Here is a 56,222-nt window from a genome sequence, read left to right as displayed (position 1 = left end):
AGGGCGCGAGCTTCGCGGCCGCGCTGGTCGAGCGGTCGGGGCTGGCGCCCGCCGAGTGGCTGCGGCGCTATCTGCGGGCCTACTACACGCCGCTGCTGCACTGCTTCTACGCCTATGACCTGGTGTTCATGCCGCACGGGGAGAACACGATCCTGGTGCTGCGGGACGGCGTGGTGCAGCGGGCGGTCTACAAGGACATCGCCGAGGAGATCGCGGTGATGGACCCGGACGCGGTGCTGCCGCCCGAGGTGGCGCGCATCCGGGTCCAGGTGCCGGAGGACAAGAGGCTCCTGTCGGTCTTCACGGACGTCTTCGACTGCTTCTTCCGTTTCCTGGCCGCGCTGCTCGCCGCCGAGGGGGTGCTGAGCGAGGACGGTTTCTGGCGGACGGTCGCCGAGGTCACGCGCGAGTACCAGCAGGCGCACCCGGAACTCGCCGACCGGTTCCGGCAGTACGACATGTTCGCCCCCGAGTTCGCGCTGTCCTGTCTCAACCGGCTCCAGCTGCGCGACAACCGGCAGATGGTCGACCTGGCGGACCCCTCCGGGGCGCTGCAGCTGGTCGGCACGCTGCAGAACCCGATCGCCGGGTTCTGACCTGCGGAGCGGGCGGGCGCCCCGGTGCACGGTCCACCGGGGCGCCCGTCGATGTGCCGGGGTTCAGTTCGCCGGCCAGGGGACCTGGGGCGACTTGTAGTAGCCGATGCCGAGGGCGTCCCAGCGCGGGCCCTGGGCGGCCAGGCGCGCCTTGTAGGCGTCCCAGTCGTGGGTGGCCGCCGGGGACCAGCCCAGTTCGGCGACGCCGGCGACGCGCGGGAAGGCCATGTAGTCGATGTCGGCCGAGGTGAGGATGCGCTCGGTCCACAGGGGTGCCTCGACGCCCCTGACGGCTCCGTCGGGGGCGCCGGGCAGATAGGTGCCCGGGTCCCAGTCGTAGGACTTCTTCACCTCGACGTAGCCGGCCCAGGTCGCGCCCTGCTTGGTGGTGCTGTCGTACTTCATGTCCAGGTAGAAGCGGTCGGCGGGTGACAGGATCAGCCCGGTGCCGTTCCGGGCGGCCTGTACGACCTGGGCCTTCTCCGAGGCGGCGGTGGAGTCCAGACCCCAGTACTGGGCGAGGGCGCCGGGGGCGGGGGTGGCGCCGGTGAGCTGGTGCCAGCCGATGACCGTCTTGCCGTACTTGGCCACGATCGGCTGGATCCGGTTCATGAACGCCACGTAGTCCTCGTGGCTGGTGGAGTGCGCCTCGTCGCCGCCGATGTGCAGGTAGCGGCCGGGGGTGAGCGCGGCCAGTTCGCGGATCACGTCGTCGACGAAGGCGTAGGTGACGTCCTTGGGCACGCACAGGGAGCTGAAGCCGACGCTGGTGCCGGTGTACAGCGGGGGCGCGGTGCCGTCGCAGTTCAGTTCGGCGTAGGAGGCGAGGGCCGCGTTGGTGTGGCCGGGCATGTCGATCTCGGGGACGACCTCGAGGTAGCGGGAGGCGGCGTAGCGGACGATCTCCCGGTAGTCGTCCTTGGTGTAGAAGCCGCCGGGGCCGCCGCCGACCTGGGTGGAGCCGCCGTAGGTGGCCAGGCGCGGCCAGGAGTCGAGGGCGATGCGCCAGCCCTGGTCGTCGCTGAGGTGCAGATGCAGTTTGTTGATCTTGTAGAGGGCGAGTTCGTCGATGTAGCGCTTGACCTGGTCGACGGTGAAGAAGTGCCGCGAGACGTCGAGCATCGCGCCGCGGTAGCCGTAGCGCGGGGTGTCGGTGACGGTGCCGCCCGCCACCAGCCAGGGGCCGCGCTGCGTGGTGTCCTTCTCGACGGCGGCGGGCAGGAGCTGACGGAGGGTCTGCACGCCGTGGAAGAGGCCGGCGGGCGTGCCCGCGGTGAGGGTGACACCGCCGGGGCCGCTGCGCAGCCGGTAGCCCTCGGCGCCGTACTGACCGGGGGTCAGGCGCAGGGCGATGCCGTCCCTGCCCCCGTGGACGATCGGCAGGGGGTAGCCGGTGGAGGGACGCAGGACGCCGGCCAGGTAGGCGGCGACCCGCTCGGCCGCTGGATCGTCGTCGACGCGCAGGACGGTGCCGCCGGTGATGCGGTACGGCTGCCCGCTCGCGGTGACCGACGCGGGCGCCGGGACGACCTGGCCGAGCGGTGTGGCCCGGGCGGCGGGGGCCTGCGGTATGGCCCGGGGGGCGGTCGCGCCGACGGTGAGGACGCCCGCCGCGGTCAGCAGCAGGGCGCCGAGGACCCGGGCCGGACGTCCGGCCCGGGTCCGCTGTCGGGGAGTCGTGCTGTGGTGCCGTCTCACATGCGCTCCCTTCGGAAGTGGTTGAGACCACTGTCCCGCAGATCCGGTGAAACAATCCCCGCATGGCGGAAATCATCCAGAAGGACGGCACCTGGGCGTTCGACGGCGACGCCCTGCGGCTGACGCCGGGGCGGGACAAGTCCGTCGGCCTGCTGCGCAGGACGCTGGGCGAACTCGTCGTACCGCTCGGGGCGTTGGCCGGGGTGTCGTTCGAGCAGGGGAAGAAGTCCGGGCGCCTGCGGCTCAGGCTGCGCGACGGCGCCGACCCGCTGCTCCAGGCGACCGGGGGCCGGCTCACCGAGCCGCACGACCCCTACCAGCTGGTGGTGGAGTCCGACCGGTACGGCGTCGCCGAGTACTTCACGGACGAGGTGCGCAACGCCCTGCTGCTGGACGAGGTCCCTTCCGGTCCCGTCACCGAGTACCTGCTGCCGGGCCCGCGGGTGCCGCTGTCCATGTCCGCCGGGGACGGCACGGCGAGCTTCGACGGGGAACGGGTCCGCCTGGAGTGGAACTGGAAGACGGAGGACGTGAAGGCCGCCGCCGGTCCCCGCACGCTCGCCCTGACCGACATCGCGGCCGTGGAGTGGCAGCCGGCGGTGGGCCTGGAGAACGGTCTGCTGCGCTTCACGGTGAAGGACGCGCCCACCACGGCGCCGCCGAAGTTCGACCCGCACGCGGTGGAGCTGTGGGGGTTCAAGCGGGACCCCTTGATGGCGCTGGTCGCGGCGGCGGTGCAGGCGCGGCTGCCGCACCCCTCGGAGCCCGTGGAGCGGCCGCGGCCGCCGGCGGCGTCCCCGGCCGCGCCGCCCGCGGCCGCCGAGGACGACACCGACGCCCTGCTGCGGCGGCTGCGGGAGCTGGGTGAGCTGCACCGGGCGGGAGTGCTGACCCAGGAGGAGTTCACGCTGGCCAAGCAGGCGGTCCTGAAGCGTCTGTGACGCCGGGACCGCCCGCCCTCGCGCCCGGGCTACTTGGCCCGGCGGGCCACCGTGAAGTGGTCGATCCGGTCACCGGTCTCGGCGATGCCCTGGACCTTCAGAGTGGTCCAGTGCCCCTTCGGCGCGGGCTCGACGTCCACGCGCAGGAACGAGTAGTTCAGGTACCGCACCCGGGACCAGGCGACGGTCTCGTTCTGCTTGCCGCCCTTGAGGTTGACGAAGGAGGCGACGGAGTCGACCTCGTGCTCGTGGCCCTCGTAGGAGTCCGGCGCGGTGAACGCGTACAGGCTGCGGCCCGCCGCACCCGCCGTGACGTACACGACGCCCTCGGTCTCGGGGTAGGCCGTGCCGCCGATCGGCAGCTTCTTCGCGACCTGGTCGCCCTTGATCACGTCGGTGCGCTCGTACTGGTGGTTGTGGCCGTTGATGACCAGGTCGACCTGGTACTTCTCGAACAGCGGCACCCACTCCTGGCGCACGCCCCCCTCCGAGGCGTGCGCGGTGGAGGTGCAGTAGGCGCAGTGGTGGAAGAAGACGATGACGAAGTCGATGTCCCGCGCCGCCCGGAACTTCTTCAGCTGGCCCTCGAACCACGTGGTCTGCGTGCCGCCGGAGATGCCCAGGTTGGCCGGGATCTCGTAGGAGACGTCGTTGGGGTCGAGCGATATGACCGCGGTGTTGCCGTACACGAAGGAGTAGACGCCCGGCAGGTTCTTCTTGTCCGGCCCGTTGTCGGGCAGGGTGAAACGGGCCTCCTCGCCGCCGTAGCCGTTGGGCGAGTACCAGGCCTCCATGTCGTGGTTGCCGTACGACACCATCCACGGCACCTGCTTGGCGACCGACTCGGTCTGGTACAGGAACTGGTCCCAGGTGCGCGCGTCGAAGCCGGTGTCGCTGGTCTTGCCGGCGCCGGACGGGTCGCCGTAGGCGATGTCGCCGGCGTGCAGGTGGAAGGCCGGGTTCTGGCCGAGGATCAGCGCGTCGTTGGCCAGCGCGTGGTAGCTGACGCCCTGGTCGCCGAAGGCGGTGAAGGTGAACGGCGCCTTGTGGGCGGGGGCGGTGGTGAAGGTGCCCAGGGTGCCCAGCAGGTGGGACTCGGCCGGGTCGAAGCCCTCGTGGCCGACACCGTAGTAATAGGTGCGGCCCGGGCGCAGGTGGGCCAGCTGGGCGTGCAGGTAGTACTGGGTGTGGTCGCCGCTCGCGCCGACGCCGGCCGGGGTGTACAGGGTGCGCACCTCGGCCTCGATCTTGCGGGAGAGGTCCCAGGGGTGCGCGCCGATGCGCACGAACGGCTTCTTCACGGCGACCGGGACCTGCCAGGAGATGGTCATCTCGGTGCGCGGGTCGTTGCCGTAGGCGAGGTGGCGGCCGAAGGGGGCGACCAGGGCGCCGTCGACGGTCTCGGCGGCCGGGGCGGTCCGCTGGGTCGGCACGGCGGCCTGGGCGGTGGCGCCCGTCACGAACGCGCCACCGACCACGGCGCCGAGGGTGACGGCGCCGCCGCGGAACATGGTGCGGCGGGAGAATCTCGACCGCAGGTACTCGTGCTGCTCGGCCATGCTCATGCGGTCGGCGAGCTGGTCCGGTACTCCCATACGAGGAATGTCCATGGCGTCTGAAACTCGTCTGCGCAGGCGTCGGGAATCGGGACACCGGGTGGACAGCGGCCAAACAGCCGCTCATGAGAGTTTCAACAGACGCTTGCCCGAAATCGGGCAGGTTTCTTGCGAAAGAGCGTCCGGTACCTCAGGATCATCGGGTGCACGACGAACTCGTAGATCACCTGACGCGCTCCACGCCCCTGAACAGGGGCGAGGCGCTGCGGGTGATCCAGGACGTGCTCGCGTTTTTCGACGAGACGACCGAGGAGTTCGTTCGTCGCCGCCACCGGGAACTCCAGGCCCAGGGCCTGGTGAACGCGACGATCTTCGAACGGATCGCGGCGGACCTGAAGTATCGCGCGGTGGCGCCCCCGGAGCTCTCGCTCCGGCAGCTGCGCCGCATCGTCTACGGCTGAGGAATACCCATACATGTGCGGAATCGTCGGATACATCGGCAAGCGTGACGTCGCCCCCCTCCTGCTGGAGGGCCTGCAGCGACTGGAGTACCGCGGCTACGACTCCGCGGGCATCGTGGTCACCTCGCCGAAGACGGCCGGCCTGAAGATGGTCAAGGCCAAGGGCCGGGTGCGCGATCTGGAGGCCAAGGTCCCGGCGCGCTTCAAGGGCACCACCGGCATCGCCCACACCCGCTGGGCCACTCACGGCGCCCCCTCCGACGTCAACGCCCACCCGCACATGGACGCCGAGGGCAAGGTCGCCGTCGTCCACAACGGCATCATCGACAACGCCTCCGACCTGCGCCGCAAGCTGGAGGCCGACGGCGTGGAGTTCCTCTCCGAGACGGACACCGAGGTCCTCGTCCACCTCATCGCCCGCTCGCAGGCCGACAAGCTCGAGGACAAGGTCCGCGACGCGCTGCGCCTGGTCGAGGGCACCTACGGCATCGCCGTCATGCACGCCGACTTCAACGACCGCATCGTCGTCGCCCGCAACGGCTCGCCGGTCGTCCTCGGCATCGGCGAGAAGGAGATGTTCGTCGCCTCCGACATCGCCGCGCTGGTCGCCCACACGCGGCAGATAGTGACCCTCGACGACGGCGAGATGGCCACCCTCAAGGCCGACGACTTCCGCACCTACACCACCGAGGGCACCCGCACCACGGCCGAGCCCACCACCGTGGAGTGGGAGGCCGCCTCCTACGACATGGGCGGCCACGACACGTACATGCACAAGGAGATCCACGAGCAGGCCGACGCCGTGGACCGCGTGCTGCGCGGCCGCATCGACGACCGCTTCTCCACCGTGCACCTCGGCGGCCTCAACCTGGACGCCCGCGAGGCGCGCCGCATCCGGCGCGTGAAGATCCTCGGCTGCGGCACCTCGTACCACGCGGGCATGATCGGCGCCCAGATGATCGAGGAGCTGGCCCGTATCCCCGCGGACGCCGAGCCGGCCTCCGAGTTCCGCTACCGCAACGCGGTCGTGGACCCCGACACCCTCTACATCGCGGTGTCCCAGTCCGGTGAGACCTACGACGTCCTCGCCGCCGTCCAGGAGCTCAAGCGCAAGGGCGCCCGCGTCCTCGGCGTGGTCAACGTGGTCGGCTCGGCGATCGCCCGCGAGGCCGACGGCGGCGTCTACGTGCACGCCGGTCCCGAGGTCTGCGTGGTCTCCACGAAGTGCTTCACCAACACCACGGTCGCCTTCGCCCTGCTCGCCCTGCACCTCGGCCGCACCCGCGACCTCTCGGTCCGCGACGGCAAGCGCATCATCGAGGGCCTGCGCAAGCTGCCCGCGCAGATCTCCGCGATGCTGGAGAACGAGGACGACATCAAGAAGCTGGCCGAGGAGCTCGCCGAGGCCCGCTCGATGCTCTTCATCGGCCGCGTGCGGGGCTACCCGGTGGCCCGCGAGGCCTCCCTGAAGCTCAAGGAGGTCTCCTACATCCACGCCGAGGCCTACCCGGCCTCGGAGCTGAAGCACGGTCCGCTGGCCCTGATCGAGCCGGCCCTGCCGACGGTCGCCATCGTCCCCGACGACGACCTGCTGGAGAAGAACCGCGCCGCGATGGAGGAGATCAAGGCCCGCAGCGGCCGCATCATCGCCGTGGCCCACCAGGACCAGGAGAAGGCCGACCACACGATCGTCGTCCCGAAGAACGAGGACGAGCTCGACCCGATCCTGATGGGCATCCCCCTGCAGCTCCTCGCCTACCACACGGCCAAGGCCCTGGGCCGCGACATCGACAAGCCCCGCAACCTGGCGAAGTCGGTCACGGTGGAGTAGGGACGCCCTGTTGGGGCGCGCACGGAACCGCGCCCCGCAAGGGGCGCGGGGAACTGCGCGAGCAACCCCAGCGCACCCGCAGAGGCCACACAGCAGCGGCCACACAGCACAGGCCACACAACAGAACGGACCCCTCGGTGATGCCCCACGTCACCAGGGGTCCGCTCACAACGCCGGGGAGCGCAACCCCCCAGCCGGCGGCAGCTAACCGGTGGCCGTCACCCCCCGGCCCGCCGCACGTCCCGGAAGAGCCGTCGGCCAGTGCGCGAGCGCCGCGGTCGCCGCGTACCAGGCCACCGCGCCGGAGACGACGGCGATCCAGCCACCGACCTTGGTCAGGGCCGAGCTGTCGGCGAAGGCGGCGACGCCGAGCACGAGCATCGCCAGGAACAGCAGCCCGTGCGTGGCCTGCCCGAGGGTGTCGCCGCCCGCGAGGGTCAGCGTGAGCGCCACGAGGGCGAAGAGCAGCAGGAAGAGCCCCGCCGCGTTGGCCGAGCCGTGCCCCGAGACGGCCCAGGTGAACCACAGGGCGCCGAGAGCGACGTACCCCACTCCGAAGGCGCCGTCACGCAGGGCCAGCAGACCGACGAGGAAGAGGGCGACCCCGCCCACGTAGTGGGCCAGCGACATGGCGTCGGACGTCGCCACGCCGTCGATGACACCGGTCGTACCGAGGCCGAACGCCAACAGGGTGATTCCCAGGGCGAGTCGGCCGGCGATGGTGGTGGTGCTTCCCGCAGAGACGTCGTTGTCCACGGCGGGCTCCCTTCATGCATGTGCAGTTGTGCGGTGACCGGTATATGCCCTTCACAACCGCACAAACACCTGCGACGCGCGAGTAACTTCACGCGCTGCACAGGGAGGTTGACGCACCGCGAACGACGCGCGGAGATGCGGAACCGTCAGGGGATGACGATCACGGGCCGCTTCGCCCGCTTGGCGAGGCGTCCGGCCACGGAGCCGAAGATCCGGCCGACGATGCCGTGCGTCGACCCGACGACGATCGCGTCGGCCTCGTACTCCCGCCCGACTTCTTCCAGTTCGTGGCAGATGTCGCCGCCGCGCTCGACCAGGATCCACGGCACTTCGGCGAGATAGTCCGCACAGGCCAGTTCCAGACCGAGCACCTCGGTGCGGTGGTCGGGGACGTCGACGAAGACGGGGGGCTCGCAGCCTGCCCACACGGTGGTCGGCAGCCGGTTGGCGACATGGACGATGATCAGCCCCGCACGGGAGCGGTGCGCCATGCCGATCGCGTACGCCAGCGCACGCTCACTGGACGTCGAGCCGTCGAAGCCGACGACCACGCCGTGCTTGAATGCGGGATCGCAGGGATGGCGTGCCTCTTCGGCCGCCTGGGGCTCCATCGCCGACGGGTCGGCGACCGGCCGCTTGCGGTCCGCGGGTTCGAAGAATTCGTGACCGGCCATGGCTGTCTCGGCGTTGTGATCCTTTATGGGGGACGACAGTGTGCGGCGGAGCTGTGTCCGGGAAACATCTTCCCAACCCCATACCCCCAAGGGTACGGCGGCACGCCTCCTTCGCCCAGATCCCGCGCCTGCACAGCGGGGTTCCAGGGAGCATGCACGAGTCGGCGCCCGTAACGCAATGGTTGCTGCCCCGTACAGGCGGTTCCCACGAGACCGGCCGGCGCCGGTCCGGACGATCATCCCGCTGCCGTCATACGGTGACCGACCGGTCGAACACGCGTTGAACCCGGTGATCGACTCCAGGAGGCGCCATGCCCGCAACCCGCACCGAGGACACTTCGACCGATGTCGTCCGCTGGGCGGCCTTCAGCTGCGTCCTGGTCCCCGTCGTGCTGCTCTGGTACGGCACCTCGCTCGGCGGGGCCACCGGCACCGCGCTGGGCCTCGCCGCGGTCACCGCCGCCTGCCGGCTGCTGCTGCGCCGCTCCGAGCGCTGCCCGGCCCGGCTGCTGGAGGAGGCGACACCGCCGCATCGCGGGCGCCACCAGCGCACGGGGAGCGTGACACATCGCGGAGGGCACCGCTCCGCGCCCCCGGCGCACACAGGGGGAAAGTCACCGGTCGGCTGACCGGTTTCCGCGCACGCACCCGTCTCTTTTCAGCCAACTTCTGGATACCGTCCCCGACCGGCCCCGAAGACCCGTCACCCCCCGTTCGACCTGCAAGGAAAGGGTCCTGAGGCCCTCCCGCACCCTACGTGGATTGGCCACCGCGACGAGGCGCACTTCCCTGCGCCCTCCCCGAGTGCAACGCTTCGTGATCGAATGCTTTACGCCAAGTTGTCATGTCGACTTTCCGTGGGGTGGCGAACCGGTCACCGCGGCTTGGCGGGACACAGTAGATTCGATCTTGACTGTCTTACGGCGGGGGACTCGTGCAGGACCGAGGGGAAACGTGCAGGAGCGACACAACCGAGGAGCCGCGACCACCGAGGGGGGCTTAGCAGGATGAGCCACGACTCCACTGCCGCGCCGGAAACCACGGCCCGGAAGCTGTCCGGGCGACGTCGCAAGGAGATCGTCGCGGTGCTGCTGTTCAGCGGCGGCCCCATTTTCGAGAGTTCCATTCCGCTGTCGGTGTTCGGGGTTGACCGCCAGGACGCCGGCGTTCCGCGCTACCGCTTGCTGGTGTGCGCGGGCGAGGAAGGCCCCCTGCGGACCACAGGAGGCCTGGAACTCTCCGCACCACACGGGCTGGAGGCGATCTCCCGCGCGGGCACGGTCGTCGTACCGGCCTGGCGTTCGATCACCTCACCGCCACCGGAGGAGGCGCTCGACGCGCTGCGCCGGGCACACGAGGAAGGGGCCCGCATCGTCGGGCTGTGCACCGGTGCCTTCGTGCTCGCCGCGGCCGGCCTGCTGGACGGCCGCCCGGCGACCACCCACTGGATGTACGCGCCGACGCTGGCCAAGCGCTATCCGTCGGTGCATGTCGATCCGCGAGAGCTCTTCGTCGACGACGGAGACGTCCTCACCTCCGCCGGAACGGCGGCCGGAATCGACCTCTGCCTCCACATCGTGCGCACGGACCACGGCAACGAGGCGGCCGGCGCGCTCGCCCGCCGCCTGGTGGTGCCGCCGCGCCGGTCCGGAGGGCAGGAACGCTATCTCGATCGGTCTTTACCGGAGGAGATCGGCGCCGACCCGCTCGCCGAGGTCGTCGCCTGGGCACTGGAGCATCTCCACGAGCAGTTCGACGTGGAGACGCTGGCCGCGCGCGCGTACATGAGCCGTCGTACGTTCGACCGCCGCTTCCGTTCGCTGACCGGGAGCGCGCCCCTGCAGTGGCTGATCACGCAGCGGGTGCTGCAGGCCCAGCGACTGCTGGAGACGTCGGACTACTCGGTGGACGAGGTCGCGGGCCGCTGCGGCTTCCGTTCCCCGGTGGCGCTGCGCGGGCACTTCCGCCGTCAGCTGGGTTCATCCCCGGCGGCGTACCGTGCCGCGTACCGGGCCAGGCGCCCCCAGGCTGAGAAACCGGCCGAGTCCGACCCGACGCAGCAGTCCGCCGCGCTCGGCGGACCGCACGTCGGCGTTCCCGCCCCGACGGCCCTGCACCCGGACCCGCCGGTCCCGATGCAGTCCCGCCGCTCCCCGGTGGGCGCGATGAGCTCCGCGAACCCGGGGCCGCTGTCGCTTCCGAGCCAGCGCAGCGGCTCCTGACCGGGAAGGGGCCCGTGGGGACATCCGTCCCCACGGGCCCTTTCGCGTTGTCGTCTGCGGGTGCGTTGTGGCTGGTCGCGGGTGCCTGCGGCGCTGGGCGCGTTGTCGTCTGCGGGTTTCGTTGTGGCTGGTCGCGCCGTTCCCCGCGCCCCTTTGGTGCCTGCGGCGGCCCGTGCGGGTGCGTGGTCGGTTGCTGTCGCGCCAACGGTGCGTGGTGGGTCGGGGCCGGGGTGGGGGGTGTCCGTCCTCGGTCCGGCCGGCCGTTCCCGACGAGTGCGCCGTTGCCCGGTGCCGGACGCTGCGGGCGGACACCCCCCACCCCGGCCCCTTCCCGCCGTCGGCGGCTGCGGGCCGTCGCCCCTTCCGGGGGCGGTGGGGGCCGCGGGACGGGTGCGGGTCGCGGGGTGGGCGGTTCGCTGGGGCGGACGGCGAGCGCGGACACTCAGGGGCGCGGGGAACTGCGCGACCAGCGACGACGAAACCCGCACAGGCCGCCGCAGGCATCCCCGAGCCCCACCGGGCCCCGTAAGGTGAGACACATGAACGATCGCATGGTGTGGATCGACTGCGAGATGACCGGCCTCTCGCTGTCCGACGACGCGCTCATCGAGGTGGCCGCCCTCGTCACCGACTCCGAGCTGAACGTGCTCGGCGAAGGCGTCGACATCGTCATCCGCCCGCCGGACCGCGCCCTGGAGACGATGCCGGAAGTGGTGCGTCAGATGCACACCGCGTCCGGGCTGCTCGCGGAGCTCCCGAACGGCACGACCCTGAAGGACGCCGAGGAGCAGGTCCTGGCGTACGTGAAGGAGTACGTGAAGGAGCCCGGCAAGGCCCCCCTGTGCGGCAACTCCGTCGGCACGGACCGCGGCTTCCTGCTCCGCGACATGCCCACGCTGGAGGACTACCTCCACTACCGCATCGTCGACGTCTCCTCCGTCAAGGAGCTGGCCCGCCGCTGGTACCCGAGGGCCTACTTCAACAGCCCCGAGAAGAACGGCAACCACCGCGCCCTCGCCGACATCCGCGAGTCCATCGCGGAGCTGCGCTACTACCGCGAGGCGATCTTCGTCCCCCAGCCCGGCCCGGACTCCGACACCGCCCGGACGATCGCGGCCAAGCACGTCCTCCCAGCTCAACCGCACTGATCGGGCCCTCCGGAGGGGGCGCCGCGAAAGGCGGGCGCGAGCACCCCTTCGGACCCTGTACACTTTTTCTCGGCCGGTCAGGGAGACGGAAGAATTCCAGTGCCGGTCATGGTGGGTGTAGCTCAGCTGGTAGAGCACCTGGTTGTGGTCCAGGATGCCGCGGGTTCGAGTCCCGTCACTCACCCTGAGTGATCAGCCGGTGACCTTGCATCAAGGTCACCGGCTGATTGCGTTCCACCGTCTCTCACCGACCGGTACTCCCCGGGGGGCCCGCCCTGCACGCCGAGCCGTTCCATACCGACCGCCTGGACGCCGTTGTGCTGCGGCCCGAGCACGCACCGGAGATGGCGGAGGTCCTCGCCGACCCCGCCCTGCACACGTTCATCGGCGGCTCACCGGCCACGCCGCAGGCACTGCGCACCCGTTACGAGCGTCTCGTCGCCGGCTCCCCCGACCCGGCCGTCATCTGGTGCAACTGGGTCCTGCGCCTGCGCGCGGAGCACCCCGAGGACAGCAGGCTCATCGGCACCGTCCAGGCGACCGTCACCCCCGGCGCCGCCGAGGCCGAGATCGCCTGGGTGATCGGCACCCCCTGGCAGGGCCACGGCTACGCCACGGAGGCCGCCCGCGCGCTGGTGACCCGGCTGACGACCCGGCGCCCCCCGGTCCGCACGGTCGTGGCCCACATCCACCCGGCCCACCACGCCTCCGCCGCCGTGGCACGGGCAGCAGGGCTGCGTCCCACCGACGAACACCACGACGGCGAGACCCGCTGGCGCCTCACCCGCTGAGGGCGCTCACGACGACGCCCGCACCACCAGCTCCGCCGCCAGCACCACCTGGCGCCGCACGGCGTCCAGTTCACGCGACACCGCCGGCCGGCGATCCGCGATCTCGCTGAGCAGCAGATCGATCATCCGCCGCCCCATCTCCTGGATCGGCTGCCGCACGCTCGTCAGCGGCGGCTCCATGTGCCGGGCGATCGCGGAGTCGTCGTACCCCACGAGCGCCACGTCCTGCGGGATGCGCCGCCCGGCTTCGCGCAGCACCTGCCGCGCCCCGGCCGCCGTGACGTCGGAGCCGGCGAACACCGCGTCCAGCTCCGGGCAGCGCGCCAGCAACCGGGTCATCGCCCGTCGGCCGCCCTCCTCCGTGAAGTCGCCGGCCTCGATCAGCGTGTCGTCCACGCCCGGCCCCGCCTCCCGCAGCGCGTCCCGGTAGCCGTCGACGCGCCGCTGGGCGCCGTAGACGTCGAGGCGGCCGGTGATGTGGGCGATGCGGGAGCGGCCACGGGAGAGCAGATGCTCCACCGCCTGCCGCGCCCCGCCGTAGTTGTCGGAGTCCACCGACGGCAGCGCCTCCCCCGCCGAGCGCGGACCGCTGATCACCGCGGGGATCTCCAGCTGGGCCAGCAGGTCGGGCAGCGGGTCGTCGGCGTGCACGGAGACCAGCAGGACGCCGTCCACCCGGTGCGCGGCCAGGTACTGGGCGAGCCGCTGCCGCTCGCGGTCGTTGCCCGCGAAGATCAGCAGAAGCTGCATCTCGGTGTCGGTCAGTTCCGCGCCGACGCCCCGCAGCATGTCCGAGAAGTACGGCTCGGCGAAGAACCGCGTCTCCGGCTCGGGCACGACCAGGGCGATCGCGTCGGTGCGGTTGGCGGCCAGGGCGCGGGCGGCGGTGTTGGGGACGTAACCGAGTTCGGCGACGGCGGCCTCGACGGCGGCGCGGGTGGCGTCACTGACCCGGGGCGAGCCGTTGATCACCCGGGACACCGTGCCCCGGCCGACACCGGCGCGCGCGGCGACCTCCTCGAGGGTGGGCCGGCCCCCGCTCCGTCCCCGCGCTCCGTGGCCTGCCATGGGCTCCGCCTCCCGCCGTCGTCGTCCCGCTGGCCTGGAATCTAACAGTCGCGCCACGCGAGGTGACCGCCCCGTGACGCCCCCGCCGGAACCCCTGGCTCCAGTTAACGGCCCGATAACTGAACGCACTTCTCCGCGTCCGTTCCCTTGACACCCCCGCACGAACCCACGACTCTTCAACACATCACCTGTGGGAGCGCTCCCACAGTACCTGACACATACATGTCCCGCACGTTCCCCGCCCGAGCCGCAGCGAGCACGAACGGGCCCAACCACTGCAGTTGGCCGGGGGGTCGGCACGTCAGGCAACAGGAGGACGCAATGCGTACGAGTACCCGCCGGTCCCACCGGCTGACGGCACTGACAGCCGTCGCCGTACTGGCCACGGGACTGCTGGCAGGCTGCGCCAGCGACGACGACTCGTCGAGTGCCGACAACGGCAGCGGCGGCGGAGGGGGAAGCTCCAAGGGCAAGGTGACGCTGTCCGTCGGCACCTTCGGGGTCTTCGGTTACAAGCAGGCCGGTCTGTACGACGAGTACATGAAGCTCCACCCGGACGTCGTCGTCAAGGAGAACGTCACCACCAAGACCGACGTCTACTGGCCGAAGGTGCTCACCCGCCTCCAGGCCGGCTCCGGCACCGACGACGTCCAGGCCATCGAGATCGGCAACGTCACGGAGGCCGTCCAGACCCAGGGCGACAAGTTCGTCGACCTCGGCAAGGAGGTCGACAAGTCGCAGTGGCTGGACTGGAAGAACGCCCAGGCCACCACCAAGGACGGCAAGCTCATCGGGCTCGGCACCGACATCGGTCCGATGGCGGTCTGCTACCGCAAGGACCTGTTCGCCAAGGCCGGCATCGAGACCGACCGCACCAAGCTCGCCCAGATGTGGAAGGGCGACTGGAACAAGTACGTCGACCTCGGCAAGCAGTACATGAAGAAGGCGCCGAGCGGCACCAAGTACGTCGACTCCGCCTCCTCCGTGTACAACGCGGTCCTCGGCGGTGAGACCGAGCGCAACTACGACAAGGACGGCAACGTCGTCTACGACAAGTCCGCGGGCGTGAAGAAGGCCTGGAACGCGGCCATGGGCGTGGCGACCAGCGACATGTCGGCCAAGCTGAAGCAGTTCGACAAGTCCTGGGACCAGGCGTTCGCCAACGGCACCTTCGCCACCGTCGCCTGCCCGGCGTGGATGATCGGCTACATCCAGGAGAAGTCCGGCCCGGCCGGCAGCGGCAAGTGGGACATCGCGGCGGCCCCGACGGCGGGCAACTGGGGCGGCTCCTTCATCGGTGTGCCGAAGGCGAGCAAGCACCAGAAGGAGGCCATCGAGCTGGCGAAGTGGCTGACCGCGCCCGAGCAGGAGGCGAAGGTCTTCGCCAAGCAGGCGAGCTTCCCGTCCGTCCCGGCGGCGTACGCGAGCCTGAAGCCGCAGGCCGACACCCAGGCGTACTTCTCGGGCGCCCCGCTGACGCAGATCTTCTCCGACGCGGCCAAGACCATCCCGGCGCAGCCGCTCGGCCCGAAGGACAAGCCGATCGACACGGCGATCTGTGACATCGGCATCGTCCAGGTCGAGCAGAAGGGCAAGTCGCCCGCGCAGGGCTGGGACGCGGCCACCAAGGAGATCAAGGACGTGCTCGGCCAGTGACCAGCTCCGAGCAGGCTCTCGCGCATCCCGCGTCGAGCGCCGAGGCCGCGCCCGGCTCCCAGCCGGGCGCGGCCCGGGGCGCTCACGGTCGCGGTACGCCGCCGGCGGACAGGGGCTCCTGGCGCAGCCGGCTGTACCGCTGGGACACGAAGGCGTCCCCGTACGCGTTCATCTCCCCGTTCTTCGTGATCTTCGGTGCCTTCTCGCTGGTGCCGCTGCTGTACACCGCCTGGTACTCGCTGCACCATGTGCAGCTGTCCGATCTGGACGGACAGAGCTGGGCGGGCCTGGAGAACTACAAGTCGCTGCTGTCCTCGGAGTTCTTCTGGAACGCCCTGGAGAACACCTTCACCATCGGGCTGATCTCCACCGTGCCGCAGCTGGCGGCCGCGCTCTGGCTGGCGCATCTGCTGAACTTCCGGCTGCGCGGCTCGACCGTGTGGCGCGTGGTGATGCTGACCCCGTACGCCACGTCGGTGGCGGCGGCGACGCTGGTGTTCGCGCTGCTGTTCTCGCCGGAGAAGAACGGCATCGTCAACTGGGGCCTCGATCTGCTCGGCCTGGACCCGGTCAACTGGCACGAGTCCGACTGGGGTTCGCAGTTCGCGGTGTCCTCGATCGTGATCTGGCGGTGGACCGGCTACAACGCGCTGATCTATCTGGCCGCGATGCAGGCGATCCCGGCGGACCTGTACGAGTCGGCGGCGATCGACGGCGCCAACCGCTGGCAGCAGTTCAGGAACGTGACGATCCCGATGCTGCGGCCGACGATCCTGTTCACCGTGGTCGTGTCCACGATCGGCGCGACCCAGCTGTTCGGTGAGCCGCTGCTGTTCGGCGGTGTGAGCGGCTCCAAGGGCGGCTCGGAGCACCAGTTCCAGACCCTCGGCCTGTACATGTACGACCAGGGCTTCATCATCGGCAATCTCGGCAAGGCGTCCGCGATCGCCTGGACCATGCTGTTGCTGCTGCTGGTCGTCGCCGGGCTCAACCTGCTGGTCTCCCGACGGCTGAGGAGGGACCGATGACCACCGGTGAGATGACCCTGTCCAGGAGGACCGCTCCCGGCAAGACCGCCCCCCGCCGGGTGATGGGCGCGGGCAAGCAGCTGCACGCCGGCCCCGTCACCTACGTCGTCCTCGTCGTGTTCGCGCTCGTCTCGCTGGCCCCGCTGGTGTGGACGGCGGTCGCGGCCTCGCGCACCAACACGCGCCTGGCGCAGACCCCGCCGCCGCTGTGGTTCGGCGGGAACCTGTTCAAGAACCTGGAAACCGCCTGGGACCAGGCCGGGATGGGCACCGCGATGGTCAACACCACGTTTGTCGCGGGCACGATCACGGTCGGCACGGTGCTGTTCTCCACGCTGGCCGGATTCGCCTTCGCCAAGCTGCGGTTCCGGTTCTCCACGACGCTGCTGCTGCTCACCATCGGCACGATGATGATCCCGCCGCAGCTGGCCGTCGTACCGCTGTATCTGTGGATGACGGACCTGCACTGGGCGAACCATCTGCAGACGGTCATCCTGCCGACCCTGGTGAGCGCCTTCGGTACGTTCTTCATGCGGCAGTACCTGGTGCAGGCGCTGCCGACCGAGCTGATCGAGGCGGCGCGGGTGGACGGCGCGAGCAGTCTGCGCGTCGTGTGGCACGTCGTCTTCCCGGCGGCCCGCCCGGCGATGGCGGTGCTGGGCCTGCTGACGTTCGTGATGGCCTGGAACGACTTTCTGTGGCCGATCATCGCGCTGAACGGCGACAACCCGACCGTGCAGGTCGCCCTGAACCAGCTGGGCACCGGTTACATCCCCGACGACTCGGTGATCATGGCGGGGGCGCTGCTCGGCACGCTGCCGCTGCTGGCGGCGTTCCTGCTGTTCGGCAAGCAGATCGTCGGCGGCATCATGCAGGGCGCGGTCAAGGGCTGACCGCCGAAGAGATCGCCCGCGGGGCCGGGTCGACGCCGCCTCGGCCCCCCTCCTTCCTCTCCACGGCCCTTCCTGTCCACGGCCCACCCCTTCTTACCCACCGCCTACTTGCCCACTGCCCTTCTTGGCCCACCTGCCCTCTTGCCCACCTGTCGGTCTTCACGACCACGAAGGTCTCCACGACCACCAATGGGAGCGCTTCCATGACTGAGTCCGTGAACCCGGTGAACCCGGTGACGTTTCCTCCCGCCTTCCTCTGGGGCGCCGCGACCTCCGCGTACCAGATCGAGGGGGCGGTGCGGGAGGACGGCCGCACCCCCTCGATCTGGGACACCTTCAGCCATACGCCCGGCAAAACGGCCGGCGGCGAGACCGGTGACATCGCGGTCGACCACTACCACCGCTTCCGCGAGGACGTGGCGCTGATGGCCGAACTGGGCCTGAACGCCTACCGCTTCTCCGTCTCCTGGCCCCGGGTGCAGCCCACCGGCCGCGGCCCGGCCGTCCAGCGCGGCCTGGACTTCTACCGCCGGCTGGTCGACGAACTGCTCGCCCACGGCATCAAGCCGGCCGTCACTCTCTACCACTGGGACCTGCCGCAGGAACTGGAGGACGCGGGCGGCTGGCCGGAGCGGGACACCGCCTACCGGTTCGCCGAGTACGCGCAGCTCGTCGGCGAGGCGCTCGGCGACCGGGTGGAGCAGTGGATCACCCTCAACGAGCCCTGGTGCAGCGCCTTCCTCGGCTACGGCTCCGGTGTGCACGCCCCCGGCCGCACCGACCCGGTGGCCTCGCTGCGGGCGGCGCACCATCTGAACCTGGCGCACGGCCTCGGCACCTCGGCGCTGCGCTCGGTGATGCCGGCCCGCAACGAGGTGGCGATCAGCCTGAACTCCTCGGTGGTGCGGCCGCTGTCGCAGACCCCGCAGGACCTCGCCGCGGCCCGCCGCATCGACGACCTGGCCAACGGCGTCTTCCACGGCCCGATCCTGCACGGGGCGTACCCGCGCACCCTGCTGGAGGCCACCTCCCCGCTCACCGACTGGTCCTTCGTGCAGGCGGGGGACCTGGAGCTGATCCGCCAGCCGCTGGACGCACTCGGCCTGAACTACTACACGCCGGCGCTGGTCTCGGCGGCCGACCCGGACGCGCCGCCCGTGCGCGCCGACGGGCACGGCGCCAGCGAGCACTCCCCCTGGCCGGGCGCCGACGACGTGGCCTTCCACCAGACGCCGGGCGAGCGCACCGAGATGGGCTGGACCATCGACCCGACGGGCCTGCACGAGCTGATCATGCGCTACTCGCGCGAGGCGCCCGGACTGGCGCTGTACGTCACCGAGAACGGCGCCGCCTACGACGACAAGCCCGACGCCGACGGCCAGGTGCACGACCCCGAGCGCATCGCCTACCTGCACGGCCATCTGTCGGCGGTGCGCCGCGCCCTGACCGACGGCGCCGACGTGCGCGGCTACTACCTGTGGTCCCTGATGGACAACTTCGAGTGGGCGTACGGCTACGGCAAGCGCTTCGGCGCGGTCTACGTCGACTACGTCACCCTGGACCGGACCCCGAAGTCCAGCGCCCTGTGGTACGGCGGGGCGGCGCGCACCGGGTCACTGCCGCCGGTGGACTTCAGGGCCCTGCCGGGCGCGGGTCAGTTGTAGGCCGCGAACGCCTTGGAGAAGGCGGACGGGTCCTGGGCGATGGAGCTGCACGTGGCGTCGGCGGAGGGCTTCGGGCCGCCGGCGCAGGCCTTGTCACGGGTGGCCGACCACATCGACAGCCAGCCCAGGCCCTTGGACTTGGCGAAGGACACCAGCTGGGCCGCGTCGTCGACCTTGAAGACCTCGGAAGAGACGTCGTTGACGCCGATCATCGGGGTCACCGCGACCGCCTTCCAGGCCGCAGCGTCGGACAGTCCCAGGACGCCCTTGACCTGGGCCTGGGTGGCGGTGGCGGCCTGCTCGGCGTAGGTGCCCATGTCGCCGCTGTAGGAGGCGCCGTAGTCCATCGCCATGATGTTGACGGCCGAGATCTTCACGCCGCTGGACTTGGCGCCCGACAGCAGGTTCACGCCGTCCTGGGTGAGACCCTCGGGCATGACCGGCAGGGTGAAGGAGACGTCCAGGCCGGGGTGGCTCTGCTGGAGCTTGGCGATGGCCTGGGCGCGGCGGGTGTTGGCGGCCGTGTTCGGCAGCGCGCCGCCCTCGATGTCGAAGTCGGCCTTGGTGAGCTTGAAGGCGTCGATCACCTTGCCGTAGGCCGCCGCCAGCGCGTCCGCCGAGGAACAGGACGTGGCGAGTTCGGTGCCGCTGGCGCCGCCGAAGGAGACGCGGACGTCACCGCCCTTGGCGCGCAGGGCGCCGATCTGGCCGGCCACGGCGTCGGCGGTGAGGTCGGTGACGCCGCCCCACTTGGGGGTGCAGCCGCCGCCGTCGGTGACGAAGGCGAGGTTGTAGTTCTTCACGCCGGTCGCGTCCGCGCTCGCGAGGAGGTCGAACGCCGGGTAGAGGGAGGTGTCGACGTACGGGGCGAAGCCTGCGGACGTCTTCGTTCCGCTGCCGCTGGTGGGGGACGGGGAGGCGGTGGGCGTCCGGGTGGGCTCGGCGGTCGTGGTGGGCTTGGCGGTCGCGGTGGGCTCGGTGGTCGGGGTCGCGGTCGGCGTGGGGGTCTGCGACTGAGTGGGGCGGCCGCTGGGCTCCGGCGTGGCACCGCCGTCGGCGGAACACGCGCCGCCGTCGATACGGCAGCCCGAAGGGTCGCCGGTGCCGTCGACGACGAAGCCGACGGTGGCCGACTCGCCCGCCTTGAGGCCGTCGGTGTCCCACTTCGGCGGCGTCACGGTGACGTGCTGCCCGCTGACGCTCGACTCGCCGTTCCACAGGGAGCCGAGCTTCGCGCCGGCCGGCAGGTCGAACTCGAGCGTCCAGGTCTTCTCCGCCTGACCGCTGTTGTTGGTGACGACGTACTGCGCGGTGTAGCCGGTCGACCAGCTGCTGGTCTTCGTGTACGCGGCGTTCACGCCGGCGGCGTTGGCGGTGCCGGTGAGCAGGACCGCGCCGCCGCCGGCCACGGCCGCGGCCACCAGGCCGCCTATCGCCTTGTTCCTGCCACTGATCCTGCGCCGGTGCGTGCTCATGCGTGTGCCTGCCTTCGCTGTTCACGGGGGGTGTGGTGCGGCAGCACGCTAGCGAGCCCGAAGGGGGCAAAAGCCCTGATCCAGGCGCGGATTGTGGTTCTTAGGCCGCGCTTAAGGAAGGGATCGGGACCGGTTAAAGGTAGAGACCAATTCGGCCCCTGCGGACCTGGCCGGAGGCATCCGGCCGGACGTCACCTCGTGGCGAGCCGACGGCGCCGCCGTACGCGCCCCCTGTGACCGCGGCCCGCGGGCGTGCGGCGGCGGCCGTCCAGCTGGATCCAGATCCGCACCTCCGCGCCGCCCAGCACCGAGGACCCGACGCGCACGTCACCGCCGGTGGTCTCCGCGAGCCGGCGCACGATGTCCAGGCCCAGGCCGGTCGAACCGTCACTGCCCGAGCCCCGGCCACGGGCCATCGCCGCCTCCGGGTCCGGTATCCCGGGCCCGGCGTCGGAGACGAGCACGATCACCGCGTCCTCGCCGTTGTGCACGTCGACGGCGAAGGCCGTGCCCTGCGGTGTGTGCCGGAAGACGTTGCCGAGCAGCGCGTCCAGCGCCGCCGCGAGGTCGGCGCGGGCCACGGGTATGCGCACCGGGCGTTCCACCCCGGCCACCCGCCACTTGCGGCCCTCGTCCTCGGCCAGCGCCGACCAGAACTCCATCCGCTCCCGGACCACTTCGGCCGCGTCACAGCCCGCGCCGGGCCCGGCGGCCGCGGTCTGCGGCTTGGCCTCGCGGGCGGTACGGATGATGGTGTCCACCTCGCGCTCCAGCTGCGCCACGGCGGCCCGGGTCTGCTCGGCGGCGGGCGTGTCACCGAGCGAGGCGGCGTTCAGGCGCAGCACGGTCAGCGGGGTGCGCAGCCGGTGGGACAGATCGGCCGCCAGCTCCCGCTCGTTGGCGAGGAGGTGGACCACCTGGTCGGCCATGGAGTTGAACGCGACCGCCGCGAGCCGCAGTTCGGTCGGTCCGTCCTCCGGCACGCGCGCGCCGAGCTTGCCCTCGCCGAGTTCGTGCGCGCCCTCGACCAGCCGCTGCGCCGGGCGGACCATCCGGACACCCAGCCGGTCGGCGACCGCGACGGAGCCGACGACCAGCGCCGCGCCGACCCCGGCGAGCACCGCCCAGGCCGTCCCCACGCCGTTGCTGACCTCGGACTCGGGGACGTACACCTCGACGACGACGGTGCCGAGGCTGAGCGCCACGGGCTGGAGCAGGACGGAACCGCCGGGCACCTGAGCGGTGGAGGCGCGGCCCAGCGCGCGCACCGCCTCTATGTCCTCGGTGGTGGCGCGCCGCCGGCCGAGGTCGAGGGCGGGCTTGCCGTCGCCGGCCGGCAGGTGGATCGCCATGCCGTCGCCGGTGCCGGCCGAGGCGACGACCCGCTCCAACTGCTCGCGGTCGGTGGTGATGGACAGCGCGGGCACCACGACCGCCGCCTGCCGTTCGGCATTGGAGAAGGCGCGGTCGCGGGCCATCTCCTTGATGACGAGTCCGAGCGGCACGGCGAAGGCGACCACGACCATCGTGGTGACCGCCAGACAGACCCGGACCAGTGCCCACCTCATCGCGGCGGCTCCGCTTCCTGCGGTGGCTCCAGCTTCACGCCGACCCCGCGCAGGGTGTGCAGATAACGCGGGCTGGCGGCGGTCTCGCCCAGTTTGCGGCGCAGCCAGGACAGATGGACGTCGATGGTCTGGTCGTCGCCGTAGGACTGCTGCCACACCTCCGCGAGCAGCTCCCGGCGGGGGACGACCACGCCGGGACGGCCGGCGAGGAAGGCGAGCAGGTCGAACTCGCGGCGGGTGAGGTCCAGGCGCACCCCGTCCAGCTCGGCCTGGCGGCGCAGGGGGTCCACGGTGAGGCCGCCGACCCGGATGACGGTGGAGGGCGGCGCGTCGGCGGCACCGGCCCGGGCGCGGCGCAGGACGGCGGCCATGCGCGCCGACAGGTGCTCCGGGGAGAACGGCTTGGTGAGGTAGTCGTCCGCGCCGGCGTTCAGCAGCCGGACGATCTCCGTCTCGTCGTCCCGGGCCGTGGCGATGATCACCGGTACGTCGGTGATGCCGCGCAGCATCTTCAGCGCCTCGGAGCCGTCCAGGTCGGGCAGTCCGAGGTCCAGGATGACGACGTCGAAGCGGAAATGGGCGACCTCGCGCAGCGCCTCCAGCGCCGTGCCGACGCTGCGCACCGTATGGGTGGCGTCGGTCAGATGCCGGATGAGCGCCGAGCGTACGAACTGGTCGTCCTCGACCACGAGAACACTTGCCATGCGCCGCACCGTACGCCATGAGCGGGACGCCGGTGGGGGCCTGTGGACAACTCCCGGGCTGTGGAAAACCGGTGGTGTCACCGTGCCGGGCCCTGCCGGTCCGTGGGACACGGGAGTGACGGGTGAGGCAGTATGGCCGCGATGCGCAGAGGACTCGTACACGTACTGGCGTGGTCGCTCGCCACGGGCGCGGCCGTCACGCTGTCGTGGTGGGGCGTGCACACGGTGATGGCGGGCACCGTCTACGACCCGCCGCGCGCCCTGCCGATCACGGCGGCGCAGGCGACGACGCAGGGGGCCGGGCCGCGGGTGTCCTCCACGGCCCGGTCCGCGCCGCCGACCCGTACGCCCTCGTCGTCGCCCTCGTCCTCGGTGTCGCCGTCGCCGAGCCGCCGGCCGCCCGCCTCCTCCCGCCCGCCGGCCGGCTCCCCGAGCCCGTCCGCCACCGCTTCGGGCCGGGTGAGGAGCTACGACTCGAAGGGCGGCCGGGTGGTGTTCGACATCGGGCCCTCCAGCGCGTCCCTGGTGTCGGCCGCCCCGAACGCGGGCTGGTCGATGCAGTGGTGGAAGACCGAGACGTGGATCCGGGTGGAGTTCGCCTCGGGTGCGGACCGGGTGTCGGTGTTCTGCACCTGGCACGACGGGCCGCCGCGGGTCGACGTCGGCACGTACTGACGGCGGCGCCCGGCCGGACGCGGGCGGCGCCTAACCGAACACCGAGGGCGGTGGGGCCGGGGACGCCACGGCGGCCGCGTCGGCGACGGGGGCGGCGCCGCCGGTGAAGTCCCGCAGGGCCCTGCCGTGCTCGACCCGGCCGGGGTGCGGATCGGAGGCCGCCCGGCGGGTCAGTTCGGCGACGGGCAAGGGCCGGTCGGACGCCACGAGCACCGCGTTGCCGAAGCGTTTGCCGCGCAGCACCGCCGGATCGGCGATCAGCGCGAGTTCGGCGAACCGCGCGGCGGCACTGGCGATCTGACCGCGCAGGTGCGCCAGCGGCGGCCCGTCGGCGATGTTCGCGGCGTACACCCCGCCGGGTGCGAGCGCCCGGCGGACCTCGTCGAGGAACTCGGTGGAGGTGAGGTGGGCGGGGGTGCGGGCACCGCTGAAGACGTCCGCGACGAGCAGGTCCGCCCAGCCGTCCGGGACCTTGCCGAGGCCCTCACGGGCATCGGTGGACCGGACGCGGATCCGGGCGGCGGGATCCAGCGGCAGCTCACGGCGCACCAGCTGGACGAGGGCGGCGTCCCGCTCGACGACCTGCTGGGTGGAGCGGGGGCGGGTGGCGGCGACGTAGCGGGCCAGGGTGAAGGCGCCGCCGCCGAGGTGCACGGCGTGGACCGGCTTGCCGGGCGGGGCGGCGAGGTCGATGACGTGGCCGAGGCGGCGCTGGTACTCGAAGGAGAGATACGCCGGGTCGTCCAGGTCGACGTGCGACTGGGGCGCGCCGTCCAGCAGCAGCGTCCAGGCCCGGGCGCGGTCCCGGTCGGGGACCAGCTCCGCGAGCCCGCCGTCGACCTGCTCCACCACGGCATCGGCGGCGGCCTGCCGGCGCCGGGGGTTCCTGGACTTGCCCATCCGGCCATTATCCGGGGTCGGTGGGCGGGTCGGTCAGCGCACGGACGTCGTGCGGCTGCGGGTGCGCGGGTGCGGGGTGCGCGGGCGCCGGGGTGCGGGGTGCGCGGGTCCGGGGTGCGCGCGTGCCGACGTGCGGCGTGCCGGTGTGCGCGGGTGCGCCGGTGCCGGTGCGCGGTGTGCGCGGTGTGCGGGGCCGTGGGCGTGGTGCGGGGCCGTGGGCGTGGTGCGGGGCGTCAGCGGCAGCTGTCCGCCGCCTCGATCAGGCGGGCCGCCTCGCCCAGGGCGCGGCGCAGGACCGCCGGGTCGGTGGCGCCGTCCGCGTCGCCGGGCGGGAGCAGCCAGGCGGAGCCCTCCACCGGCGGCTCCGGTGTGAGGCGCAGGCCGCGGCCGTCGGTCCGGGTGCAGGTGCTGCCCGGGACGTCCCAGCCGGCCGCCGTACCGGGCGGGACGAGGAAGGCGAGGGTGCCGCAGCCGTCGTCGTGCAGAACGGGTCCGATCGCGTCCAGGGCGCCGCGGCGCAGGATGTCGACGGCCTCCAGGCCCTGACGGGTCGGCACGGTGACGAGGTCGCACGCGTCCGCGGTGCCGGGCGTGGACGCGTCCCCCGGTCTCGGCGCGTGGGTCACCGGGGGCGTGCCCGGTGCCGTACACGGTGCGATGCTCTGGCTGGTCTCCATCCCGGCCTCCACCACGCGATTCCTGGGCCCCTGTCGCGGACCGCCACGGCCGGTTGCGCGATGCCTGTCGCGGTCCACCGGGTTCAACGCGCGGCCGTGTCAACGGCTACGGCGAAAGTCCGCCGCAAAGGATGGCAGTTCATGGCAGATCGTGGGTGGGATATCCGGTTTGTAGCTAAACACTGCGTGGCGGGGCGACCACAGCAGGTACGTTCTTGCCGCCGGACAACAGGGCGATCACCCCGAACAGGGGCAACTCGCCCCGGCTCCGGCATGGTTCGACGGTTCGCACGAGAGGACCCGGCCATGGCGTCGTCAACGGTGAACGCTGCCCCAGCGTCCCAGCCCAACCGGCCACCGCGGCCCAACCTCGTCTTCCGGCAGCTGCGCGGAGCGCGCTCACCGGCGGAGTTCGCCGCGCTGGTGAGGCGCGCGGCTCGGGAGATCGGTGAGCGGGTCAGCTGTGACGCGCGCTACATCGGACGGGTCGAGGCGGGCGAGATCCGCTGCCCCAACTACGCCTACGAACGGGTGTTCCTGCACATGTTCCCGGGCCGCACGCTCGTGGACCTCGGCTTCGCACCCCGCTCGGCGGTCCGCGGACGGGCGGCGCGCGTGCCGGGTGCACGCGGCGCCGAGCCGGGTGCCGGCGGCGCTGAACCGGGCGGGGGCGTCGAACCGTATGAGCCGCAGGACCCGTATGACACGCACCACCACGACCATGAGGAGAGCGACGTGCTGCGTCGCGCATTCATCAGCGGCGGAGGCGCCACGGTGGCCGCCGCCTCGCTGGGCCCCCTCGGGCTCGCCCCGGACGCCGTGGCGTCCGCGCGCCCCGCAGGCCTTGTCCGCCTCGCCCGTCCCGCGCGCCGCGTCGGGACGAGCGAGGCGGGCGCCCTGGAAGAGGCCGTCCGCCGGATCCGGGTGCTGGACGACCGGCACGGCGCCGACGGTCTGTACCGCAGGGCGGCCGCCCCGCTGCGCGCGGCCTACGCGCTGCTGGACGCCGGTGCCACCCGGCAGGCGACCTCGGACCGGCTGCACGCGGGCGCCGGTGAGCTGGCCATCTCGGTGGGGTGGCTGGCGCACGACTCCGGTCGCTTCGAGGACGCGCGCTCGCACTACGCCGAGGCGCTGGCCACCGCGCGGATGACCGGGGACGCGGGACTGGAGGCGCACGCGTTCTGCAACATGGCGTTCCTCGCGCGGGACGCCGGGCGGCCCCGGGAGGCGGTGCGGGCGGCGCAGGCCGCGCAACGGGTCGCCCGTCCGCTGGGGTCGGCGCGGCTGATGTCGCTGCTGGCGCTGCGCGAGGCCGGCGGCTGGGCGGGGCTCGCGGACCGGTTCGGGTGCGAACAGGCGCTGGCGCGGGCGCAGGCGCTGTTCGATCGGGGGCCGTCGGACGCGGACCCCGAGTGGATGAGCTTCTACGGCGAGGCCGAGCTGGCCGGGCTCGAGGCGCAGTGCTGGTCCACGCTCGGCGACTGGGACCGGGCGGCGCGGCAGGCGCGGCGGGCGGCGCGGTTGCAGGATCCTCACTTCACGCGGAACACGGCGCTGTACACGGCGGAGCTGGCGGACGACCTGGCCCGTGGCGGGCGGCCGGACGAGGCGGCCGCGGCGGGGCTGACGGTGCTGGGGCTGCTGGACCAGGTGCAGTCGTCGCGCGTGCAGAGCATGTTGGCGGGGACGGCGCGGGTGCTGTTGCCTCACAGGCGGGCTTCGGGGGTGGGGGCGTTCTTGGAGCGGCATGCGTCGTTGCCGCGCATGCCTTGACGGTGGGGGTCGTCGTTCGTCTGCGGGTGCGTTGTGGCTGGTCGCCGTTGCCTGCGGCGCCTGTGCGGGTGCGTTGTGGCTGGTCGCCGTTGCCTGCGGCGCCTGTGCGGGTCGCGTTGTGGCTGGTCGCGCCGTTCCCCGCGCCCCTTTTGTGCCTGCGGCGGCCCCTTGCGGTGCGTGGTCGGTTGCTGTCGCGCCAACGGTTCGTTGGGGGGCGGGGCTAACACCCCACCCCGGCCCCCTCCCGCCGTACGCGGGTGCGGCGACATCGTGGCGCGCGGAAGTGGGCTGGTCAGGCGGACAGGTGGCCTACGTCGTTCCAGGATTCGAGGGCCGGTTCGCCGTAGGCCCAGCCGAGGGTGGAGAGGGAGGTGGGGTTCAGGCGGATGCGGGACGCGAAGTCCAGGGGGAGGCCCAGCCAGCGGGCGCCGATCGCGCGGAGGATGTGGCCGTGCGCGAAGACCAGGACGTCGCGGTCCGCCGAGCGGGCCCAGGCGACCACCTCGTCGGCCCGCGCGGTCACCTCGGCCAGGGTCTCGCCCTCGGGCACCCCGTCGCGCCAGATGAACCAGCCCGGGCGCAGCGCCTGTATCTCGGCCGGGGTCAGACCCTCGTAGGCGCCGTAGTCCCACTCCATGAGCGTGTCCCACTGCGTCGCGCGGTCGCCGAAGCAGGCCAGGTCGCACGTCTCACGCGCGCGTGCCAGCGGACTGGTGCGGACCTCGACGTCGGGCAGACCGTCCAGCGGGGCGCGGTGCAGGCGTTCGCCGAGCAGCTTGGCGCCGCGCCGACCCTCCTCCAGCAGCGGGATGTCCGTCCTGCCGGTGTGCCTGCCGGACAGGGACCACTCGGTCTGTCCGTGCCGTGCCAGCAGGATGCGCGGTGCCATGCGAGGAGCCTTTCGGGTCCGGAAGGGGGTTCCTCTCCATCATCGCGTACCGGTGTCGCGGGCAACCTGGCGGGCGGTGGTGGCGTCTTCCTGGGCCGGGGGCGGCCCGCCAGGGGTGCCGTCCACGCCGTAGAGTGACTCCCCCGCATCGTCCGGGTGATCCCGGCGCGAAGACCCGCGAAACAGCAGTGAAGAAGGAAGAAGGGGGAGGGCGAATCGGATGCCGCAGACCGAGTCACCAGGCAGCGAGGCGGGCCCGGCGACCCGGTTGCGCTGGTGGACCGAGCTCCCTCTGATCCTGCTCGTCTACGGCTGCTACTCGGCCGGCCGGCTGCTCGCCCGCGGTGACGTCTCCGACGCCGTCGACCACGGCCTGGCGCTGCTGCGGGTCGAGAAGTTCCTGCACATCAACGCCGAGCACCCGCTGAACCGGCTGTTCACCCGCACCCCCTGGCTCGGCATCCCGGCCGACTTCTGGTACGCCTCGCTGCACTACCTGGTCACGCCCGCGCTGCTGGTGTGGATGTTCCGCGCGCACGCCGCCCACTACCGGCGCGCCCGCACCTGGCTGATGACGTCCACGTTCCTCGGGCTGATCGGCTTCACGCTGATGCCGACCTGCCCGCCGCGCCTGCTGGCCGCCGGGTACGGCTTCGTCGACACGATGGCCCACTACAGCTCGTACGGCTGGTGGGGCGGCGAGGCGAGTGCGCCGCGCGGCATGGGCGGCATGACCAACCAGTACGCGGCGATGCCGAGCCTGCACGTCGGCTGGGCCCTGTGGTGCGGTGTGCTGCTGTGGCGGTACGGGCGCGGCCGGGCGGCGCGGGTCCTCGCGGTGGTCTATCCCGTGGGCACCACGCTGGTGGTGATGGGCACCGCCAACCACTACCTGCTCGACGCCGTCGCCGGAGTCGCCGTGATGGGTGTCGGGCTGCTGCTCGCGCCCGCCGTGATGCGGCTCGCCGACCGGGTGCGGGGCCGGTTCGCGGGCGGCTCTTCCGGCGCTCCTGCCTCGAATGTCAGTGACGGATGCCAGACTTCGGCGGGTGAGCGAATTCCACGGCAGCGCGCAGCACGGCCCGGAGCCGACGCCGAGCCGGGTGCCGCCCCCACGGACAGCGGGGACGGCGCTCCGGCACCGGCTCGCTGAGCTGCGCGGACCCGACGTACCCGCGCGGGCGCTGGACGCCCGTGCCCTCGCGGCCCTCGCCGCCAACCCGGGCTGCCGGCGGCGCGCGCTCCTCGACGGCGCCGGGGTGGACAAGGCGGCGCTGGCGGGCGCGCTCGGTGCGCCGTCGGTGTTCGGGCAGTCGCAGTTCGCCCTCACCCGTGGCAACGCCTTCGAGGCGAAGGTCAAGGCGGACGGCGGTGCGGAGCTGCTGCGGCTGGTGCGGGAGAAGCTGGATCCCGGCGCCGAGGCGCCGGAGCGCACCTATGTGCCGGATCTGACCGCGTCCGGGCCCGAGGGGCGCACGGCGCGTACGGCGCTGGCGCTGCGGGAGGCCGTCGAGGCGGGCGGCTGGACGCTGCTGGACCATCCGATGCTCGCCCTGGAGGTCGCCGGTTCCCCGGCGTTCCTGGAGCCGGACGCCGTGGTGGTGCACCCGGACGGCAGCTGGACGGTCGTCGAGATCAAGTCCTTCCCGATGCTGGACGGCTCGGCCGACCCGGCGAAGGTCGGCGCCGCCGCCCGGCAGGCCGCCGTGTACGTGCTGGCGCTGGAGGAGGTCGCGGGCCGGATGGAGTCCGTCCCGCGGGTGCGGCATCGCGTCCTGCTGGTGTGCCCCAAGGACTTCTCCAACCTGCCGACCGCCGCCGCGGTCGACGTGCGCAAGCAGCGGGCCGTGACCGGTCGCCAGCTGGCCCGGCTCACCCGCATCGAGGAGATCGCCGACGCCCTGCCCGAGGGCACGTGCTTCTCCCCCGAGCTGCCCGCCGAGCAGCTCACGCAGGCCGTCGAGTCGGTGCCGGCGACGTACGCCCCCGAGTGTCTGGCCGCCTGCGAGCTGGCCTTCCACTGCCGCCGCCGGTCCCGTGAGGCCGAGGCGGTGACCTCGCTCGGCCGGGCCGTGCGGGCCGAGCTGGGCGGGCTCGCCACCGTGCCCGAGGTGCTGGCCGCGGCCCGCGGTGAGGCCGGCGACCCGGACGATCCTGCGGTGGCCGCGCTGCGGCGGGCCGCGCAGCTGCGGGCCGAGGCGCTCCAGGGGGCGGGATGTCACTGATCGACACGCTCGCCCGGTTGGAGGCCGTCGGCAGCGGGCGCGCGCAGCCCGCCGCGACGGTGCGGCACCGGCATCTGTCCGACCGGCCGCTGGTCCTCGTGCCGCTCACCACGGCCGGTGAGGCGGGCGCCCCGCTCGGCGCGCTGGTCGGCACCGACCGGGACGCGCCGCGCCTGCTGGTCGTACCGCAGCCGCGTGACCGGGACCTGCGCTTCGCGTTCCTCGCGGAGCTGGCCGATGTCGTCCTGCCGTACGTCGAGTCGTACGGCGAAGTGGTGGAGGCCGCCGAGCGCACCGAGACCGATCCGGAGACCGGCAAGCGGGTCAAGGTCGAGGTCGACCTGTGCGCGGACGCCCCGCAGCTGATCGTGCCGAGCCGGGCCGGCGTCGACCTGGTGCGGCTGCTGGGGCGTTCGACGCGGTTCAGGCGTACGGCCGAGCAGGAGCCGGAGACGCCGTACCCCGCGCCGCCCCGGGTGCCGCTGCTGGGGCGCTGGTTCACGCACTACGCCGAGCGGGCCCGGGTGCCCGGCTCGTCGCTGCTGCTGGCCCTCACCGAGGTGCTCGCCCGGCACTGGGCCACCGGTCAGTCCGGTCTGGAGGACCAGCATCTGGGGGCGCTGCTGGCGTGGATCGACCCGCCGGAGGGCGTCTCGGGGGCCGAGGCGGCGCTGGAGGCGGAACTGGCCAGGGACGCGGGCGGGCAGTTGCGGTGCCCGCCCGCCGGGCCGGCCACCGATCCGGCGTTCGACAACAAGCTGCTGGCTCCCGCGATCGAGCGTTACGACCGGGCCCGTACGGCGGTGGCCGCCGCCGAGGACGGTCTGCAGGCCGACGAGCGGCTGGGCGCCCTCGGCCGGGCGGAGGACGAGATCCGACGGCTCGTCGAGCAGGTCACGCTGCCCACCTGGAGGAATGTGTGGCGCGGGCTCGATCTGCTGCGCGCTCTGCCTCCTGGGGCGCATGTCGAGGAGCGGTGGACGCGGGACCGCTGGTCGTTCACCGGGCACCGCGACCGGGTGCTGGCCGGGGAACCGCCGCAGCCGCGCCGCGACGACGCGGTGACCGCGGCGAACAAGCTCGCCTCCCGCGAGCGCGAGCAGGCCCGGCTGGAGGCGCAGGAGGCACTCGACGACCCGCTGGTGATGGCGGGGCGGCGGCTGGCCGGGGAGGCGTTCGCCGGTGAGGTGACGGACGTGACCATGGCGTACAGCAGGGGCAAGCGGCCCAGCCCGCGCCCGCTGGTGACCGTGCGCACGGACGACCGGCCGCATCTGGGTGAGCGGGTGAAGGTGTACCGGTCGCTGGGCGGGCGGCCGCAGACGGCGGAGTTCGCCGGCGCCGAGGAGGACGGCGCGCTGCTCGTGCTGCGGATCGTCGACAAGATGGGGCGCGGCAAGGAGCCCGAGGAGGGGTCGGTGCCCGAGAAGGGCGACCGGGTGTGCTTCACGCTGTTCGAGCACGAGCAGCGCGGCGGGGCGAAGCTGCCCGATCCGGAGGACACCCCGTGGACGCACGGCGGGCCGCCCGGTGAGCGGGCCGCCGAGCCCGCCGATCCCGTCACCGAGGAGGACGTGCTGTGACCGTGACCGAGACGGCCTTCGATCCGGGGGCGGCCGCGACCCGGGCCACGGACGCGATCCTCGCGGACACCCTGCACGGCACCGCGCGCGGTGTCGTGGTCGACTCCCCGCCCGGCGCGGGCAAGTCGACGCTGGTGGTGCGGGCGGCGCTGGAGCTGGCCGACGCGGGGCGCCCGCTGATGGTGGTCGCGCAGACCAACGCGCAGGTCGACGACCTGGTGCTCCGGCTGGCCGAGAAGAACCCCGGGCTGCCCGTCGGCCGGCTGCACAGCAGCGACGCCGACGCCTACGACCGGGCCCTGGACGGGCTGCAGCAGGTGCGCACGTCGGCGAAGGCGGCCGATCTCGCCGGGCTGCCGGTGGTGCTGTCCACGGCGGCCAAGTGGGCGCATGTGAAGGTGGACGAGCCGTGGCCGCACGCGATCGTCGACGAGGCGTACCAGATGCGTTCCGACGGGCTGCTCGCCGTGGCGGGACTGTTCGAGCGGGCGCTGTTCGTGGGCGACCCCGGGCAGCTCGACCCGTTCGCGATCGTGGGCAGCGAGCAGTGGGCGGGGCTGTCGTACGACCCGTCGGCGTCGGCGGTGACGACCCTGCTCGCGCACAATCCGGATCTGCCGCAGCACCGGCTGCCGGTGTCCTGGCGGCTGCCGGCGTCCGCGGCGCCGCTGGTGTCGGACGCGTTCTATCCGTTCACGCCGTTCCGCAGCGGTACCGGTCCCGGCGACCGCCGGCTCGCCTTCGCCGTCCCGTCGGACGGCTCGGGCCCCGACCGGGTGATCGACGAGGCGGCGGCCTCCGGCTGGGGGCTGCTGGAGCTGCCGGCCCGGCACACCCCGCGCACCGACCCGGAGGCGGTCCGCGCGGTGGCGCTGGTGGTACGGCGGCTGCTGGACCGGGGCGGGGCGGCGGTGTCGGAACGCTCGACGGAGCCGTCCCCGCTGACCGCCGACCGGGTCGCCGTCGGTACGGCGCACCGCGACCAGGCGGCGGCGGTCCGCGCGGCGCTCGCCGAGCTGGGCGTGTCCGACGTGACGGTCGACACGGCGAACCGGCTCCAGGGGCGTGAGTACGACGTGACGGTGGTGCTGCACCCGCTGTCCGGCCGCCCCGACGCCACGGCGTTCCATCTGGAGACCGGCCGGCTGTGCGTGCTGGCCTCCCGCCACCGGCACGCGTGCATCGTGGTGTGCCGCGCGGGCGTGGAGGACCTGTTGGACGACTACCCGTCGACGGAACCGGTCCAGCTGGGCACGCTCGTGAAGTTCCCGGACGGCTGGGAGGCGAACCACGCGGTGCTGGCGCACCTGGCCGAGCACCGAGTTTCCTGGCGTCCGTGACGCGCCCCTCACCGGACGCCCGTGACGTGTCCCCTCACCGGACGTCCATGACGCGCCCCCCCATGGGGGTCCGTGACCCGCGCTGCTCGTCCGGCGTCCGGGACCGGCGGGAACATCGTGGGAGGTGCGGCGCTTGATACCGCGGGGTGCCCGCTCTCGCCGGGAACCGTGAGGCCGAGGCCCCCTTGCGTGCGCGCGGGACAATGGAGGGTGGTCCACCCCGTGGCGGCGCCCCCGTGACGTACGCCCCGTACGAGAAGGAGAAGACATGGCGGAGCCCACGCCGCGTCGGAACGAACCGCGGCTACGCCCCGCGCCCTTGCTCTTCGAGCCCATGGCGGCGGCCTCCGACCCGGAGCACTTCTTCGACCTGGAGTCGATCGACGATCCGCGCGCGCTGCTGGAGCGGGCGACGGAGCTGACGCACGCCTTCCGCGCGGCGGCCGACCGGGCCGTGGAGTTCCAGGCGATGGCGGCGGCGCAGCTCGCCGACCCGCGCCGGTTCGACCGGCTGACGGCGGCGGACATCGCCGAGCGGGCGGAGTGGACCGAGGACTACGCGAAGAAGATGGTGGAGTTCGGCCGTGACCTGCTGCGGGGCGGAGAGGGATCCAGCCCTTCCGACCCGGTCTGACCGGGCCTGCCCGCCCACCTTGCCGCCCCCCCTCACCAGCGTCGGCATATGCCAGGTGGGCACGAAGCGGGCAAGATACCCCCTCCCCCGGCCTTCTGTCCCGGTTTCCCGCAACCCTGCGAAAGCACACGCTCACGCCCGGTACATCTAGGGGACATGAGCAGCACGTGTCATGTCACCCATGACGGCGCCAGCTGGCTGGCCTCGGCGGGCACCTATCCGCGCAGCACCCTCGCCCTGTGGGAGGAGCAGCCGGACGCCCCGGTCGTCCTGCCCTGCGGCACCGCCTTCGACGTCGTCGGCGCCCCCGCGCTGTTCGGCCGCCGCATGCTCGACCGGCTCTGGGACGACGGGCCGGGCTCCGGCCCGGTGGCCGTCTTCCGGGGCCGGATGCTGCTCTTCGCCGCGCCCGGCACCGCCCAGCGGCTGCCGTCGCTGCTGGAGTGGGAGGAGTGGGGTTCGGACAGCGGCCGCACGGGCCGTACCGACGGGATCCCGCCGCTGATCTGCCACGGGACCGGTGACGCGGTGACCGTGCCGCCGGTGTCCGCGACCGCGCCGGGCACCGCCGCGACCCGCTGGCTGGTCGCCCCCGACAGCCGTCACCCGTGGCTCCCGGGCCCCGAGATCCTGCTGTGGGCGGCGGTGCGCGCGGCCCGCGCGGCGGTGCGGATTTCGATTTCACCTCCCGCCGACGTGGATGCTAAGGTCTACGACGTCAGCAGGCGCCGCTAGCTCAGTTGGTTAGAGCAGCTGACTCTTAATCAGCGGGTCCGGGGTTCGAGTCCCTGGCGGCGCACAATGACGATGGCGGGTCCTTTTCGCAGTAACGCGAACAGGGCCCGCCATTCTCGTTTCTGCGCGACTCGGCCGCGCGCGGTGGGGGCTCCGCCAGCCGCACCCCGACGGGAAAGCCCCTCGCGCAGGCGAGGGGCTCTCCTCTGTTCCCGGCGGCTCCCGTGGCCGGATCACGGTCAGGGTGATCACCCCGGCGCCCCCGGCGTGATCGTCACCGTCCACGCCCCCGACGGTGTGCGGTCCTCGACCTCCACGCGTACGCCGTCCCCGGGCACGGTGAAGCTCTCGCCGAGGGCGACCGGGGCGTCGGCGAGCGCCGGGTAGACGGAGTCCTCCCAGCAGGCCTCGGTGCGCGGGTGGGCGTCGATCACCTCGACGGGCCCGCGCCCGGACTCCGTGGCGCTGTGCACCCGGTAGACGAGCACCCCGGCCCGGCAGGCCGCGCTGTCGTTGCCCACGGGTCCGCGCGCCTCGAAGGCGAGCGCGCTGTCGGGGCCGGTGCGCACGACAGCCAGCTTGGTGCCGGCGCCGAGGCCGAAGGCGGGCGCGCCCGCGGCGCCGGGGACGGGTACGCCGGGTCCCGCGCCGAGCGGTTCCAGGGTGAGCCGGGTCGGGCGCTGCACGCACACCACCTGCCGCGGGTCCAGCCAGCCGAGTTTCCACTTGTGCCAGCCGAAGAGGTCCGGGGCGAGACCGAACTGGCTGCCCATCATGTCCCAGTCGCCGACGTAGGTGTCCCAGTCGCCCTTGCCGTCGGCCGGGCGGTGGTAGAGATCGGGCAGGTCGAAGACGTGACCGGTCTCGTGCGCGAGCACCAGACGGTCCGGTGGGTGCCGTTCGAAGACCGTCACCACGCGGCGGATGTCGGTGCCGTCCGCCCGGAGCGGGGTGTCGAGGTTGACGACCTTGGTGGCGTCGGAGTCGACACCGGGGGCGTCCGGGTCGGCGACGAAGTACACGACGTCGTAGCGGGAGAAGTCGACCTGGTCGTCGGCGGCCCGCAGGGCGTCGCGCAGGTACAGGGCGCGCAGGCCGGCGCTCCAGTCGCGCTGTATGCGGTACGACGTGGACGGCCGGGGCATCCGGATCCAGTGCCGCATCGGGTGGGCGGTCAGGGTGAAGCGGCCGTAGGAGGCGCGGCGGAAGTAGTCGCTGGTGGCGGGGAAGTGATCTGCGGTCAGCTCGGCTGGGGTGGTCAGCGGGGTGGCGTCGGGGAACGACAGGAAGACCATCACCGCGTTCAGGGTGCGGACGGGCCGCGGGTAGGCGGTGTTCCAGGTGTCCACGCCCTCGGAGTGGTGGGCGTCGGTGCGCTGCAGGGTGCAGGGCTCGGTGGAGAAGGGCTCGGCGACCGAGGGCGCGCCGAGCAGGGAGGTCGCGGCGAGCGCGGACATGGTGGTGAACACGGCGGCGGTGCTGCGCAGCCGGGGCGGCTCAAGCGCCGACTTGAGGCCCCTGCGGGTTCTTCGGCCCAGTCTTCGCAGGGTGAGCTGACGCGACAAGGGGGACCTCCGGGTGCGGTTCACGGGACGCCGCACCCAGCCTGGTGGGATTCATTGTCGTATGCCCTGTTTATCTGACCCGGACGAGTGAGTGCCCGTCAGGGCGACACCCCCGAAGCGTTCACGGAACGTCACATTCGGTCGGGGGGCTGCGCAGGCCGCCCACCTGCGAACAGAAACGATCCGCCACTCGATCGGGGAGCCCCTGCGGGCCGTACGGGAACGGGGCATGGCTGGTACCGCCCGGGGCCAGCCTCTATGATCGGCACACTTTCCTGCGCGGACAGCGATCGAGTGCACTGCGGGAGCGAGCGGTGAACGGAACGTCCGAAGGGTCGACACCTGCGGCAGATGCCGATGGGTCAGTCGTTACAGAGAGTGACAGCTCCACCCCTGCCCGTGCCGAGCCGCCGTACCGCTCCGCCTTCACGGCCGCGCCGCTCGCCATGGCCGTCGTCGACCGTGCGGGCGTGGTCGTCGACGCCAACGACACCCTCGGGGAGCTGCTCGGCGGCGACCGGGCCGGCCTCACCGGCCGGCTCGCGTCGGACCTGCTCGACCTCGCCTCCGACACCCGCACCCGGCACGCCTACCGCGAGGTGCTCGACGGCCGCCGCGACCGGCTGCGCTGCACGCGCCGGCTGAAGCACCCCGACGGCCACTCCCTGTGGGCACAGGTCACCGTCTCCCCGCTGCCGGCGGGTGAGGAGGGCGCGCTGCTGTCGGTCGCCGACATCAGCGCGCGCCGTGAACTCCAGGCGCAGTTGCGGCACTTGCAGATGCACGACCCGGTGACCCGGCTGCCCAACCGCACCCTGTTCTTCGAACGGCTGTCGGCGGCGCTGGAGTCGGCCTCGCTGGAGACGGACACGTACGAGGCGGGCGGGACCGGCCGGATCGGCCTGTGCTACCTGGACCTGGACGGTTTCAAGGCGGTCAACGACACCCTCGGCCACCGCGTCGGCGACCGGTTGCTCGCCGCCGTCGCCGAGCGCCTGACCCGCTGCGCCGACTCGGCCGGTCAGGGCCGCACGAGTGCGCCACTGGTGGCGCGCCTCGGCGGCGACGAGTTCGCGTTGCTGGTGGAGGACTCGACGGGCACCGAGCAGCTCGCGGACCTCGCCCAGTCGGCCCTCAAGGCACTGCAGGAGCCCTTCGACCTGGCGGGCCAGCGGCTGTCGGTCTCGGCGTCGATCGGTGTGGTGGAGCGGCAGGCGGCGGGGACGACCGCCACCGGGCTGATGCAGGCGGCCGACACGACGCTGTACTGGGCGAAGGCGGACGGCAAGGACCGCTGGACGCTGTTCGACCCCGAGCGCAACGCGCATCTGATGACACGTCAGGCACTTGCCTCCACGCTCCGGCCGGCCATCGAGCGCGGGGAGTTCGTGCTCGACTACCAGCCGCTGGTGGGCATGGCGGACGGCCGGCTGCACGGGGTGGAGGCACTGGTCCGCTGGAACCATCCGCAGTTCGGACTGCTGCCGCCGAATCGGTTCGTCGGGCTGGCGGAGGAGGACGGTTCGATCGTCCCGCTCGGCCGCTGGATCCTCGCCACCGCGTGCCGGCAGGCCCGGCGCTGGCAGCTGGACAACCCCGACGAGCCTCCGCTGTTCGTCAGCGTCAATGTGGCGGTCCGTCAGGTGTGGGACTCCGACCTGGTGGCGGACGTGGCGCAGACGCTGAACGAGACGGGGCTGGCGCCGCATCTGCTGCAACTGGAGCTGACGGAGTCGGCGGTGATGGGATCGGCGGGCCGCCCCCTGCAGACGCTGAAGGCGCTCAGCGACATGGGCGTGCAGATCGCCATCGACGACTTCGGCACGGGCTACTCGAACCTCGCGTATCTGTCCCGGCTGCCGGTGAAGGTCCTCAAGCTGGACGGCTCCTTCGTCCGCGGCTTCCGCTACGACGACCCCGCCGCGCATCCGAGCCCGGCCGACGAGGTCATCGTCGAGGCGATGATCCAGCTCGCGCACCGGCTCGGGCTCACGGTCACCGCCGAGTGCGTGGAGACGTCCGCGCAGGCGGACCGCCTGCGGCTCATCGGCTGCGACACCGGGCAGGGCTGGCTGTACTCCCGCCCGGTGCCGCCGGATCGTATCTCCGCGCTGCTGGCGACGCCGGGGGTTCAGCCGGACGTGGTCGGCAAGCCGTAGGCGTCGGCGATCAGTTCGTACGACCGCACCCGCAGGTCCCCGCTGTGCGCGTTGCCGGTGATCATCAACTCGTCCGCGCCGGTGCGCTTGTGCAGGTCGTCGAGCCCGGCGCGCACCTCGTCGGGCGTGCCGTGGACGACGTTGGCGTTCCAGGAGGTGACGAACTCCTCCTCCATCGGGCTGAACTCGTACGCCTCGGCCTCCTCCGGCGTGGGCACGAGCCCCGGCCGCCCGGTCCGCAGGCGGATCATGTTCAGCGCGGCGGCCCGCACCTGGCGCCGGGCCTCCTTCTCGTCCTCGGTGGCGAGCGCGGCGACGCCGATCAGGGCGTACGGCTCGTCGAGGACGTCGGACGCCCGGAAGGACGCGCGGTACAGGTCGAGGGCCGGGACGGTGTTCTGCGCGGAGAAGTGGTGCGCGAAGGCGAACGGCAGGCCGAGCACGCCGGCCAGGCGGGCGCTGAAGCCGGAGGAACCGAGCAGCCAGATCGGCGGCCGGTGGGGCGACTGCACCCCGCCGGGCGAGGTGGCCTGCACGGGCCCCGGCACGGCGTGGATCCTGCGGTACGGGTGCCCGTCGGGGAAGTCGTCGTCGAGGAACCGGGTCAGCTCGGCGAGCTGCTGCGGGAAGTCGTCGGCGCCCTCGTTGAGGCTGTCGGTGCGGCGCAGGGCCGCCGCGGTCGCCCCGTCCGTGCCGGGCGCCCGGCCGAGGCCGAGGTCGATCCGCCCCGGCGCCATGGCCTCCAGCGTGCCGAACTGCTCCGCGATGACGAGGGGCGCGTGGTTGGGCAGCATGACGCCGCCCGAGCCTAGCCGGATGCGGTCGGTGTGGGCGGCGAGGTGGGCGAGGATCACCGCGGGCGAGGAGGACGCGACGCCGGGCATCGAGTGGTGCTCGGCGACCCAGTACCGGTGGAACCCGCGCGCCTCGGCGAGCCGCACCAGCTGCGTACTGGTCCGCAACGCGTCGGAGGCGGTCCGCCCGGCCCCCACGGTGACCAGGTCCAGCACGGACAGCGCAACGGGCGCGGTCCCCTTCGCCACCGCCCGGATCTCGTCGCCGGCGGTCTCGGATACGGCCACGGGGGTTCTCCTGCCTGTACGGGTTCGCTGCCGCTGGGCTAACAGGAGGGGGTCTCCGGTTATTCCCCTCCGGGGTGGGGGGCCCTTGCCTGCCCTTGCCCCGGGCGGGTGCGCGCCGGCGCGGGGCTTGCCCTTGCCGGGGCCGGGTGCGCTCCCGCGCGGGCGATGCCGCCCGGCGGCGGGTGGTCGGTGTTGCCTGCGGCGGCCTGTGCGGGTCGCGTTGTGGCTGGTCGCGCAGTTCCCCGCGCCCCTTTGATGCCTGCGGCGGCCCGTGCGGGTCGCGTCGTGGCTGGTCGCGCAGTTCCCCGCGCCCCTTTGATGCCTGCGGCGGCCCGTTGCGGTCCGTTGCCCGATGGGCTGGGGCTCAGCCCCGGGGCCGGGCCGGGGGCAGAGCCCCGGCGGGGTCCGGGGCGCAGCCCCGTGGCGGCACCTCCTGGCCGACCGAGACGGGTGGGCGGGTGGGAAACGCCCGGGGTCCGGGGCGGAGCCCCGTGGCGGGGCCTCCTGGCCGACCGAGTCGGGCGGGTGGGTGGGAAACACCCCGGGGTCCGGGGCGGAGCCCCGTGGCGGGGCCTCCTGGCCGACCGAGACGGGCGGGTGGGTGGGAAACGCCCCCGGGGTCCGGGGCGCAGCCCCATGCCGCCGAGCGGGCTCGCGGTGGAGCCCTACGCCTGGACGATCGGTTCGCGGAGGAACAGGGATCCCAGCGCGGGAGCGTGGATGCGGCGGTCGGCCAGGCGCAGGCCCTCCCAGACCGTGACCTGGTTCGCCGTGAGGACCGGCTTGCCCAGGTCCTTCTCCAGGGCCGGCAGGTGCGCCGCCGTGTGCAGGGCCGTGTCCGGCAGCAGTACCGCCTGCGCGTCGGGGTGGTCGGCGGCCCGGGCCAGCGCCAGCACCTCCGCCTCGCCCCACGTGCCGACCTCGGCCGCCGTGACGATGCCCGAGCTCCGCACCCCGGTGACCTCGACGCCGGCCGCCCGCAGGAAGCCGGCGAACAGCTCCGCCACGTCGTCGGGGTACGTCGCCCCGACCGCGACCGTGCGCGCCCCGAGCTCCCGCAGCGCGTTCACGAAGGCGAAAGAGGTGGAGGAGGCCGGCATCCCGGCCGCCACGGCCAGCGCGCGCACCTGCTCGTGGGCGCCGTCGAAGCCGTACACGAAGCTGCCGCTCGTGCACGCCCACACCACCGACTCGACCCCGGCCAGCCGCAGCTCCTCCACGCCCGGCGCAAGCCGCTCCGCCGCGCCCATCCGCCGCAGCGCGTCCACGCGGTGCGCGTCCTCGCCGATGTCCGTGTGGACGACGTCCACCCGGATGTCACTGCCCAGGAGCTGCTCGATGCGCGGATAGTCGTCCTCGGCCGAGTGACCCGGGTAGAGGAATCCGAGTGCGGTCATGTTCGCCCTTCCTGCTGTTCCTGCGGTTCGTCCGGCAGTACGGGGGGCCACGCGCGCGCCGAGAGGTCGGTCAGCGCCTGGTACGGCCCTACCGCGCGGGTACCCAGCCGGCGCAGTGCAGCCCACATCGTGACCTGGTTGGCCGAGATCACCGGGATCCGCAGCTCCGCCTCCAGCTGCGGGATGACGTCGTACGTAGGCAGGTTGGTGCAGGACAGGAACAGCGCCTGCGGTCCCCGGGCCGCGCCCGGTGTGCCGACCGCGCGCCGGGCCATCTCCACCACGTCCCGGTAGGGCACCTTCCAGATGTGCCGGGTCAGCCCCATGTACACGCACCCGGTGACCACGATCCCGGCCTGCGCGACGTACGCCCGCAGCGACCGGGTCACCGACACGGTGTACGGCGTCACCAGTGCCACCCGCCGTACGCCCAGCTCGGCGAGCGCCTCCAGCAGCGCCCCGGACGTGGTCACGGACGGCACCGCGCCCGCCCCGGTCATCGCCTCGCACATGGCGCGTTCCCCGGTGATCCCGCCGACGAAGCTGCCGGAGGTGCAGGCGTAGGCGACGACCTCCGGATGCACGGCGATCAGGGTCCGTACGGCGTCGGTGAGCGTCTCGTGCTCGCTGACCAGCCGGGCGAGATCGAGGCTGACCTCGACCGGCACGTACGGCGTGCGGGTCAGGTGCAGCGACACCTCGTCCGGCGTCCAGCGCCACAACTCCCGGTCCAGCGCGAAGTCGAAGGGCGCGACGACACCGACACCGCGCTGCGGGCGGGGGCCGCCCAGAAACATGGCCTCCATGACAGGCACCGCCTCACGGTGGGAGACGACAGGGCAACGGATCGTACGCGTGGCCCTGTTGACGACGGTAGGTTCCGGTGCGAGCGTGGTCAATCCGCGCATGTCAGACGCCAGATCATCGCCCGGTCCCCGGAGAAACGGCCCCTGCATGACCACCGTCCCGCCCACGCTCCTCGTCCTCGACGCCGACCCGCCGCCTCGTCTGGGCCGTCTCACCGGCCGGGCCCGGATCGTGCACACCGACGCCGCCGGCCTCGCCGCGCGGCTGCCCGAGGCGGACGTCCTGCTGGTGTGGGACTTCACCTCCACCGCCGTACGGGACGCCTGGCCCGGCGAGGGGCCGCGGCCGCGCTGGGTGCACACGGCGAGCGCGGGCGTCGACCATCTGATGTGCCCCCAGCTGGCCCGGTCGGAGACGGTGGTGACCAACGCGCGCGGTGTCTTCGACCAGCCGATCGCCGAGTACGTCGCCGCCCTCGTGCTGGCGATGGCGAAGGATCTGCCGCGGACGCTTCAGCTCCAGCAGCAGCGCGAGTGGCGGCACCGGGAGTCGCGGCGGGTGGCCGGTACGCGCGCGTGCGTGGTCGGCTCGGGGCCGATCGGGCGGGCGATCGCACGGCTGCTGAAGGCGCTCGGCGTCACCACCGCGCTCGTCGGCCGCACCCCGCGCACCGGCGTCCACGGCCCCGGCGATCTCGACCGGCTGCTCTCCCGCGCGGACTGGGTGATCTGCGCGGCGCCGCTGACGGAGCAGACCCGGGGCATGTTCGACGCGCGCCGCTTCGGCGTGATGCAGCCGTCGGCGTGTTTCGTGAACGTCGGCCGCGGGCCGCTGGTGGACGAGGAGGCCCTCGCCGAGGCGCTGGCCAAACGCTGGATCGCGGGGGCCGCGCTGGATGTGTTCGCGCACGAGCCGCTGCCCGCCGGCAGTCCGCTGTGGCGGGTGCGGGATCTGATCGTCTCCCCGCACATGAGCGGGGACACGATCGGCTGGCGCGACGAACTGGGCGCGCAGTTCGTGGACCTGTACGAGCGCTGGGCGGCGGGCCGGCCGCTGCTCAACGTCGTCGACAAGCAGCGCGGATACGTCCCCGGTCACTGACGTCCCCTCATCGACGCCTCTGGGAGGCTGTGCATGACGCAACTCACCGACCTGACCGCGACCGAGCTCGTCGAGGGCTACCGCAAGGGCGAGTTCGACCCCGTCGAGGCGACCCGCGCGGTGCTGGAGCGGGCCGAGCGGATCCAGCCGCAGGTGAACGCGTTCGTGCGGCTGCTGCCCGAGGACGCCCTGGAGCAGGCGCGGGCGTCGGCCGGGCGGTGGCGGCGCGGGGAGCCGGCCGGGCCGCTGGACGGGGTGCCGGTGACCGTCAAGGACATACTGCTGCTGCGCGGCCACCCCACCCTGCGCGGCTCCCGCACGATCGAAGCGGCGGGGAGGTGGGAGGAGGACGCCCCCTCGGTGGCCCGGCTGCGCGAGCACGGCGCGGTGTTCGTCGGCAAGACGACCACGCCCGAGTTCGGCTGGAAGGGCGTGACGGACTCGCCGCTGTCCGGGATCACCCGCAACCCGCACGACCCGTCCCGTACGGCCGGCGGTTCCAGCGGCGGCAGCGCGGCCGCGGTGGCGCTCGGCGCGGGGCCGCTGTCGCTGGGCACGGACGGCGGCGGCAGTGTGCGCATCCCGGCGGCGTTCTGCGGGATCTTCGCTCTGAAGCCGACGTACGGCCGGGTGCCGCTGTACCCGGCGAGCGCCTTCGGCACGCTGTCGCACGTCGGCCCGATGACCCGGACCGCGGCGGACGCGGCGCTCCTGCTGGACGTGATCGGCGCGCCGGACACCCGGGACTGGTCGGCGCTGGGCCCGGCCGGGCTGTCGTACGCGCAGGTGCTCGGCGAGGGGGTGCGCGGGCTGCGGGTGGCGTACTCGCCGTCGCTGGGCGGGCAGGTCGCGGTGCAGCCGGCGGTCGCGTCGGCGGTGCGGCGCGCGGTGGAGCGGCTGGCGGGGCTCGGCGCGTACGTCGAGGAGGCCGACCCGGACGTGACCGAGCCGGTGGACGCCTTCGAGGCGCTGTGGTTCGCGGGCGCGGCCCGGGTGGCGCAGCAGCTGAGTCCGCGTCAGCGGGAGCTGCTGGACCCGGGGCTGCGGGAGGTGTGCGCGGCCGGGGCGCGGCTGACGGCGCTGGAGTATCTGGCCGCGGTGGACGTGCGGATGGACCTCGGCCGGCGCATGGGCCGCTTCCACGAGTCGTACGACCTGCTGCTGACGCCGACGCTGCCGCTGACGGCGTTCGAGGCGGGCGTGGAGGTTCCGGGCGGCTCGGGGCTGAGGCGCTGGACGGGATGGACGCCGTTCACCTATCCGTTCAATCTGACCCAGCAGCCCGCCGCGTCCGTGCCGGTGGGCGTGGACGCGGGCGGGTTGCCGGTGGGCCTGCAGATCGTGGCCGCCCGGCACCGTGACGACCTGGTGCTGCGGGCCGCGCACGCCCTGTACGAGGCGGGCGCCACGGCCCCCTGAGCGGGCGGGTGTCAGGCGCGGCGGAAGCTGAGCGTCTCCCCCGCCGCGCCCGTGCGCCACAGGTCGTTGCATGCCGCGGCCATGGCGTCCAGGCCGTCCACGATCTGGCCCCAGACGATCCCGGGCACCCAGCCCACGTCGCCGTTCAGCAGCAGGTTGTTGCGTTCGTAGAACAGGGCCAGGTCGACGACGGTGGTGCCGGCGCGCACCTCACGGTCGTAACCGTAGGCATTCGTGCCCAGTTCGGCGCCCGCGAAGGAGAAATAGCAGAGATCTCCGGGAATGGGGGTGACGGTCGGGTTCTCCAGGGGTGGTTCGGTCGCGGCAAAGGGTGGGAAGAGCGCATAGATCTCGTTGCGCGCGTATTTGGCGTGGTAGACGTCGCCGGACAGCGGCAGTGCGTTCCACACCGCTGCGCAGGTGAGGGGCGCACGGTCGTCCAGCAGCTTCGCCGTGCAGTGGATCTGACGCTTGACCAGGGACACTTCGAGGTAGCGATCCGCCATGAAATCCATGGTGCATGGCTTGCGTTCGGTTGGGTAGCAGCGCCGCCATGGCTCCACCACACGGTCATGCAAGACATGGCGCACACACAACCGGACCCACTCGCCGGTCGCTGCTCGCGGGGGTGGCGGCGGTCGGCGCACTGGGTGCCGCGGGCTGCTCGCGGGTGGCGACCGCGTCCACGGAGAACGGCGGTGACCTGCTCGACCGGCTGCGCGCCCAAGGGGTGGTGCGGCTCGGGATCGCGGGTGAGATTCCCTTCGGATACATCGACAAGAACGGTGAACTCACCGGTGAGGCACCGGAACTGGCGCGGGTGATCTTCAAGCGGCTCGGGGTGGACAAGGTGCAGCCCGTGCCGACCGAGTTCGGTTCGCTCATACCCGGGCTGAATTCCCAGCAGTTCGACGTCGTGGCCGCCGGCATGTATGTCAATCCCGAACGCTGCGCGCAGGTGATCTTCGCCGATCCCGACTATCAGATGCTCGATTCCTTCATCGTCCGCAAGGGAAATCCCAAGGGTCTGCACACCTACCGGGACATCGTCGCGAAAAAGGCGAAGTTCGCGACCGGCACCGGCTATGCGGAGATCCAGTACGCGGTCGAGGCGGGCTACGAGGAGAGCGACATCCTCATCGTCCCGGACCAGGTCGCGGGGCTGAACGCGGTGGAGACGGGCCGCGTGGACGTGTTCGCGGGGACGGCCGTGACCGTCCGTGACGTGGTGAAGAAGTCGTCCAAGGCGGAGGCGACCAAGCCGTTCGCGCCGCTGGTGAAGGGCAAGCCGCATGTCGACGGCGGCGCGTTCGCGTTCCGCCGGACCGAGACGACGCTGCGCGACGCCTTCAACGCGGAGCTGCACAAGCTGAAGAAGAGCGGCGAACTGCTGCGCATCCTGCGGCCGTTCGGCTTCACACGGGCCGAGATGACCGATCTGACCGCGAAGGAGCTGTGCGGCGGATGACCTCCGGACTGTGGGAACTCGTACTGAAGGGCGTGTGGGTCACGCTCCAGCTGCTGGTGTGCAGTGCGCTGCTGGGCGCGGCGGTGGCGTTCACCGTCGGTGTCGCGCGCACCCACCGGCTGTGGATCGTCCGCTTCCTCGCCGGCTTCTACACGGAGGTCTTCCGTGGCACCTCCGCGCTGGTGATGATCTTCTGGGTGTTCTTCGTGCTGCCGCCGGCCTTCGGCTGGCAGCTGGTGCCGTTGTGGGCGGGCACCCTGGCGCTCGGTCTCACCTATGGCGCGTACGGCGCGGAGATCGTGCGCGGTGCGCTGAAGGCCGTCGATCCGGCGCAGCGCGAGGGCGGCATCGCGCTCGGCTTCACGCCGGGGCAGCGGATGCGCAAGATCCTGCTGCCGCAGGCGGTGCCGGAGATGATCCCGCCGTTCAGCAATCTGCTGATCGAGCTGCTCAAGGGCACCGCGCTGGTGTCGGTGATGGGCATGGGCGACCTGGCCTTCAGCGGCAACCTGGTCCGCCTGGCGCTGCAGGAGAGCGCGGAGATCTACACGTATGTGCTGCTGATCTACTTCGTGATCGCGTTTCTGCTCACCCGTGGGATGCGGGGGCTGGAGAAGCGGCTGAAGGCCGGAGTCGGGCGGGCGCCGGAGAAGAAGGCGGACCCGGTGCGGGTGCCTGAGGGAGCTGGTGTCGCGTGACCTGGGACTGGAACGCCGTCAGCGGCTTCATGCCGCACTTCCGCGAGGGCCTGCTGGTGACCTTGCAGGCGCTGGTGCTCGGCTCGCTGATCTCGTTCGCGCTGGGCCTGGTGTGGGCGCTGCTGATGCGCACGCCGACCCGCTGGGTGCGCTGGCCGGTGGGGGTGGTCACGGAGTTCGTGCGGGACACCCCGCTGCTGGTGCAGCTGTTCTTCCTCTTCTATGTGCTGCCCGAGTGGGGCGTGACGATGTCGGCGCTGACCACCGGTGTCGTCGCGATCGGCCTGCACTACTCGACGTACACCATGCAGGTCTACCGGGCCGGGATCGAGGCGGTGCCGCCGGGGCAGTGGGAGGCGGCGACCGCGCTGAGCCTGCCGGTGCGCCGGACGTGGACGGCGGTGATCCTGCCGCAGGCGGTGCGCCGGGTGGTGCCCGCGCTCGGCAACTACGTGATCGCCATGCTCAAGGACACGCCGATGCTGATGGTGATCACCGTGCTGGAGATGCTCGGGCAGGCGCGGCTGTACTCGCAGCAGCACTTCCAGTTCACCGAGCCGCTGACGGTGATCGGTGTCGCCTTCATCGTCATCTCCTACCTGGCCTCCCTTCTCCTTCGCACCCTGGAGCGACGTCTTGTCCGTTGACACCAGCAAGCAGCCGACCGCCACGCCCGCCGACCTCGGTCCGCTGGTGCGTCTGGAGCAGGTCACCAAGCGGTTCGGGGACAACACCGTCCTGGACCATCTGGACTTCTCCGTGGACGCCGGCAAGCACGTGACGCTGATCGGGCCGTCCGGCTCCGGCAAGACGACGATCCTCAGACTGCTGATGACGCTCACCAAGCCCGACGAGGGCACGATCACCGTCGACGGGGACCGGCTGTTCCCGGCGAGCGAGCGGCAGTGCCGTGAGGTGCGCAAGAAGATCGGCATGGTCTTCCAGCAGTTCAACCTGTTCCCGAACATGAGCGTGCTCAGGAACATCACCGAGGCGCCGGTCACCGTGCTGGGCCTGTCGAAGGACGAGGCGGAGGAGCGGGCCCGGGAGCTGCTGGACCTGGTGGGCCTGGCCGACAAGTGCGACGCGCGCCCGACGCGGCTGTCCGGCGGGCAGCAGCAGCGGGTGGCGATCGCGCGGGCGCTGGCGATGCGGCCGAAGGTCCTGCTGCTGGACGAGGTGACCTCCGCGCTGGACCCGGAGCTGGTGGCCGGGGTGCTGGATCTGCTGCGGGACATCGCGCGCAGCACGGACATCACGATGCTGTGCGTGACCCATGAGATGAACTTCGCGCGGGACATCTCGGACCAGGTGCTGATGTTCGACGCGGGCCGGATCGTGGAGGCGGGGCCGCCGGAGAAGATCTTCAACGACCCGGAGCAGGAGCGCACGCGGGAATTCCTGAGCGCCGTCCTGTGACCGGGCGCGCGACTACGCGCCGTGTGTGCGCCAACACCCCAGGTCTCCGCCCTGGGTCATGACCCGGACATATGCCAGCGGGTCGTTGCCCCAGTTGGGAGCGGTGCAATCTCGCCAACACCCCCTCCACGCAGGGCGCTTGCCCGTTATGGTGGAGGGGGTCCGGGTTTCGGATCACGGCCTGAAAGCGACCGCAGGGGGAGACACCGTGGCGCTGATGAACGAGCCGACCGCGCCGTACCACGCGGCCCAGGACGCCCTGCGCGTCCTGGAGACCGTGGCCCGGCACACCGCCGGCGTCACCGACGCCCAGATAGCCCGCCGCACGGGCCTGACCACCGAGCGGCTGACCCCGCTGCTGCGGATGCTGCGCCGCGAGGGATACGTCGAGCAGATCACCGGCGGGGCGTACGCCCCCGGGGACGCGCTCGCCCGGCTCGGTTCCGCCCAGGGCCGGGAGGAGGCGCTGCGGGCCCACCTCCAGCGCACCCTCGACCGGCTGCGCGACTCGGTGCGGGCCGCGGTCTACATCAGCCGGTACGTGGACGGCGAGGTCCGTATCACCCAGTACGCCGCCGGGCCGGGGGCTCCCCCGGTCAACGAGTGGGTGGACTTCCGGGAGTCCGCGCACGCCCACGCGGTCGGCAAGAGCCTGCTGACGCAGCTCGACCACAACGGCCGCCGCGACCATCTCTCCCGGCACAAGATGGCCCGTCTCACCTCGCGCACCATCACCAGCGACAAGCTGCTGCTCTCCCGTCTAGAGGCGCAGCCGCCGACGGTGCCGGTGCTCGACCTGCAGGAGTACGCGGTGGGCACGGTCTGCGCGGCCGTGCCGATCACCGCGGGCGCCTCGGTGGGGTGCCTGGCGCTGTCGATGCCGGTGGAGCACGCGCACCGGCTGCGCACGGCGGCGGACGCCCTCAACCGCAGCGCCGCTCCCCTGCTGCTGTCGCTGACGATCTAGGCCCGCCGCGGGTGGTCACGAGCACTCCGGAGAACCAGGTAGTATTTTCTTCGTCGCCGCCCGCGGGCCGGGAGAAACACCTGGTGAAGCGGTCGGCGGGAGTCATGCGCCGCTAGCTCAGTTGGTTAGAGCAGCTGACTCTTAATCAGCGGGTCCGGGGTTCGAGTCCCTGGCGGCGCACCGAAGAAGGGCCCTCGCGAAAGCGGGGGCCCTTCGGCGTGATGGCAGGCCTACGGCAGGGCGTCACCGGCCATCGAGAACATGGCGTGCGCCACGATCATGAAGATCACGCAGACGACGACCACCACACCGAGGACGGACAGCAGGCAGCCGGCCTCCACCGCGAGCCGCCCCGGCGCGGGCGGCAGGGCCGTCGCTCCTTCGGGGCGGTCGGCCGGGTAGCGCACGGTCACGATGTCGCCGACGAGCGTCGTGCCGGGGCCGCCCCTCTCCTCGAAGCGCACCGCCCGCCCGTCACGGCTGACGAACTCGTACACGTGGTGCAGATGCGTGTGCACCGCGCTGTCGCCGCCGCCACCGGTCGTCGTGTACGTCCGCAGACAGCGCGCCTCGGCCGTGAGCCCGTCGCTCCAGGTCCGGCTGATCCGCCGGGCGCGGCCGACCACTCTGACCGCCCCGTGGACCGCCCCCGCGATCATCAGCAGCGGTACGACGGAGAACAGCACTTCCACCGTGGCCCCCCGAGACCTCGCGCCGGCCCCGATCGGCCGGCGTGGGGGAACCTACCCGCGCCGGCCGGGGCTGTCGCTCAAGGAAGCCTCAGAACGTGACGTCCGAGCAGGCGTAGAACGCGTTGCCCGTGTCCGCGATCGTCCAGACCGCGAGGATCACGTGGTGGCCGCTGAGGCCGGTCGGCAGGGTGCCGCTGTGGGAGAGGGTGGACGGCGGGCGCTGGCCTCCGTAGGGGACGGTGAGGAACGGGGTGAGGTTGAGGTCGGACCGGGAGAGGTTGTGGTCCTGGTTCCAGCCCGGCTTGGTGACGTAGTACTTGAAGTCGGTCGTGGCGTGCATCGCGGTGAACTGCCAGCGGAAGGTGTAGCTCTGACCGCCCGTCACCCTGGTGGTGGGCCAGGCGCCCCCCGACGGGGTGCGGGGGCTGTCCAGCTGGGCGAAGCGTGTGTTGCCGCCCGAGCACAGCCGGCCGTCGGCGGGTCCGGCGGCGGGGAAGCCCTTGGGGCCCTCCACGCTCTGCGGCTCCCACTGGATGTCGCCGCAGTTGCTGACGGTGCCGAGCTGGCAGACCTTCTGCCGGCTGACGGGCAGGTCGGTGTAGCCGTGGCTGCTGGCCCCGCCGGAGGAGAGCGCGATCGCTCCGGTCGTGGCCAGCCCCACCACGGCGGCGTAGAGCTTGGTCCTTGTGCGCATGCTGCCGCTCCTGGGGTGTGGGGAGTTCAGTGAGCCGTGCAGGTAGGTCTAGACCAAGTTCGAGGTTATTGCTGACCGTTGAACATGTCCATACCAATCGCAGAGCCCGGCTCCCCGGCCCGTCGGCCCGCCCCGTCAGCCCTCCCCGTGCCCCGAGCAGAACGCCACGGTCAGGTCCTTCACCAGCGCCTTGCGCTCGTAGTCGTCCAGCGACACCAGGCCGCGCACGGTCAGCCGGGTCACCGTGTCCTCGACCGAGTCCACGACCGAGCCGATCACGCTCGCCCGGTGCTCGGCCTCCAGCACCGCGAGCCGCCTGCGCTGCATCACGGCGGCCACCTCCGGGGCGTACTCCACCCGCAGCGGCCGTACGGAGAACACCTCCAGTCCGACCGGCGCCACGTCCGCCGCGACCAGCCGGGTCAGCGTGTCCCCGGCCGTCTCCGCCGGGGCGTGCCCGGCGCCGGGCACCTCCACCGGCACCCGGGTCAGCGCCGCCTCGACGCACTCGCGCAGGAAGGTCTCGTGGTCCTCCACGCCGAGCGTGGCCCGCGCGGTGTCCCGCACCCGCCACACCACCAGCACGACCACCCTGAGCGCCACCCCGCTGCCGTCGGCGGCCGGCATGGGCTCGCCGCGCCAGTGCCGCAGCCGTACGTCCACACCGCGGCGCCGCAGCAGCGGGTTGACCCACAGCAGGCCGGTGCGCCGGACGGTGCCGCGGTAGCGGCCGAACAGACCGAGCACCCAGGCCCGTCCGGTCCGTCCGCGCGCCAGCCCGCCGAAGCCGAACAGGGCGAGCGCGCCCGCCCCCGCGTACACCGCCCACTGCGCCGGCCCGAGCCCGGCGTGCGGCGTCTCCGGCAGATGGAGCGCCCGCGCGGCGAGCGGCGGCATTAGCCCCGCCCACCAGGTGGCGGCCGCGCACCCGGCCGACCCGCACATCCCGGCGAGCACGCCCATCGCGCCGGGCAGCACCCGCGCCCGCCGCTCCACCAGCTCCGGGTCGACCTGGGGCGCGGCGGGGCGCGGCGCCTTCGGGGCCGGGCGGCGGACGCGCGGCTGCTCGCCGGTGCCCTGGCGGCGCGCCACGACGGTGGGGCGCACCGGCACCGGCTGCGGGTCCGGGTCGTCCCGGAAGAGGAGGTGGACGGGGATCTCGGTGGTGGCCTCGTTCTGGATCAGCCGGGGCGGGCGGGGCGCGGCGGCGTCCGCGCCCCCCTCCGGCCCGGGCGTCGTGGCCGTGCTCAATGCGTTCCTCCAACCGCTGCGGATGGGTGATGTCACCGGAAGAGCCGTCGCCAGGTCTCCGGGCCGGGGTAGCCGTCGGCGGCCGGTCCCCGCCAGCCCTGGGCGAGCTGGAACGCCTCGACGGCCCTGCGGTCGGCCTCGCTCCAGCGCGGACCCGGGCCGGACGTGTAGAACCGGCCGAAGCCCTTCTTCACCAGCTGCCGGCCGAGCTGGGTGACCTGGGCGTTGTTCGCACCCGGGCGGAAGGCGCCGGGTCCGGGGAAGGGCGGCACCGCGGCGGGCGGGGCCGGCGGTACGGGCGTCGTGGGCTTGCCCGGCGGCCGGGGCATCGCCGGTGGTGTCGGCTTCGCCGGTCCCGGGGCGCCCGCGGGCGGGATGTCCTTGCCCGTGCCGGTGATCAGCAGCGCCCAGGTCTTCGGCCCCGGCAGCCCGTCCGCGTCCGCGCCGGTCCAGCCCTGCGCCTGCTGGAACGCCTGGGTGGCCCGTCGGTCGGCGTCCGTCCAGACGGGCCCGGGGCCGGAGGTGTAGAAGCGGGCACCGCCGCGCGTGACGAGGAGCCGGCCCAGCCGGGTGACGTCGGCGTTGTTCGCGCCGGGGCCGAAGGAGTCCGCGCCGGGGAACGCGGTGGCGTCCTTCTCGGTGCCCCCGCTCCCCGCCGGAGCGCCGGCCGCGCCGTCGGTGACGCCCTTGTAGCGGTACGGCAGGTACGAGGAGGCGTTGCTCCAGTACGGGTAAGGGGTGGCCTGGCGGCGGGTGGTGGGGCGGGTCTGTTCGTAGGCGAGGTAGTAGGTGCGCGTGTAGTCCGTCCAGCCGCCGAAGAGCACCACATGGGACCCCTTCTCGGGGTCGGCCGTGTTGTGGAACAGCAGGATGTCTCCGGGCTGCAGCTCCTCCTTGGTGATCCGGTCGGCGAACTGGCCGAGGCTGCCGGTCCACTCGTTGCCGGGCAGGTGCCAGGCCATCGACACGAAGCCCGAGCAGTCCTGCCGGTACCCGTCCGACCAGTAGGCGTACATGCTGTACGGCACCTGGGCCGCCACCCACACCTTGGCGCGGTTGATGATCTCCGTACGGCTGATCGGCGGCAGCTTCACGGGGGCGGCGGGTGCCGCCGGAGCGCCGGCCGGGCCGTGCAGCGGGGCCTTGCCGCCCTGCGGGGTCTGCGGCTCGTCACCTGCGGGAACGCCGGGCCGGGCGGGGGTGTGCGGGGCCGCGAGGGCCGGTGCGGCACCGCTCGCGGCGAGCGCCGTGGAGGCGGCCGCGACGATCACCACACGGTGCGCGGCGGGGCCGGGGGTCGGGGAGGACGGCGGGGCGGGCCGGTGCAGCCGGGCACAGCCGGGGCAGCCGCAGTCGCTCGCAGGATCGATTTCCTCGAATACCGGACTGTTCATGCGATCTGCCTCACACTCCGGTCCGTTTTGTCCAGGGCTGTACACGCTGATCAGTTTCCCAACCGTCTTGCCGAAGCGCATGGTGACGGTCCGAATGATGTACGACTTTCCCATTTCATGACATAACGGGCGCGACACGCGTGGTCAGGGGCACCCCCGGGGGTCCTGTAGAGTTACCCACGTCAGCAGGCGCCGCTAGCTCAGTTGGTTAGAGCAGCTGACTCTTAATCAGCGGGTCCGGGGTTCGAGTCCCTGGCGGCGCACCGACAGCAAGACCCCTCGCTTCCGCGGGGGGTCTTGTTTCGTTCTGCGCCCACACGCTTCCACCCGCCCCCACCGGCATCACAATGAGCGCGTTTGACCGGTAAACACCGCGTTTCGCATCTTGCGATCATGCTGAACCGCATAGAACCCTGGACGACAACAAGACGCGTATACACGGCACTTGGGGGGCTGAGGGCCGTTTGCGCGGATGTCACGGGGAGAAGGGGGCCCCGTTCACGTCGCTGATGCCGAGAGGGCATCATGCAACCGGAACGCTGCCTTTCCATGTCTGTAGGGTTGGGACGACGTGGGGACAGCGGCCCGCCACTGAACCATCCGTGACGGTCGAGGGGGCCCGAGCGGGTGACGTAACCGACGACACGCGTTGACCTGCGTGTGGGGGGATGACTCATGACGTCGACGCCGACGGGCGCCCGGCACGGCTCCGACCCGTCACAGACCACTCAGCTCAGGGTGCCCACGCACCGGATGAGCACCACCGGAACCTTCCGGCGGATCAGGAAGAACCTGCCGAGATACGACTACGAGCACTACAGCAGGCTGGCCGGCCCCCTCACACAGCCCGATCCGCACAAGCCGTACACCGTTCAGTACCGCTCGCTGATCTCCCAGGAGCCGCACCGCATCCGGGTCGCCCTGATGCTGGCCGCGGCCCCCATACTCTCGCTGGTCCTGCTGTTCTGGCTGCTCCAGCCCGAACACTGGACCGAACGCGACTACCCGGCCTTCGACTTCCTGCCCGCCCTCGACGTCGTCATGCTGGTCTCGATCGGCCTGATCGAGTTCTTCCGCTGCCTGAACGTGCTGTCCAACGCGCACGCCACGCTCGTCGCCCGTGATCCCGTCCCGGTCGTGCCGGAGACCGGCACCCGGGTCGCCTTCCTCACCTCCTTCGTGCCCGGCAAGGAGCCGCTGGAGATGGTCACCAAGACCCTGGAGGCCGCCGTCCGGCTGCGCCACCGGGGCCTGCTGCACGTGTGGCTGCTCGACGAGGGCGACGATGCGGACGTCAAGGCCGTGTGCGAGCGGCTCGGCGTGCGCCACTTCTCGCGCAAGGGCGTCGCGAAGTGGAACCAGGCCAAGGGCCCGCACCGGGCCAGGACCAAGCACGGCAACTACAACGCCTGGCTGGACGCCCACGGCGACGACTACGACTTCTTCGCCTCCGTCGACACCGACCACGTGCCCCTGCCGAACTACCTGGAGCGGATGCTCGGCTTCTTCCGCGACCCGGACGTCGGCTTCGTCATCGGCCCGCAGGTGTACGGCAACTACGACTCGTTCGTGACCAAGGCCGCCGAGTCGCAGCAGTTCCTCTTCCACGCGCTCATCCAGCGCGCCGGCAACAAGTACGGCGCCCCGATGTTCGTCGGCACCTCCAACGCCGTACGCATCAAGGCGCTGCAGCAGATCGGCGGCCTGTACGACTCGATCACCGAGGACATGGCCACCGGGTTCGAGATCCACCGCCACAAGAACCCCGCCACCGGACGCAAGTGGAAGTCGGTCTACACCCCCGACGTGCTCGCCGTCGGCGAGGGCCCGGCCGCCTGGACGGACTTCTTCACCCAGCAGATGCGCTGGTCGCGCGGCACCTACGAGACGATCCTCAAGCAGTACTGGAAGGGCTGGGGCACGCTGCCGCCGGGCCGGCTCTTCAACTACACGATGATGATCATCTTCTATCCGATGTCCGCCCTGAACTGGATGCTCGCGGCGCTCAGCTGCGCGCTGTTCCTGGGCCTGGGCGCGTCGGGTGTGAACATCGACCCCACCGTGTGGCTGATGCTCTACGGCAACGCCTCCGCCCTCCAGATCGGCCTGTACATCTGGAACCGGCGCCACAACGTCTCCCCGCACGAGCCGGAGGGCTCCGGCGGTGTGGCCGGCATGGTGATGTCCGCCCTGTCGGCGCCGCTGTACGCCAAGGCGCTGATCGACTCCCTGCTGCGCCGCAAGAGCAAGTTCGTGGTCACGCCCAAGGGCGACTCGGCGAGCCCGGACACCTGGTTCGGCACCTTCCGCTACCACTGGTACTTCATCGCCATCTTCGGCGGCTCCATCACCGCCGGCCTCGTCCTCGGGCACTCCCACCCGGCGATGATCATCTGGGCCACGTTCGCCCTGCTCATCACCGCCGCGCCGATCTTCGTCTGGCGCCATGAACTGCGGCAGGCCGCGAAGAAGCCTGCCGCCCACGCGGCGGGAGCGCGGCAGGACGCGGTCCCGCCCGCCCCGGCACACCGGACGCCCGCACCCGGGACGCCCGCACCCGGGGCTGCGGCGCACCACGCGCCGCACGGCCCGGCTCCGCGCCCGCAGTGGGCCGAGCCGGGCCCGGGCAACGACCAGACCATGCAGATCGCCCTTGGTGGGCTGGGGGGACGTAAGGAATGAACGACCGAGCCGGCCGCCGCCGCGCCCGTCGACTCGCGATAGGCACGGCGGTGGTCCTCGCGCTGGCCGGGATGAACGGTCCGTGGCTGTACCGCTTCAGCACCGCCAAGTACCACGACTACAAGATCAACAAGCCGGAGTACAAGGCGGACAACGGCCACTGGGACATCGTCCAGTTCCCCGAGGAGTACCGCCAGAACACCATCCACGCGGCGCTGCTGCACACCGGGAAGATCCTGCTCGTCGCCGGATCGGGCAACAACCAGGAGAACTTCGACGCCAAGAAGTTCGACACCCGGATCTGGGACCCGGTCAAGGGCACCATCAAGAAGGTGCCCACACCGAGCGACCTGTTCTGCACCGGCCACACCCAGCTGCCCAACGGCAACCTGCTGATCGCGGGCGGCACCAAGCGGTACGAGAAGCTCAAGGGTGACGTCACCAAGGCCGGCGGCCTGATGATCGTCCACAACGAGAACCCGGACAAGCCGATCACGCTGCCCGCGGGCACCCAGTTCACCGGCAAGGAGAACGGCAAGACGTTCGTCTCCAAGGACCCGGTGCTCGTGCCGCGCGCGAAGAAGGTCTTCGACAAGGCCGGGCGGTTCGTGCGCAACGACCCCGGGCTCGGCCGTATCTACGTCGAGGCGCAGCACAGCGGACAGAAGTACGAGACCGGCACCCAGGACAACTACCGCATCCAGGGGCTCTCCGGCACCGACGCCCGCAACACCTACGGCATCGCGCAGAAGCTCGCCCTGGACAAGAAGGACTTCCAGGGCATCCGCGACGCCTACGAGTTCGACCCGGTCGCCGAGAAGTACATCAAGGTCGACCCGATGAACGAGGCCCGCTGGTACCCGACGCTCACCACGCTGAGCGACGGCAAGGTCCTCAGCGTCTCCGGTCTCGACGACATCGGCCAGTTGGTCCCGGGCAAGAACGAGGTCTTCGACCCCAGGACCAAGACCTGGTCCTACACCAAGTCGGTCCGTCAGTTCCCCACCTATCCGGCGCTGTTCCTGCTGGAGAACGGGAAGATCTTCTACTCGGGCTCCAACGCGGGCTACGGCCCCGACGACGTCGGGCGTGAACCGGGCGTCTGGGACGTGGACACCAACAAGTTCACCAAGATCCCCGGGCTGAGCGACGCGAACATGATGGAGACGTCCGGCACGGTGCTGCTGCCGCCGGCGCAGGACGAGAAGTACATGGTGATCGGCGGCGGCGGGGTCGGCGAGTCCAAGCTGTCCAGCAACCGTG

General features: G+C 72.1%; 50 protein-coding genes and 4 tRNA genes (1 of these 54 only partly in view). 34 read left to right on the top strand and 20 right to left on the bottom strand.

Translation table 11 applies throughout. From position 1 onward, the window contains the following. A protein-coding gene (locus AB0E88_RS03140; protein ID WP_361622851.1) for an IucA/IucC family siderophore biosynthesis protein crosses the window boundary here: on the top strand, positions 1–596 show its 3' end. 1,174 nt of this gene lie to the left of the window's left edge; 596 of the gene's 1,770 nt are visible here — the last part of the coding sequence; its start codon lies beyond the left edge, outside the window; its stop codon occupies positions 594–596. Between the two features lie 63 nt (positions 597–659). Here AB0E88_RS03140 and AB0E88_RS03135 read toward each other — a convergent pair whose 3' ends face one another. Further along, positions 660–2,294, bottom strand: coding sequence for a beta-N-acetylhexosaminidase (locus tag AB0E88_RS03135; protein ID WP_361622848.1), 1,635 nt, complete (start codon positions 2,292–2,294; stop codon positions 660–662). Positions 2,295–2,356: 62 nt separating this feature from the next. On the opposite strand from AB0E88_RS03135, the gene AB0E88_RS03130 reads away from it, so the two are divergent. After that, complete coding sequence (locus AB0E88_RS03130) at positions 2,357–3,235, top strand: DUF4429 domain-containing protein (protein ID WP_361622845.1); 879 nt, start codon at positions 2,357–2,359, stop codon at positions 3,233–3,235. Positions 3,236–3,264: 29 nt separating this feature from the next. On the opposite strand, the gene AB0E88_RS03125 is transcribed toward AB0E88_RS03130, so the two are convergent. Further along, entirely contained in the window at positions 3,265–4,830 is a 1,566-nt protein-coding gene (locus AB0E88_RS03125; protein ID WP_361622842.1) for a metallophosphoesterase family protein, read from the bottom strand. 164 nt (positions 4,831–4,994) lie between these two features. Here AB0E88_RS03125 and AB0E88_RS03120 point away from each other — a divergent pair, with 164 nt between their 5' ends. Together AB0E88_RS03120 and glmS are read left to right on the top strand one after the other, a co-directional pair. After that, a complete protein-coding gene (locus AB0E88_RS03120; protein WP_361622839.1) occupies positions 4,995–5,252 on the top strand; it encodes a hypothetical protein in 258 nt (85 codons plus the stop codon). Positions 5,253–5,265: 13 nt separating this feature from the next. Continuing rightward, positions 5,266–7,083, top strand: a complete 1,818-nt coding sequence (glmS, locus tag AB0E88_RS03115) for a glutamine--fructose-6-phosphate transaminase (isomerizing) (protein WP_361622836.1) — start codon at positions 5,266–5,268, stop codon at positions 7,081–7,083. A gap of 204 nt (positions 7,084–7,287) precedes the next feature. Here glmS and AB0E88_RS03110 read toward each other — a convergent pair whose 3' ends face one another. Continuing rightward, positions 7,288–7,839: a hypothetical protein gene (locus AB0E88_RS03110; protein ID WP_361622833.1), complete on the bottom strand. Its 552-nt coding sequence runs from the start codon at positions 7,837–7,839 to the stop codon at positions 7,288–7,290. Between the two features lie 146 nt (positions 7,840–7,985). Then, a complete protein-coding gene (locus AB0E88_RS03105) occupies positions 7,986–8,513 on the bottom strand; it encodes a universal stress protein (protein WP_361622830.1) in 528 nt (175 codons plus the stop codon). 311 nt (positions 8,514–8,824) lie between these two features. On the opposite strand from AB0E88_RS03105, the gene AB0E88_RS03100 reads away from it, so the two are divergent. The 5 genes from AB0E88_RS03100 to AB0E88_RS03080 all read left to right on the top strand — a co-directional run bounded on the left by AB0E88_RS03100 (position 8,825) and on the right by AB0E88_RS03080 (position 12,674). Next, positions 8,825–9,142 carry a hypothetical protein gene (locus AB0E88_RS03100; protein WP_361622827.1) on the top strand — a complete coding sequence of 106 codons (318 nt, stop codon included), beginning with the start codon at positions 8,825–8,827 and terminating at the stop codon, positions 9,140–9,142. A 378-nt stretch (positions 9,143–9,520) separates the two neighbouring features. Next, a complete protein-coding gene (locus tag AB0E88_RS03095; protein ID WP_361622824.1) occupies positions 9,521–10,735 on the top strand; it encodes a helix-turn-helix domain-containing protein in 1,215 nt (404 codons plus the stop codon). A 539-nt stretch (positions 10,736–11,274) separates the two neighbouring features. Then, positions 11,275–11,883: an oligoribonuclease gene (gene orn, locus AB0E88_RS03090; protein ID WP_361622821.1), complete on the top strand. Its 609-nt coding sequence runs from the start codon at positions 11,275–11,277 to the stop codon at positions 11,881–11,883. Between the two features lie 111 nt (positions 11,884–11,994). After that, a tRNA-His gene (locus tag AB0E88_RS03085) sits at positions 11,995–12,067 on the top strand. 91 nt (positions 12,068–12,158) lie between these two features. Continuing rightward, positions 12,159–12,674 carry a GNAT family N-acetyltransferase gene (locus AB0E88_RS03080; RefSeq protein ID WP_361623391.1) on the top strand — a complete coding sequence of 172 codons (516 nt, stop codon included), beginning with the start codon at positions 12,159–12,161 and terminating at the stop codon, positions 12,672–12,674. Positions 12,675–12,680: 6 nt separating this feature from the next. Here AB0E88_RS03080 and AB0E88_RS03075 read toward each other — a convergent pair whose 3' ends face one another. Beyond that, complete coding sequence (locus AB0E88_RS03075; protein WP_361622818.1) at positions 12,681–13,742, bottom strand: LacI family DNA-binding transcriptional regulator; 1,062 nt, start codon at positions 13,740–13,742, stop codon at positions 12,681–12,683. Between the two features lie 321 nt (positions 13,743–14,063). Between AB0E88_RS03075 and AB0E88_RS03070 the strand changes: the two genes are divergently transcribed. The 4 genes from AB0E88_RS03070 to AB0E88_RS03055 all read left to right on the top strand — a co-directional run bounded on the left by AB0E88_RS03070 (position 14,064) and on the right by AB0E88_RS03055 (position 18,983). Next, on the top strand, positions 14,064–15,398 hold the full coding sequence (locus AB0E88_RS03070) for an ABC transporter substrate-binding protein (protein WP_361622815.1): 1,335 nt from the start codon (positions 14,064–14,066) through the stop codon (positions 15,396–15,398). Continuing rightward, positions 15,395–16,426 carry a sugar ABC transporter permease gene (locus AB0E88_RS03065; RefSeq protein WP_361622812.1) on the top strand — a complete coding sequence of 344 codons (1,032 nt, stop codon included), beginning with the start codon at positions 15,395–15,397 and terminating at the stop codon, positions 16,424–16,426. The genes AB0E88_RS03070 and AB0E88_RS03065 overlap by 4 nt, the downstream gene beginning before the upstream one ends. Then, the gene (locus AB0E88_RS03060) at positions 16,423–17,319 is read left to right on the top strand and encodes a carbohydrate ABC transporter permease (RefSeq protein ID WP_361622809.1); all 897 of its coding nucleotides are present in this window, start codon (positions 16,423–16,425) and stop codon (positions 17,317–17,319) included. The genes AB0E88_RS03065 and AB0E88_RS03060 overlap by 4 nt, the downstream gene beginning before the upstream one ends. 203 nt (positions 17,320–17,522) lie before the next feature. Then, a complete protein-coding gene (locus AB0E88_RS03055) occupies positions 17,523–18,983 on the top strand; it encodes a GH1 family beta-glucosidase (protein ID WP_361622806.1) in 1,461 nt (486 codons plus the stop codon). Here AB0E88_RS03055 and AB0E88_RS03050 read toward each other — a convergent pair. From AB0E88_RS03050 to AB0E88_RS03040, 3 genes are all read right to left on the bottom strand, one after another. Beyond that, the gene (locus AB0E88_RS03050; protein ID WP_361622803.1) at positions 18,974–20,458 is read right to left on the bottom strand and encodes a cellulose binding domain-containing protein; all 1,485 of its coding nucleotides are present in this window, start codon (positions 20,456–20,458) and stop codon (positions 18,974–18,976) included. The genes AB0E88_RS03055 and AB0E88_RS03050 overlap by 10 nt on opposite strands. A 191-nt stretch (positions 20,459–20,649) precedes the next feature. After that, entirely contained in the window at positions 20,650–22,026 is a 1,377-nt protein-coding gene (locus AB0E88_RS03045) for a HAMP domain-containing sensor histidine kinase (protein ID WP_361622800.1), read from the bottom strand. Then, a complete protein-coding gene (locus tag AB0E88_RS03040) occupies positions 22,023–22,730 on the bottom strand; it encodes a response regulator transcription factor (RefSeq protein WP_361622797.1) in 708 nt (235 codons plus the stop codon). Before AB0E88_RS03040 ends, AB0E88_RS03045 begins: the two co-directional genes overlap by 4 nt. A gap of 141 nt (positions 22,731–22,871) precedes the next feature. Between AB0E88_RS03040 and AB0E88_RS03035 the strand changes: the two genes are divergently transcribed. Further along, complete coding sequence (locus AB0E88_RS03035; RefSeq protein ID WP_361622794.1) at positions 22,872–23,405, top strand: hypothetical protein; 534 nt, start codon at positions 22,872–22,874, stop codon at positions 23,403–23,405. A 30-nt stretch (positions 23,406–23,435) separates the two neighbouring features. On the opposite strand, the gene AB0E88_RS03030 is transcribed toward AB0E88_RS03035, so the two are convergent. Both AB0E88_RS03030 and AB0E88_RS03025 read right to left on the bottom strand, forming a co-directional pair. Continuing rightward, positions 23,436–24,305, bottom strand: a complete 870-nt coding sequence (locus AB0E88_RS03030; protein WP_361622791.1) for a fused MFS/spermidine synthase — start codon at positions 24,303–24,305, stop codon at positions 23,436–23,438. Positions 24,306–24,538: 233 nt separating this feature from the next. Then, positions 24,539–24,982, bottom strand: coding sequence for a hypothetical protein (locus AB0E88_RS03025; RefSeq protein WP_361622788.1), 444 nt, complete (start codon positions 24,980–24,982; stop codon positions 24,539–24,541). A gap of 306 nt (positions 24,983–25,288) precedes the next feature. Between AB0E88_RS03025 and AB0E88_RS03020 the strand changes: the two genes are divergently transcribed. Continuing rightward, on the top strand, positions 25,289–26,758 hold the full coding sequence (locus tag AB0E88_RS03020) for a hypothetical protein (protein ID WP_361622785.1): 1,470 nt from the start codon (positions 25,289–25,291) through the stop codon (positions 26,756–26,758). A gap of 292 nt (positions 26,759–27,050) precedes the next feature. On the opposite strand, the gene AB0E88_RS03015 is transcribed toward AB0E88_RS03020, so the two are convergent. Beyond that, positions 27,051–27,647 (bottom strand): histidine phosphatase family protein, encoded by a 597-nt coding sequence (locus tag AB0E88_RS03015; RefSeq protein ID WP_361622782.1) that lies wholly within the window; start codon positions 27,645–27,647, stop codon positions 27,051–27,053. Positions 27,648–27,867: 220 nt separating this feature from the next. On the opposite strand from AB0E88_RS03015, the gene AB0E88_RS03010 reads away from it, so the two are divergent. The 7 genes from AB0E88_RS03010 (at position 27,868) to AB0E88_RS02980 (ending at position 34,228) form a co-directional block, all read left to right on the top strand. Next, entirely contained in the window at positions 27,868–28,800 is a 933-nt protein-coding gene (locus tag AB0E88_RS03010; protein ID WP_361622779.1) for a phosphatase PAP2 family protein, read from the top strand. Further along, entirely contained in the window at positions 28,751–29,872 is a 1,122-nt protein-coding gene (locus tag AB0E88_RS03005) for a hypothetical protein (RefSeq protein ID WP_361623388.1), read from the top strand. Before AB0E88_RS03010 ends, AB0E88_RS03005 begins: the two co-directional genes overlap by 50 nt. Then, positions 29,863–31,455, top strand: a complete 1,593-nt coding sequence (locus tag AB0E88_RS03000; protein WP_361622776.1) for a hypothetical protein — start codon at positions 29,863–29,865, stop codon at positions 31,453–31,455. The genes AB0E88_RS03005 and AB0E88_RS03000 overlap by 10 nt, the downstream gene beginning before the upstream one ends. Before the next feature lie 2 nt (positions 31,456–31,457). After that, complete coding sequence (locus AB0E88_RS02995) at positions 31,458–32,795, top strand: AAA domain-containing protein (RefSeq protein ID WP_361623385.1); 1,338 nt, start codon at positions 31,458–31,460, stop codon at positions 32,793–32,795. Between the two features lie 268 nt (positions 32,796–33,063). Then, positions 33,064–33,429: a hypothetical protein gene (locus AB0E88_RS02990; RefSeq protein ID WP_361622773.1), complete on the top strand. Its 366-nt coding sequence runs from the start codon at positions 33,064–33,066 to the stop codon at positions 33,427–33,429. A gap of 48 nt (positions 33,430–33,477) precedes the next feature. Continuing rightward, on the top strand, positions 33,478–34,164 hold the full coding sequence (locus AB0E88_RS02985; protein WP_361622770.1) for a bifunctional DNA primase/polymerase: 687 nt from the start codon (positions 33,478–33,480) through the stop codon (positions 34,162–34,164). Next, positions 34,155–34,228, top strand: a tRNA-Lys gene (locus tag AB0E88_RS02980). The genes AB0E88_RS02985 and AB0E88_RS02980 overlap by 10 nt, the downstream gene beginning before the upstream one ends. Before the next feature lie 184 nt (positions 34,229–34,412). Here the strand turns inward: AB0E88_RS02980 and AB0E88_RS02975 are convergent. After that, positions 34,413–35,729, bottom strand: coding sequence for a M6 family metalloprotease domain-containing protein (locus tag AB0E88_RS02975; RefSeq protein WP_361622767.1), 1,317 nt, complete (start codon positions 35,727–35,729; stop codon positions 34,413–34,415). A 314-nt stretch (positions 35,730–36,043) separates the two neighbouring features. On the opposite strand from AB0E88_RS02975, the gene AB0E88_RS02970 reads away from it, so the two are divergent. Further along, complete coding sequence (locus tag AB0E88_RS02970) at positions 36,044–37,888, top strand: EAL domain-containing protein (RefSeq protein WP_361622764.1); 1,845 nt, start codon at positions 36,044–36,046, stop codon at positions 37,886–37,888. Here the strand turns inward: AB0E88_RS02970 and AB0E88_RS02965 are convergent. The 3 genes from AB0E88_RS02965 to AB0E88_RS02955 all read right to left on the bottom strand — a co-directional run bounded on the left by AB0E88_RS02965 (position 37,861) and on the right by AB0E88_RS02955 (position 41,173). Beyond that, positions 37,861–38,970 (bottom strand): LLM class flavin-dependent oxidoreductase, encoded by a 1,110-nt coding sequence (locus AB0E88_RS02965; RefSeq protein WP_361622761.1) that lies wholly within the window; start codon positions 38,968–38,970, stop codon positions 37,861–37,863. The genes AB0E88_RS02970 and AB0E88_RS02965 overlap by 28 nt on opposite strands. A gap of 665 nt (positions 38,971–39,635) precedes the next feature. After that, entirely contained in the window at positions 39,636–40,367 is a 732-nt protein-coding gene (locus tag AB0E88_RS02960; RefSeq protein ID WP_361622758.1) for a decarboxylase, read from the bottom strand. After that, positions 40,364–41,173, bottom strand: a complete 810-nt coding sequence (locus tag AB0E88_RS02955) for an aspartate/glutamate racemase family protein (protein WP_361622755.1) — start codon at positions 41,171–41,173, stop codon at positions 40,364–40,366. Before AB0E88_RS02955 ends, AB0E88_RS02960 begins: the two co-directional genes overlap by 4 nt. Positions 41,174–41,321: 148 nt before the next feature. Between AB0E88_RS02955 and AB0E88_RS02950 the strand changes: the two genes are divergently transcribed. Both AB0E88_RS02950 and AB0E88_RS02945 read left to right on the top strand, forming a co-directional pair. Continuing rightward, positions 41,322–42,275, top strand: a complete 954-nt coding sequence (locus AB0E88_RS02950; RefSeq protein ID WP_361622752.1) for a D-2-hydroxyacid dehydrogenase — start codon at positions 41,322–41,324, stop codon at positions 42,273–42,275. Positions 42,276–42,308: 33 nt separating this feature from the next. Continuing rightward, on the top strand, positions 42,309–43,694 hold the full coding sequence (locus tag AB0E88_RS02945) for an amidase (RefSeq protein WP_361622749.1): 1,386 nt from the start codon (positions 42,309–42,311) through the stop codon (positions 43,692–43,694). Between the two features lie 11 nt (positions 43,695–43,705). Here AB0E88_RS02945 and AB0E88_RS02940 read toward each other — a convergent pair whose 3' ends face one another. Continuing rightward, positions 43,706–44,200 carry a DUF3830 family protein gene (locus AB0E88_RS02940; RefSeq protein ID WP_361622746.1) on the bottom strand — a complete coding sequence of 165 codons (495 nt, stop codon included), beginning with the start codon at positions 44,198–44,200 and terminating at the stop codon, positions 43,706–43,708. A 47-nt stretch (positions 44,201–44,247) separates the two neighbouring features. Here AB0E88_RS02940 and ehuB point away from each other — a divergent pair, with 47 nt between their 5' ends. From ehuB to AB0E88_RS02910, 6 genes are all read left to right on the top strand, one after another. Beyond that, complete coding sequence (ehuB, locus tag AB0E88_RS02935) at positions 44,248–45,162, top strand: ectoine/hydroxyectoine ABC transporter substrate-binding protein EhuB (protein ID WP_361622743.1); 915 nt, start codon at positions 44,248–44,250, stop codon at positions 45,160–45,162. Further along, positions 45,159–45,860, top strand: a complete 702-nt coding sequence (gene ehuC / locus AB0E88_RS02930) for an ectoine/hydroxyectoine ABC transporter permease subunit EhuC (protein ID WP_361622740.1) — start codon at positions 45,159–45,161, stop codon at positions 45,858–45,860. Before ehuB ends, ehuC begins: the two co-directional genes overlap by 4 nt. Beyond that, a complete protein-coding gene (ehuD, locus tag AB0E88_RS02925) occupies positions 45,857–46,507 on the top strand; it encodes an ectoine/hydroxyectoine ABC transporter permease subunit EhuD (protein WP_361622737.1) in 651 nt (216 codons plus the stop codon). The genes ehuC and ehuD overlap by 4 nt, the downstream gene beginning before the upstream one ends. Beyond that, on the top strand, positions 46,497–47,279 hold the full coding sequence (gene ehuA, locus AB0E88_RS02920) for an ectoine/hydroxyectoine ABC transporter ATP-binding protein EhuA (RefSeq protein ID WP_361622734.1): 783 nt from the start codon (positions 46,497–46,499) through the stop codon (positions 47,277–47,279). Before ehuD ends, ehuA begins: the two co-directional genes overlap by 11 nt. A 208-nt stretch (positions 47,280–47,487) precedes the next feature. After that, a complete protein-coding gene (locus tag AB0E88_RS02915; protein ID WP_361622731.1) occupies positions 47,488–48,246 on the top strand; it encodes an IclR family transcriptional regulator C-terminal domain-containing protein in 759 nt (252 codons plus the stop codon). A gap of 106 nt (positions 48,247–48,352) precedes the next feature. Beyond that, a tRNA-Lys gene (locus tag AB0E88_RS02910) sits at positions 48,353–48,426 on the top strand. Positions 48,427–48,476: 50 nt separating this feature from the next. Here AB0E88_RS02910 and AB0E88_RS02905 read toward each other — a convergent pair. From AB0E88_RS02905 to AB0E88_RS02890, 4 genes are all read right to left on the bottom strand, one after another. Then, a complete protein-coding gene (locus AB0E88_RS02905; protein ID WP_361622728.1) occupies positions 48,477–48,938 on the bottom strand; it encodes a DUF3592 domain-containing protein in 462 nt (153 codons plus the stop codon). Positions 48,939–49,026: 88 nt separating this feature from the next. Then, positions 49,027–49,632 carry a lytic polysaccharide monooxygenase gene (locus tag AB0E88_RS02900; protein WP_361622725.1) on the bottom strand — a complete coding sequence of 202 codons (606 nt, stop codon included), beginning with the start codon at positions 49,630–49,632 and terminating at the stop codon, positions 49,027–49,029. Positions 49,633–49,767: 135 nt separating this feature from the next. Further along, positions 49,768–50,883, bottom strand: a complete 1,116-nt coding sequence (locus tag AB0E88_RS02895; RefSeq protein ID WP_361622722.1) for an SPFH domain-containing protein — start codon at positions 50,881–50,883, stop codon at positions 49,768–49,770. 32 nt (positions 50,884–50,915) lie between these two features. Next, the gene (locus AB0E88_RS02890; protein WP_361622719.1) at positions 50,916–52,277 is read right to left on the bottom strand and encodes a peptidoglycan-binding protein; all 1,362 of its coding nucleotides are present in this window, start codon (positions 52,275–52,277) and stop codon (positions 50,916–50,918) included. A 189-nt stretch (positions 52,278–52,466) separates the two neighbouring features. Here AB0E88_RS02890 and AB0E88_RS02885 point away from each other — a divergent pair. The 3 genes from AB0E88_RS02885 to AB0E88_RS02875 all read left to right on the top strand — a co-directional run. Continuing rightward, positions 52,467–52,540 (top strand) — tRNA-Lys (locus tag AB0E88_RS02885). 412 nt (positions 52,541–52,952) lie between these two features. After that, the gene (locus AB0E88_RS02880; RefSeq protein WP_361622716.1) at positions 52,953–54,959 is read left to right on the top strand and encodes a glycosyltransferase family 2 protein; all 2,007 of its coding nucleotides are present in this window, start codon (positions 52,953–52,955) and stop codon (positions 54,957–54,959) included. Then, the coding region (locus tag AB0E88_RS02875; RefSeq protein WP_361622713.1) for a kelch repeat-containing protein at positions 54,956–56,222 on the top strand (1,267 nt) is incomplete at its 3' end. The genes AB0E88_RS02880 and AB0E88_RS02875, both read left to right, overlap by 4 nt.

The organism is Streptomyces sp. NPDC028635, from assembly GCF_040637635.1.
Lineage (GTDB): Bacteria > Actinomycetota > Actinomycetes > Streptomycetales > Streptomycetaceae > Streptomyces.
Note: the sequence above shows the minus strand (reverse complement) of the source record. Positions and strands in the feature narration are given on the sequence as shown.

What these genes read in the sequence shown, in the direction of transcription:
- AB0E88_RS03130 (WP_361622845.1), top strand. Translation starts at nt 2,357, where the DNA reads ATGGCGGAAATCATCCAGAAGGACGGCACCTGGGCGTTCGACGGCGAC.
- AB0E88_RS03125 (WP_361622842.1), bottom strand. Translation starts at nt 4,830, where the DNA reads ATGGGAGTACCGGACCAGCTCGCCGACCGCATGAGCATGGCCGAGCAG.
- glmS (WP_361622836.1), top strand. Translation starts at nt 5,266, where the DNA reads ATGTGCGGAATCGTCGGATACATCGGCAAGCGTGACGTCGCCCCCCTC.
- AB0E88_RS03105 (WP_361622830.1), bottom strand. Translation starts at nt 8,513, where the DNA reads ATGGCCGGTCACGAATTCTTCGAACCCGCGGACCGCAAGCGGCCGGTC.
- AB0E88_RS03100 (WP_361622827.1), top strand. Translation starts at nt 8,825, where the DNA reads ATGCCCGCAACCCGCACCGAGGACACTTCGACCGATGTCGTCCGCTGG.
- AB0E88_RS03095 (WP_361622824.1), top strand. Translation starts at nt 9,521, where the DNA reads ATGAGCCACGACTCCACTGCCGCGCCGGAAACCACGGCCCGGAAGCTG.
- orn (WP_361622821.1), top strand. Translation starts at nt 11,275, where the DNA reads ATGAACGATCGCATGGTGTGGATCGACTGCGAGATGACCGGCCTCTCG.
- AB0E88_RS03075 (WP_361622818.1), bottom strand. Translation starts at nt 13,742, where the DNA reads ATGGCAGGCCACGGAGCGCGGGGACGGAGCGGGGGCCGGCCCACCCTC.
- AB0E88_RS03070 (WP_361622815.1), top strand. Translation starts at nt 14,064, where the DNA reads ATGCGTACGAGTACCCGCCGGTCCCACCGGCTGACGGCACTGACAGCC.
- AB0E88_RS03060 (WP_361622809.1), top strand. Translation starts at nt 16,423, where the DNA reads ATGACCACCGGTGAGATGACCCTGTCCAGGAGGACCGCTCCCGGCAAG.
- AB0E88_RS03055 (WP_361622806.1), top strand. Translation starts at nt 17,523, where the DNA reads ATGACTGAGTCCGTGAACCCGGTGAACCCGGTGACGTTTCCTCCCGCC.
- AB0E88_RS03050 (WP_361622803.1), bottom strand. Translation starts at nt 20,458, where the DNA reads ATGAGCACGCACCGGCGCAGGATCAGTGGCAGGAACAAGGCGATAGGC.
- AB0E88_RS03045 (WP_361622800.1), bottom strand. Translation starts at nt 22,026, where the DNA reads ATGAGGTGGGCACTGGTCCGGGTCTGTCTGGCGGTCACCACGATGGTC.
- AB0E88_RS03040 (WP_361622797.1), bottom strand. Translation starts at nt 22,730, where the DNA reads ATGGCAAGTGTTCTCGTGGTCGAGGACGACCAGTTCGTACGCTCGGCG.
- AB0E88_RS03035 (WP_361622794.1), top strand. Translation starts at nt 22,872, where the DNA reads ATGCGCAGAGGACTCGTACACGTACTGGCGTGGTCGCTCGCCACGGGC.
- AB0E88_RS03030 (WP_361622791.1), bottom strand. Translation starts at nt 24,305, where the DNA reads ATGGGCAAGTCCAGGAACCCCCGGCGCCGGCAGGCCGCCGCCGATGCC.
- AB0E88_RS03025 (WP_361622788.1), bottom strand. Translation starts at nt 24,982, where the DNA reads ATGGAGACCAGCCAGAGCATCGCACCGTGTACGGCACCGGGCACGCCC.
- AB0E88_RS03020 (WP_361622785.1), top strand. Translation starts at nt 25,289, where the DNA reads ATGGCGTCGTCAACGGTGAACGCTGCCCCAGCGTCCCAGCCCAACCGG.
- AB0E88_RS03015 (WP_361622782.1), bottom strand. Translation starts at nt 27,647, where the DNA reads ATGGCACCGCGCATCCTGCTGGCACGGCACGGACAGACCGAGTGGTCC.
- AB0E88_RS03010 (WP_361622779.1), top strand. Translation starts at nt 27,868, where the DNA reads ATGCCGCAGACCGAGTCACCAGGCAGCGAGGCGGGCCCGGCGACCCGG.
- AB0E88_RS03000 (WP_361622776.1), top strand. Translation starts at nt 29,863, where the DNA reads ATGTCACTGATCGACACGCTCGCCCGGTTGGAGGCCGTCGGCAGCGGG.
- AB0E88_RS02990 (WP_361622773.1), top strand. Translation starts at nt 33,064, where the DNA reads ATGGCGGAGCCCACGCCGCGTCGGAACGAACCGCGGCTACGCCCCGCG.
- AB0E88_RS02985 (WP_361622770.1), top strand. Translation starts at nt 33,478, where the DNA reads ATGCCAGGTGGGCACGAAGCGGGCAAGATACCCCCTCCCCCGGCCTTC.
- AB0E88_RS02960 (WP_361622758.1), bottom strand. Translation starts at nt 40,367, where the DNA reads ATGACCGCACTCGGATTCCTCTACCCGGGTCACTCGGCCGAGGACGAC.
- AB0E88_RS02955 (WP_361622755.1), bottom strand. Translation starts at nt 41,173, where the DNA reads ATGGAGGCCATGTTTCTGGGCGGCCCCCGCCCGCAGCGCGGTGTCGGT.
- AB0E88_RS02950 (WP_361622752.1), top strand. Translation starts at nt 41,322, where the DNA reads ATGACCACCGTCCCGCCCACGCTCCTCGTCCTCGACGCCGACCCGCCG.
- AB0E88_RS02945 (WP_361622749.1), top strand. Translation starts at nt 42,309, where the DNA reads ATGACGCAACTCACCGACCTGACCGCGACCGAGCTCGTCGAGGGCTAC.
- AB0E88_RS02940 (WP_361622746.1), bottom strand. Translation starts at nt 44,200, where the DNA reads ATGGCGGATCGCTACCTCGAAGTGTCCCTGGTCAAGCGTCAGATCCAC.
- ehuB (WP_361622743.1), top strand. Translation starts at nt 44,248, where the DNA reads ATGGCTCCACCACACGGTCATGCAAGACATGGCGCACACACAACCGGA.
- ehuC (WP_361622740.1), top strand. Translation starts at nt 45,159, where the DNA reads ATGACCTCCGGACTGTGGGAACTCGTACTGAAGGGCGTGTGGGTCACG.
- AB0E88_RS02900 (WP_361622725.1), bottom strand. Translation starts at nt 49,632, where the DNA reads ATGCGCACAAGGACCAAGCTCTACGCCGCCGTGGTGGGGCTGGCCACG.
- AB0E88_RS02890 (WP_361622719.1), bottom strand. Translation starts at nt 52,277, where the DNA reads ATGAACAGTCCGGTATTCGAGGAAATCGATCCTGCGAGCGACTGCGGC.
- AB0E88_RS02880 (WP_361622716.1), top strand. Translation starts at nt 52,953, where the DNA reads ATGACGTCGACGCCGACGGGCGCCCGGCACGGCTCCGACCCGTCACAG.